At 47.8% G+C, this 57,671-nt stretch carries 52 protein-coding genes and 1 riboswitch (1 of these 53 running past the window's edge); of the genes, 34 read left to right on the top strand and 18 right to left on the bottom strand.

The genetic code is table 11. The annotated features are described in order from the left end of the window. From FVR03_RS08570 to FVR03_RS08555, 4 genes are all read right to left on the bottom strand, one after another. A protein-coding gene (locus FVR03_RS08570; protein ID WP_147921331.1) for a calcineurin-like phosphoesterase C-terminal domain-containing protein crosses the window boundary here: on the bottom strand, window positions 1–1,157 show its 5' portion. Its footprint begins 361 nt before the window's first position; the window shows 1,157 of its 1,518 coding nt (coding positions 1–1,157); it begins with the start codon at window positions 1,155–1,157; its stop codon lies off the left edge, out of view. 147 nt (window positions 1,158–1,304) lie between these two features. Further along, window positions 1,305–2,747 (bottom strand): SusD/RagB family nutrient-binding outer membrane lipoprotein, encoded by a 1,443-nt coding sequence (locus FVR03_RS08565; RefSeq protein WP_147921330.1) that lies wholly within the window; start codon window positions 2,745–2,747, stop codon window positions 1,305–1,307. Window positions 2,748–2,837: 90 nt separating this feature from the next. Next, window positions 2,838–6,038 carry a SusC/RagA family TonB-linked outer membrane protein gene (locus tag FVR03_RS08560; protein ID WP_147921329.1) on the bottom strand — a complete coding sequence of 1,067 codons (3,201 nt, stop codon included), beginning with the start codon at window positions 6,036–6,038 and terminating at the stop codon, window positions 2,838–2,840. A 464-nt stretch (window positions 6,039–6,502) separates the two neighbouring features. Next, the gene (locus tag FVR03_RS08555) at window positions 6,503–7,411 is read right to left on the bottom strand and encodes a YihY/virulence factor BrkB family protein (RefSeq protein WP_147921328.1); all 909 of its coding nucleotides are present in this window, start codon (window positions 7,409–7,411) and stop codon (window positions 6,503–6,505) included. A gap of 347 nt (window positions 7,412–7,758) precedes the next feature. On the opposite strand from FVR03_RS08555, the gene FVR03_RS08550 reads away from it, so the two are divergent. From FVR03_RS08550 to FVR03_RS08540, 3 genes are all read left to right on the top strand, one after another. Then, window positions 7,759–9,276: a PQQ-dependent sugar dehydrogenase gene (locus FVR03_RS08550; RefSeq protein ID WP_147921327.1), complete on the top strand. Its 1,518-nt coding sequence runs from the start codon at window positions 7,759–7,761 to the stop codon at window positions 9,274–9,276. Between the two features lie 253 nt (window positions 9,277–9,529). Continuing rightward, on the top strand, window positions 9,530–11,155 hold the full coding sequence (locus FVR03_RS08545; protein ID WP_147921326.1) for an alpha-amylase family glycosyl hydrolase: 1,626 nt from the start codon (window positions 9,530–9,532) through the stop codon (window positions 11,153–11,155). Between the two features lie 254 nt (window positions 11,156–11,409). After that, on the top strand, window positions 11,410–13,005 hold the full coding sequence (locus tag FVR03_RS08540) for an FAD-dependent monooxygenase (RefSeq protein ID WP_147921325.1): 1,596 nt from the start codon (window positions 11,410–11,412) through the stop codon (window positions 13,003–13,005). Here the strand turns inward: FVR03_RS08540 and FVR03_RS08535 are convergent. Both FVR03_RS08535 and FVR03_RS08530 read right to left on the bottom strand, forming a co-directional pair. Then, window positions 12,975–13,481, bottom strand: a complete 507-nt coding sequence (locus FVR03_RS08535; RefSeq protein ID WP_147921324.1) for a hypothetical protein — start codon at window positions 13,479–13,481, stop codon at window positions 12,975–12,977. The two genes, FVR03_RS08540 and FVR03_RS08535, sit on opposite strands and share 31 nt — an antisense overlap. A 136-nt stretch (window positions 13,482–13,617) precedes the next feature. Then, window positions 13,618–14,139, bottom strand: coding sequence for a GNAT family N-acetyltransferase (locus FVR03_RS08530; RefSeq protein WP_147921339.1), 522 nt, complete (start codon window positions 14,137–14,139; stop codon window positions 13,618–13,620). A 122-nt stretch (window positions 14,140–14,261) separates the two neighbouring features. Between FVR03_RS08530 and FVR03_RS08525 the strand changes: the two genes are divergently transcribed. The 3 genes from FVR03_RS08525 to FVR03_RS08515 all read left to right on the top strand — a co-directional run bounded on the left by FVR03_RS08525 (window position 14,262) and on the right by FVR03_RS08515 (window position 16,219). Further along, window positions 14,262–14,834 carry a GNAT family N-acetyltransferase gene (locus FVR03_RS08525; RefSeq protein WP_255474131.1) on the top strand — a complete coding sequence of 191 codons (573 nt, stop codon included), beginning with the start codon at window positions 14,262–14,264 and terminating at the stop codon, window positions 14,832–14,834. A gap of 84 nt (window positions 14,835–14,918) precedes the next feature. After that, a complete protein-coding gene (locus FVR03_RS08520) occupies window positions 14,919–15,170 on the top strand; it encodes a DUF3820 family protein (protein WP_147921323.1) in 252 nt (83 codons plus the stop codon). 620 nt (window positions 15,171–15,790) lie between these two features. Further along, window positions 15,791–16,219 carry a nuclear transport factor 2 family protein gene (locus tag FVR03_RS08515; protein ID WP_147921322.1) on the top strand — a complete coding sequence of 143 codons (429 nt, stop codon included), beginning with the start codon at window positions 15,791–15,793 and terminating at the stop codon, window positions 16,217–16,219. 15 nt (window positions 16,220–16,234) lie between these two features. Here the strand turns inward: FVR03_RS08515 and FVR03_RS08510 are convergent, their stop codons facing one another. From FVR03_RS08510 to FVR03_RS08495, 4 genes are all read right to left on the bottom strand, one after another. Continuing rightward, entirely contained in the window at window positions 16,235–17,152 is a 918-nt protein-coding gene (locus FVR03_RS08510; RefSeq protein ID WP_147921321.1) for a carbohydrate kinase family protein, read from the bottom strand. A 30-nt stretch (window positions 17,153–17,182) separates the two neighbouring features. Continuing rightward, the gene (locus FVR03_RS08505) at window positions 17,183–18,193 is read right to left on the bottom strand and encodes a LacI family DNA-binding transcriptional regulator (protein WP_147921320.1); all 1,011 of its coding nucleotides are present in this window, start codon (window positions 18,191–18,193) and stop codon (window positions 17,183–17,185) included. A gap of 211 nt (window positions 18,194–18,404) precedes the next feature. After that, the gene (locus FVR03_RS08500) at window positions 18,405–18,866 is read right to left on the bottom strand and encodes a DUF4268 domain-containing protein (protein WP_147921319.1); all 462 of its coding nucleotides are present in this window, start codon (window positions 18,864–18,866) and stop codon (window positions 18,405–18,407) included. Window positions 18,867–19,197: 331 nt separating this feature from the next. Beyond that, a complete protein-coding gene (locus tag FVR03_RS08495) occupies window positions 19,198–20,430 on the bottom strand; it encodes a multidrug effflux MFS transporter (protein ID WP_147921318.1) in 1,233 nt (410 codons plus the stop codon). 411 nt (window positions 20,431–20,841) lie between these two features. Here FVR03_RS08495 and FVR03_RS08490 point away from each other — a divergent pair, with 411 nt between their 5' ends. Next, the gene (locus FVR03_RS08490; RefSeq protein ID WP_147921317.1) at window positions 20,842–21,474 is read left to right on the top strand and encodes a porin family protein; all 633 of its coding nucleotides are present in this window, start codon (window positions 20,842–20,844) and stop codon (window positions 21,472–21,474) included. 165 nt (window positions 21,475–21,639) lie between these two features. Here the strand turns inward: FVR03_RS08490 and FVR03_RS08485 are convergent, their stop codons facing one another. Then, a complete protein-coding gene (locus FVR03_RS08485) occupies window positions 21,640–23,256 on the bottom strand; it encodes an arylsulfatase (RefSeq protein ID WP_255474130.1) in 1,617 nt (538 codons plus the stop codon). Window positions 23,257–23,794: 538 nt separating this feature from the next. Between FVR03_RS08485 and FVR03_RS08480 the strand changes: the two genes are divergently transcribed. The 11 genes from FVR03_RS08480 (at window position 23,795) to FVR03_RS08430 (ending at window position 34,663) form a co-directional block, all read left to right on the top strand. Further along, window positions 23,795–24,340, top strand: coding sequence for a YfiT family bacillithiol transferase (locus tag FVR03_RS08480; protein WP_147921315.1), 546 nt, complete (start codon window positions 23,795–23,797; stop codon window positions 24,338–24,340). Between the two features lie 331 nt (window positions 24,341–24,671). After that, window positions 24,672–25,736: a DUF748 domain-containing protein gene (locus FVR03_RS08475; RefSeq protein ID WP_187270097.1), complete on the top strand. Its 1,065-nt coding sequence runs from the start codon at window positions 24,672–24,674 to the stop codon at window positions 25,734–25,736. 133 nt (window positions 25,737–25,869) lie between these two features. Then, on the top strand, window positions 25,870–26,094 hold the full coding sequence (locus FVR03_RS08470) for a VF530 family protein (RefSeq protein ID WP_147921313.1): 225 nt from the start codon (window positions 25,870–25,872) through the stop codon (window positions 26,092–26,094). 29 nt (window positions 26,095–26,123) lie between these two features. After that, the gene (locus FVR03_RS08465) at window positions 26,124–26,504 is read left to right on the top strand and encodes an SRPBCC domain-containing protein (protein WP_147921312.1); all 381 of its coding nucleotides are present in this window, start codon (window positions 26,124–26,126) and stop codon (window positions 26,502–26,504) included. 289 nt (window positions 26,505–26,793) lie between these two features. Further along, the gene (locus tag FVR03_RS08460) at window positions 26,794–27,459 is read left to right on the top strand and encodes a hypothetical protein (protein WP_187270096.1); all 666 of its coding nucleotides are present in this window, start codon (window positions 26,794–26,796) and stop codon (window positions 27,457–27,459) included. A gap of 186 nt (window positions 27,460–27,645) precedes the next feature. Further along, window positions 27,646–29,163 carry an ATP-binding cassette domain-containing protein gene (locus FVR03_RS08455; RefSeq protein ID WP_147921310.1) on the top strand — a complete coding sequence of 506 codons (1,518 nt, stop codon included), beginning with the start codon at window positions 27,646–27,648 and terminating at the stop codon, window positions 29,161–29,163. A 300-nt stretch (window positions 29,164–29,463) separates the two neighbouring features. Continuing rightward, window positions 29,464–29,561: riboswitch (TPP riboswitch) on the top strand. Window positions 29,562–29,640: 79 nt separating this feature from the next. Beyond that, complete coding sequence (gene thiM, locus FVR03_RS08450) at window positions 29,641–30,450, top strand: hydroxyethylthiazole kinase (RefSeq protein ID WP_147921309.1); 810 nt, start codon at window positions 29,641–29,643, stop codon at window positions 30,448–30,450. Beyond that, the gene (thiE, locus tag FVR03_RS08445; RefSeq protein ID WP_147921308.1) at window positions 30,437–31,087 is read left to right on the top strand and encodes a thiamine phosphate synthase; all 651 of its coding nucleotides are present in this window, start codon (window positions 30,437–30,439) and stop codon (window positions 31,085–31,087) included. Before thiM ends, thiE begins: the two co-directional genes overlap by 14 nt. Beyond that, window positions 31,062–31,907: a bifunctional hydroxymethylpyrimidine kinase/phosphomethylpyrimidine kinase gene (thiD, locus tag FVR03_RS08440; RefSeq protein WP_147921307.1), complete on the top strand. Its 846-nt coding sequence runs from the start codon at window positions 31,062–31,064 to the stop codon at window positions 31,905–31,907. Before thiE ends, thiD begins: the two co-directional genes overlap by 26 nt. Then, complete coding sequence (gene tenA / locus FVR03_RS08435) at window positions 31,894–32,547, top strand: thiaminase II (protein WP_147921306.1); 654 nt, start codon at window positions 31,894–31,896, stop codon at window positions 32,545–32,547. The genes thiD and tenA overlap by 14 nt, the downstream gene beginning before the upstream one ends. A 511-nt stretch (window positions 32,548–33,058) precedes the next feature. Further along, entirely contained in the window at window positions 33,059–34,663 is a 1,605-nt protein-coding gene (locus tag FVR03_RS08430) for a hypothetical protein (RefSeq protein ID WP_147921305.1), read from the top strand. A 273-nt stretch (window positions 34,664–34,936) separates the two neighbouring features. Here FVR03_RS08430 and FVR03_RS08425 read toward each other — a convergent pair whose 3' ends face one another. The 5 genes from FVR03_RS08425 to FVR03_RS08405 all read right to left on the bottom strand — a co-directional run bounded on the left by FVR03_RS08425 (window position 34,937) and on the right by FVR03_RS08405 (window position 40,848). Then, a complete protein-coding gene (locus FVR03_RS08425) occupies window positions 34,937–35,689 on the bottom strand; it encodes an SDR family NAD(P)-dependent oxidoreductase (RefSeq protein ID WP_147921304.1) in 753 nt (250 codons plus the stop codon). 4 nt (window positions 35,690–35,693) lie between these two features. Beyond that, window positions 35,694–36,449 (bottom strand): type IX secretion/gliding motility protein PorT/SprT, encoded by a 756-nt coding sequence (gene porT / locus FVR03_RS08420; RefSeq protein ID WP_147921303.1) that lies wholly within the window; start codon window positions 36,447–36,449, stop codon window positions 35,694–35,696. Then, complete coding sequence (gene ubiE, locus FVR03_RS08415; RefSeq protein WP_147921302.1) at window positions 36,398–37,120, bottom strand: bifunctional demethylmenaquinone methyltransferase/2-methoxy-6-polyprenyl-1,4-benzoquinol methylase UbiE; 723 nt, start codon at window positions 37,118–37,120, stop codon at window positions 36,398–36,400. The genes porT and ubiE overlap by 52 nt, the downstream gene beginning before the upstream one ends. Before the next feature lie 158 nt (window positions 37,121–37,278). Beyond that, window positions 37,279–39,234 (bottom strand): OmpA family protein, encoded by a 1,956-nt coding sequence (locus FVR03_RS08410; RefSeq protein WP_147921301.1) that lies wholly within the window; start codon window positions 39,232–39,234, stop codon window positions 37,279–37,281. A gap of 351 nt (window positions 39,235–39,585) precedes the next feature. Next, window positions 39,586–40,848 (bottom strand): tetratricopeptide repeat protein, encoded by a 1,263-nt coding sequence (locus FVR03_RS08405; RefSeq protein ID WP_147921300.1) that lies wholly within the window; start codon window positions 40,846–40,848, stop codon window positions 39,586–39,588. 284 nt (window positions 40,849–41,132) lie between these two features. Here FVR03_RS08405 and yihA point away from each other — a divergent pair, with 284 nt between their 5' ends. From yihA to FVR03_RS08385, 4 genes are all read left to right on the top strand, one after another. Then, complete coding sequence (gene yihA / locus FVR03_RS08400) at window positions 41,133–41,756, top strand: ribosome biogenesis GTP-binding protein YihA/YsxC (protein ID WP_147921299.1); 624 nt, start codon at window positions 41,133–41,135, stop codon at window positions 41,754–41,756. Between the two features lie 112 nt (window positions 41,757–41,868). Beyond that, on the top strand, window positions 41,869–42,273 hold the full coding sequence (locus tag FVR03_RS08395) for an energy transducer TonB (RefSeq protein ID WP_147921298.1): 405 nt from the start codon (window positions 41,869–41,871) through the stop codon (window positions 42,271–42,273). 19 nt (window positions 42,274–42,292) lie between these two features. After that, window positions 42,293–42,763 carry a DUF5606 family protein gene (locus FVR03_RS08390; protein ID WP_147921297.1) on the top strand — a complete coding sequence of 157 codons (471 nt, stop codon included), beginning with the start codon at window positions 42,293–42,295 and terminating at the stop codon, window positions 42,761–42,763. 158 nt (window positions 42,764–42,921) lie between these two features. Beyond that, complete coding sequence (locus tag FVR03_RS08385) at window positions 42,922–43,233, top strand: hypothetical protein (protein ID WP_147921296.1); 312 nt, start codon at window positions 42,922–42,924, stop codon at window positions 43,231–43,233. An 8-nt stretch (window positions 43,234–43,241) separates the two neighbouring features. On the opposite strand, the gene fbp is transcribed toward FVR03_RS08385, so the two are convergent. Then, window positions 43,242–44,261, bottom strand: coding sequence for a class 1 fructose-bisphosphatase (fbp, locus tag FVR03_RS08380; protein WP_147921295.1), 1,020 nt, complete (start codon window positions 44,259–44,261; stop codon window positions 43,242–43,244). Between the two features lie 1,507 nt (window positions 44,262–45,768). On the opposite strand from fbp, the gene FVR03_RS08375 reads away from it, so the two are divergent. From FVR03_RS08375 to rsgA, 6 genes are all read left to right on the top strand, one after another. Further along, complete coding sequence (locus FVR03_RS08375) at window positions 45,769–45,972, top strand: hypothetical protein (protein ID WP_147921294.1); 204 nt, start codon at window positions 45,769–45,771, stop codon at window positions 45,970–45,972. A gap of 113 nt (window positions 45,973–46,085) precedes the next feature. Next, window positions 46,086–46,859 (top strand): enoyl-CoA hydratase-related protein, encoded by a 774-nt coding sequence (locus FVR03_RS08370; protein ID WP_147921293.1) that lies wholly within the window; start codon window positions 46,086–46,088, stop codon window positions 46,857–46,859. Window positions 46,860–47,422: 563 nt separating this feature from the next. After that, entirely contained in the window at window positions 47,423–47,881 is a 459-nt protein-coding gene (locus tag FVR03_RS08365) for a Fur family transcriptional regulator (RefSeq protein WP_147921292.1), read from the top strand. 32 nt (window positions 47,882–47,913) lie between these two features. Beyond that, window positions 47,914–48,543, top strand: coding sequence for a peroxiredoxin (locus FVR03_RS08360; RefSeq protein WP_147921291.1), 630 nt, complete (start codon window positions 47,914–47,916; stop codon window positions 48,541–48,543). A gap of 99 nt (window positions 48,544–48,642) precedes the next feature. Beyond that, window positions 48,643–49,893: a 3-deoxy-D-manno-octulosonic acid transferase gene (locus tag FVR03_RS08355; protein ID WP_147921290.1), complete on the top strand. Its 1,251-nt coding sequence runs from the start codon at window positions 48,643–48,645 to the stop codon at window positions 49,891–49,893. Next, the gene (gene rsgA / locus FVR03_RS08350) at window positions 49,890–50,813 is read left to right on the top strand and encodes a ribosome small subunit-dependent GTPase A (RefSeq protein WP_147921289.1); all 924 of its coding nucleotides are present in this window, start codon (window positions 49,890–49,892) and stop codon (window positions 50,811–50,813) included. The genes FVR03_RS08355 and rsgA overlap by 4 nt, the downstream gene beginning before the upstream one ends. Before the next feature lie 7 nt (window positions 50,814–50,820). On the opposite strand, the gene FVR03_RS08345 is transcribed toward rsgA, so the two are convergent. Next, window positions 50,821–51,438 (bottom strand): fasciclin domain-containing protein, encoded by a 618-nt coding sequence (locus FVR03_RS08345; protein ID WP_147921288.1) that lies wholly within the window; start codon window positions 51,436–51,438, stop codon window positions 50,821–50,823. Window positions 51,439–51,687: 249 nt separating this feature from the next. Here FVR03_RS08345 and FVR03_RS08340 point away from each other — a divergent pair, with 249 nt between their 5' ends. From FVR03_RS08340 to FVR03_RS08315, 6 genes are all read left to right on the top strand, one after another. Then, the gene (locus FVR03_RS08340) at window positions 51,688–52,146 is read left to right on the top strand and encodes a peptidylprolyl isomerase (RefSeq protein WP_147921287.1); all 459 of its coding nucleotides are present in this window, start codon (window positions 51,688–51,690) and stop codon (window positions 52,144–52,146) included. 276 nt (window positions 52,147–52,422) lie between these two features. Further along, on the top strand, window positions 52,423–53,721 hold the full coding sequence (locus tag FVR03_RS08335) for a dicarboxylate/amino acid:cation symporter (RefSeq protein WP_147921286.1): 1,299 nt from the start codon (window positions 52,423–52,425) through the stop codon (window positions 53,719–53,721). Window positions 53,722–53,824: 103 nt separating this feature from the next. Continuing rightward, window positions 53,825–54,577: a 5-oxoprolinase subunit PxpB gene (gene pxpB, locus FVR03_RS08330; protein ID WP_255474129.1), complete on the top strand. Its 753-nt coding sequence runs from the start codon at window positions 53,825–53,827 to the stop codon at window positions 54,575–54,577. Beyond that, on the top strand, window positions 54,561–55,562 hold the full coding sequence (locus FVR03_RS08325) for a 5-oxoprolinase subunit C family protein (protein WP_147921285.1): 1,002 nt from the start codon (window positions 54,561–54,563) through the stop codon (window positions 55,560–55,562). Before pxpB ends, FVR03_RS08325 begins: the two co-directional genes overlap by 17 nt. Further along, entirely contained in the window at window positions 55,559–56,326 is a 768-nt protein-coding gene (locus FVR03_RS08320; protein WP_147921284.1) for a LamB/YcsF family protein, read from the top strand. Before FVR03_RS08325 ends, FVR03_RS08320 begins: the two co-directional genes overlap by 4 nt. Beyond that, window positions 56,323–57,504, top strand: coding sequence for an NRAMP family divalent metal transporter (locus FVR03_RS08315; RefSeq protein WP_147921283.1), 1,182 nt, complete (start codon window positions 56,323–56,325; stop codon window positions 57,502–57,504). The genes FVR03_RS08320 and FVR03_RS08315 overlap by 4 nt, the downstream gene beginning before the upstream one ends. The last annotated feature ends 167 nt before the right edge of the window (window positions 57,505–57,671 follow it).

Raw genomic sequence — 57,671 nt, 5'->3', positions numbered from 1 at the left:
GATTTGTAGTACCACTTTACCTCGCCACCGGTCACTTCGTACACACCGTAGCCATTAGGAGTGCCATCGTAGCAGATGGGGCCGGTCCACCAGGCGCCGCACACAGTGCCGTGCACGTGCTCCACCAGGTTATCGCCGGTTACAATCTTCTCGTTAAAGTGCGTGTGCCCCGACATAATATGCGCCTTGTAAGGAGACAGCAACCGGTAAAGTTCTTTTCTGTTTGCAACCACTCCTCCCATCGATTCTTCTTTTTCGTTGCTGCGGATGTGCTGCCTGGTGTAAGCCGGAATATGTAGGTTAACCACAACGGTTGTGCCAGGCTTTACAAGCGCCAGGTCCTGCTCCAGCCAGGCCAGTTGCTGCTCTGTAATGTAACCGATGTACTTTTTAGATACTCCTATAAAAAAGACATCGTCGAGTACCACGTAATGCACCTCTCCGCGGTTAAAAGAGTAGTAGGTGGGGCCAAAAAGTTCTTTAAAGGTGCGCGCAGAAAGATCGTCGGTACGGGCATCGAGGTCCATGTCGTGGTTACCGATAACCTGGAAAAACGGGATGCTGGTGGTAGAAACCGCTTCTTTGTAATCGTCGAACAGTTCGAACTTATCCCATACCAGGTCGCCGCAGCCAAAGCCATGGAACAGCGCATCGGGGCCGTAGCTTTTCACCAGTTGTTGCGTATCGGGAGCAGATACCGTTTTTAACTGTTCTGCGTCTGCTTCGGAAATCATCTGCGGATCGGCCCAAACAATAAAGTTGTGTTTGCTATCGTCCTGCTGTAACTTCTCCAGCTCAAAATCGGCTCTAAAGCGTCCGTTGGCAGGCTCTATTTTTTTGTAGAAGCGGGCAATGCCTTTGTCGTTGGTAAAGGCATAGCCCCGCGGCACCGATACGCGTACAAAATCGGCAGTGGCATTGCTGGCCAGTTCGTAATTTCCTTTAGCATCGGTTTGCGTTACGTTTATGCCATCCGACACGGCTACGCCGGCAAGACCTTTGCCCTGCGCCTGCACCCGGCCTTTTATAGAAATGACCGATAAGTCTTTGCCTTTTGCCGGAACAGCAGGTTTAGCCTGCAGCAGGTCGGTGCTGAGCGTGAGGCCGAAGCCAGCCAGGCCAAGTGATTTCAGGAATGTTCTTCTTTTCTGTGACATGTTATGTTTTGTAAAGCACTGCTGCCGGTTCAGGCAGTGTGCCAGTAAAAGTCAATTTTAATAAAAGGCTATGCCCTTGAAGCCAAACTACCCAAAAAGCTTCTGGAGGGTCTTTTCATTAGAATAATTCCGTTCGGCACAAGTCTTCTATCTCTCCCACCACACTTTTGTATTGATGTCGTCGGTGCCCATCGACTCAAGTGCTTTTTTGTAGTTGGCGTTGTTGTTCGTTACCACAGTGGTCGGGTAGCGGAAGCGTACGGGCATCATGCCGTTGTTCAGCAAGTCCTCGCCTTTAGGCAGCACAGGCAGGCCGGTGCGGCGGTACTCGAACCACTGCTGGTAATCGTTGAAGTAAAGGGCATAATATTTCTGCAGCATCAGGCGCTCCAGTGTGTTATCGAAGGCAGTGGCAGGGTTCTCGAAATAAGTGGCAGGCAAGGTCAGGCCCCATTGCTCTACGGCTGCCTTCACGCCGTTTTCGTAATGCGCTTTGGCATCAGCTGTAATAACACCGGCCAGTGCCAGCTCCGCTTTTATAAACTCCACCTCCGCATAGGTCATGATCACTGAAATCATAGGAGCGGTTACGAGTGCAATGTTGACGTTAGAAGGCAAATAATCGAACTGCGAATCGCTGCCGTTGTAGCCACTGGGAATGCCCTTGTAACCGATGGTAGACTGGCCATCGCTGGAACGGGCCTGGGTTGTAAATCGTGGCAGGCGCGGATCGTTAAAGGCTACCAGATTATCTACAAAAAAGGAGGCAGCCGCTCTAAAGGTAGTAAAGTCGATGGCGCGGCCCCAGGGCGAAACATTAGGAGCAATACCTGTAATCTTCAGAATGGCGGCTTGTTCGTTACTTGTAAAAACCGGGTACTCTTCGGGTTTGCTTACCATCTCGGCCAGGTGTGCCATGGCGTTCATTTCGGTTCGTTTAGATACCCGCAGCAGCAGGCGCATACGCAGCGAGTTGCAGAAACGGCGCCAGCTGGCTACGCTGTTGTTAAACAGAATATCGGTTCCATAGATCATGGGGCGTGTAGTGTCGAACAGCCTGTTTGCTGTTTCCAGATCACCGAGAATTTTGGTATAAACCTCCTGCTGCGTGTTAAAAGCCGGTCGAAAAATCTGCTCATCGCCACGCACGGCTTCCTCCATGGGTACATCACCAAAAGAGTCTGTTAGCAGCGAGTAGGTCCAGGCGTTGAGGGTAAGGGCAATGGCCTCGTAGTTCGGGTCGCTGGAAGCCCCTGCTGCGGCTCGCATTTCTTTTATGTTCGAGAGCCAGCGGTAGTAGGTGTTCCAGGTAGAGTTTCCGGCATTTTCGTTTACGTCGTAGCGGTGCACACCACCCGCCACGCTGGGGTAAGGCAGGGCCACCTGCATCAGGTTAAAGGTAAAGTTATCGCTGCGGGAAGTGTTAAAGCTGGCCATTTCGTAAATAATAGGGTTCAGCAGCGTGCCGGGGCTAATCTTGTCGATCCGGTTCGGGTCGGTGTTGATCTCCTCAAAATCGTCGGTGCAGGAAAAGCCGAGGCAGCCCAGTAAGGCCAGAAGTAAAAAGGAGAATTTCTTTATTGTTGTCATGATGTTTCGGTTTATACAGCGCTGGTAGCAGCAAGTCAGGAGCCGCAGCCAGAGCTGGTAATGAGGTAAGAATCTGAATAAAGTCAGGAATTAGAATTTCAGCGTTACGTTCATGCCCATGGTGCGTGGCGTTGGCAACTGGCCCATTTCCACACCTGGCAATATGCTGGAACCGTTCAGTGCAGCCGTTTCCGGGTCGAACATCGGGAAATTGGTGATCATGGCCAGGTCGCGGCCATAGAGGGCAAAGCTTGCCTGCTGCATAAATTTGGTGCGCTGCAGCAAGGCGCGCGGCAGGTTAAACTCTACCCGTACTTCGCGCAGCTTCACAAACGAGGCATCGAAGGAGTTAGACTCCACGTTGGCACGGCGGTAGTAGTCGCCATAAAAATCTGGCAGCAGCACCTGTGTCGTGTTCGGTGAGTAAGTACCGTCGCCCATCTCAACCACACCTTCTCCTACTATAAAACCATCTTCGCGGCCACGCAGCGTATGCTCCAGCTTGCCCTGCTCCGACATTTTGTGGTGCGTCTGCGAGTAAATCATGCCGCCATACTGGCCATCCAGCAAAAAGCTGAAACGGAAATTCTTGTAAGAGAACTCGTTCAGGAAACCACCTTTCCAGTCGGCATAAGCTCTGCCGATGTACTGGATCTCTGTTGGGCGGGCAGGCAAGCCTTTGTCGGTATAAATAATTTGTCCATCTGGAGCGCGCAGAAAACCGAAACCGTAAATATCGCCTGTTGTACCGCCTACACGCGCCTGAATGGTGGCATTACCGCCGTAGCCGATGTCTTGCCTGCCATCCATGCCTTCGGCCAGTTCCAGCACCTTGTTCGCATTTTTAGACCAGGTAACTGTTGTTTTCCACTTAAAGTTGGCATTGTCGATGGGTTTGCCGTTCAGCACCAGTTCCACGCCCTGGTTGCGTACGTTACCGGAGTTAAGCACGGCCCGTGTGTAGCCGGTGGTTGGGTCGAGGGGCACATCCAGAATCTGGTTGCGGGTAAAGCTGCGGTAAAAGGTAAGGTCGAAGCCAACCAACCCGTTAAACATAATGTACTCCAGGCCCGCTTCGTAGCTGGTGGTAATTTCGGGCTTAAAGTTTACGTTATGCAGCGTGGTAGGCACCGAACCGGAACCCGGGAACTCGCTCTGGCCGTAGTACTTGCTGGTTTTGTACGGATCGGTGTCGTTACCCACCTGCGCTGCCGATAATCTTAATTTAGCAAATGAGACAGGCCGTGGCAGTTGCAACAGTTCTGTTAAAATAAAGCTGGAACTGATGGAGGGATAGAAGAACGAGTTGTTCTGCACCGGCAGGGTGCTCGACCAGTCGTTACGACCGGTTACGTCCACAAAAATCTTGTCGTCGAACGACACCGAAGCCAGCGCATACAGGCTGTTTACCTTTTTGTTATTGTTGTTGGTGCTCATCATCGGGTTACTCACGCCATTCGACAGCTTGTAAACTCCCGGAATCACGAGGCTTTCCACAGCGCCATTTACCGCTCTGTACTGGCGGCTCATCAGGTTACCCCCTACCGATGTTCTAAGATCGATCCGGCTGCTGAGTTTATCATGATAAGAAAACAAAGCGTCGGTGTTTATTTCGTAGTTCGATATATTTTGCTGCTTAAAGTAGCCTCTCTGAAAATTGGCGGTACTGTAAGGTCTGCGCTGCTCCCGCTCCTCCTGCGCCATGGCAATACCAGAGCGCACCATCAGGTCGAATTTAGGCGAGAAGGCATATGTGGCAGCCAGGTTACCGACGGTTGAATGGCTGTTAATGGCATTGGTCATTTCATAGGCAATCAGGTAAGGGTTATCGATAAACGAACTGAAGGGGTGTACCTGGTCTATCTGCTCCTGCCCTTGTCTCCAGATGGGCCGGTAAGCATCCAGGCTGATATTGGGGTTCTGGAAAATCATGAAATAGGCGACAGACTGGTTGTTATAGCCCGTGGCAGGCAGGTTATCGCTGGTCTTGTTTGTGTAGTTTACTTTGGATGTCAGCTTTAGTTTATCCGATACTTTGTGGTTCAGGCTCAGGGCAGCCGTAATGCGCTCAAAACCCGTGTTCGGCATAATCCATTCGTTTTTGGAGTGCGTAACAGAAGCCCGGGCAGAACTTGTTTCGTTTCCGCCTTCCAGGGCCACGCTATTTGTTACGGTGTAGCCTGTGCGCCAAAAGCCCTTTATATTGTCTTTATACGGTCTCCAGGGCAACCGCTCCGCCGACTGCCCTTCTGTGGCCGGGTCGTACTGGTAGTATAGCTGGCCATCGAACTTCGGACCAAATGCGCTACTGGTGCCGCCCGTGCTGGCACCATCTTCTGAGGCGCCGTAGGAGTAGTAGAGTTGGCCCTCTTTGTTAAAAGCTTTACCGGTTCCCTGGCCGTATTCGTACTGGTAGTCAGGCCACTTCAGCACATCGTTCATGCTGATGTTTGAATTTATAGTTACGCCAATGCCCTTGCCTTTGCGAGCGCCTGTTTTGGTAGTAATAATGAGGGCACCGTTAGCAGCCCTGCTTCCGTAAAGCGCTGTGGCACTGGCACCTTTCAGTACGGTTACACTCTCAATATCATCGGGGTTGATGTCGGCAATGCCATTACCGAAATCGATGGGCACATCGTTACCGGAACCTGCACCGTAGGCATTGCCTACACCGGAGCTGGTCATGCCGCTGTTCATGGGCACACCATCGAGCACAATCAGCGCGTTGTTGCCATCTGGGTTCATAGAATTATCGCCTCTCAGCGACACCCGCACCGAGTTTACAGGGCCGGAACCCGGAGAAATCAGGTTTAATCCTGCTACTTTACCTGATAAGGCATTTACAAAGTTGTTGGAGCGGGCATCGTTTAACTGCTCGCTGCTAACAGTTTGTGTAGCATAACCGAGCGCCTTTTGCTCACGCTTAATACCGAGCGCCGTCACAACTACTTCGCTCAGCATTTTGTCGTCTTCCTGCAGCTTCAGGCTAATGGTGGTGGCACCTGCAAAAGGAACCTCTGTTGTTTTAAAGCCGATAAAGCTGAAAACAAGCACATCTTGTGTGGTGAGCGGCCTGGCAGCAGATAGCGTATAGGTACCATCTGTGGAAGTAGTGGCACCTGTAGTAGTACCTTTTATCAGTACGGTAACGCCAGGTAACGGAGTGCCTTTAGTGTCTTGAACCACTCCCTGAATGGTTTGGGTTTGTGCAAATGCCTGGCAACAGCAGATCAGCAGAAATAGCAGTGCTGCCAGTTGCTTCTTAAAAAGAGTAGAAGTCTTTAAACGCATAACTTTGGTTGGTTAATTTACCTGCAAAGCTATTGTTGTAACATCAAGCCTGGGTTAAGCCAATTTTAAGTAAAAATGAAGAGTTTAAGATTTTTAGCCTTGGTTATTAGCATTTTGTTAATTTTAACTAAACAGCTACTCTGCAAAATAAACCTTCACCCTTGAGTGAAAATGCTTCAAAAATCTTCTGAAGGGAGTTTTCATCCAAATAATTGCTGGTTGTGGATTGTTAACTGGTTAATTTGAATATTTAAGGATGAGTAGATTAATCGATGGAGAGAAGAAGGAAAATCAGATTTCCTATCAAAAGGCCTGGCACTGCTTGTTTAGCCTCCAGGATCTAACGCCATGATATGCTTCGGAAGGGCAATTTCATATGAATAATTTATTGCTGCTTGTGGAGTACTAATTGCGGCAGGAGGCAACGAACCAAGCACCCTCTCCTGCACCTGCAGCAAATTTACTTAAACACCAGTCTCTACTTCCGTGTGTTCAAATTTTTGCGCAATTTCTGTCGGCTCCACCTCGCGGCCGCGGTTATTGGCGTAAGCCTTGGTTACTTCTGCACCCAGAATTAAAATAACCGACGAATAAAACACCCACAGCAACACCACCACCAACGAGCCTGCCGCAGCATAAATACCAACAATTTTTATGCTTCCTAAAATCAAATTGATCACCTGCTTTCCAATCAGAAACAGAATAGACGTAATCGCGCCTCCTGCCAGTGCATCTTTCCAGGATATTCTGGCATCGGGCAACACCTTGTGCACCGCCGTAAAAAAACCGAATACCACCACCAGGTAAAACGCTGTATTAATTACTCTGACAATCGGTGTAAAATACTGCTCAAAAGTATCTAACAACTGCTCACTAAAGATGGCTATAATCGTGTTCAGCAGAATGCTCAGCACCAGCAACAGGCCCAGTCCGGCTACCATGGCCAAGGTTATGAGGCGGTGCTTCAGAAACCGGATGTACTTTACGTTGGGCTTTACCCGCACCTGCCACACAGCGTTCAGCGCCTTCTGAATAATAAAAAATATGATGGTCGCACTTTTTATAACCACTACAATGGCAACAAAAATACCCCAGAAACCAACCGGAAAGTCCAGCACGTTCTCCAACAGATCGTTTATTTGCCCGCTTGCCTCCGGGTTAATCAGTCCTCCTATTTTGCGTACAATTTCCTGGCGCACTTTCTCTTCTGAGAAAAAAGCCGAGCCGGTGAGGGTCAGGACAATAAGAATGGCGGGTAACGAAAAAATGGTAAAAAAAGCAATGGCAGCACTATAAACAATCGGCTCCCCATGCTGAAAATTCTTTTTGGCATTTTTTAAAATCTGCCAGGTATGCTTTAAAAAGTTTTTCACGTGTTTTTAATTTACGACCTCACCAGCACCACATCAGTCAAACTCGGGCCTGGCCAATATTGTTTAACCTAACGCGCAAATATGGCAGGGGTTAACCAGGCACACTTGCAACCTGCCATTTAACTACCCACTGCAAAGCAGATTTTTACCATATAAATGCCAGGAGCAAGCAAGCCCAGAAGCTTGAACGAGGAAGCTTCCCTCCAGTTTATTCCTCCATTTCTGTTCTCAGATAAGGCGAAGCACATAGGCATTTTCAGTACTTCGAACCCGAAATTGGCAGGCTGGCAGGTAACTTTCTGGCAGAAAAGAAGTTCACAGATACAGAACTTTTGAATTTAGAACACATGCTGCGCTTACTTTTACTTTCCGCTATCTGCATTTTTACGGCTGCTCTACCTGCCTCTAGCCAAACTGTTACAGGACCTTTGGGCGAAGAATTTACCCGAAGAGTTGTTATAAAAAAACTCAGCGACCCCTGGGAAATAACCTACGGACCCGATAATTTTCTGTGGGTGACAGAGGCGAAAGGTTATACTGTTAGTCGCGTTAACCCTGCCTCCGGCGAAAGAACCGTTATACTCGACCTGAACCAGGAGCGGAAGTTCCCGCGCTACGACCAGCAGGACGAAGAGCAGAGCGGCGGCAAGCGCTGGCCACAGGGCGGCCTGATGGGGCTGGCCCTGCACCCGCAGTTGCTCAACGGCAAACCCTATGTGTACCTGGCTTACATCTATACATTTGAAGGCGCAGACAAAACCGGCGATGGCTGCCGCGACAAAGAAGGAGGCTGCTACTACACCGCCCGCCTGGTGCGCTACACTTATAATGCAAAAACCCAGAAACTCACAAAGCCGCTTATACTTTCCGACACCATCCCGGCCAGTAACGACCACAACTCCGGCCGCCTGGCGATAGCACCTGTTGCCGGGAAAGATTACCTGTTTCTGACGGTAGGCGATATGGGCGCAGGCCAGTATGCCAACGGCGGCAGACCTAACCGGGCGCAGAGCAGCAGCAGCTACGAAGGCAAGGTGCTACGCTTTAACCTGGAGCCCATTCAAACCAATGGCCAGAATACCTGGGTACCAACCGACAACCCGTTTGCTGAGGCCGGTCGCCCAAGTGCCATCTGGAGCACCGGCCACCGCAATGCACAAGGACTTGCTTACGCTGAAGTAAATGGCACCGGCTACCTTTACTCCTCCGAGCACGGCCCCTTCTCCGACGATGAAATAAATATTATCCAGAAAGGTAAAAATTACGGACATCCGTTGGTTATTGGCTATAACGATGGCAACTACGACGGGCTTGCTGCAGGCACCACCCCACATGCATTTCTGCCAGGTACCTGGCAAACCACCTACCCCACCATTAGCACCGAAGCTGCCAACGCCAAAGCCATGGGAGCTGCCTACCACGACCCGATCTTCAGCTTTCACCCGCATGCCAATGCCTTTTTGCTCGCAGCGATGAAGCAGATCCGGGCCGACTCCGGCAAGCCCGACTGGCCTTCGGAAGCGCCCAGCAGCCTGGCGGTTTATACTGCGGCCGCTATACCCGGCTGGCAGAATTCGCTGCTCGTGCCCTCGCTCAAAAATGGCAAACTTATTCGCTTACAACTAAACAAACAGGGCAACGGCATTACCGGCGACACCCTGAGCTACTTTCGGGCACCTATTCGCTACCGCGATATTGCTGTTTCGCCAGACGGCACCCGCCTTTATCTCTCCACCGATAGCGTTACCGTAAGCTCCGGCCCTTCAGAAGAAGACCCGCAAGACGAAAACGCCTGCTCCGGCTGCATTATAGAGTTTACCTATAAACCAGCCCGCAACAAGGCGCAGATACCAAAGAACCCTTGAGAGATTATTGGCCCCAAACGCTTTGGAAGGCCAATATCATTCGAATAATTTGGTTGCTGGTTGCTGCTGGTTTGATGGCTGAATGGTTAAATGGCTAAATTGTTAATTGGTTTATTTTCAAATTTTCATATTGAAAGCATTTTGATCATCATGGCAGCTTTACATCCTGTAGCAGCCAAACCAGTTGTTAACCTAAACAGGCAGCTTGCCGTTTGTGCAGGTAATATTTTTAGTTAACCCAAAAACCAGCAACATGCAGGCAAAAGCACCCGGTTCAAAAAAAGCATCAGGCGACCTTTGGTGGCAGAAAGGCATCATTTACGAAGTCTATATTCGTTCCTTTAACGACACGAACGGCGATGGCATCGGCGACCTGAATGGCATAACCGAAAAGCTCGATTACCTGCAGGACCTGGGCATCGACTGCATCTGGGTAACTCCGTTTTACGAATCGCCGATGAAGGACTTTGGGTACGACATTTCTGATTTTAAAAGCGTAGAAAAAATGTTTGGCACCATGCAGGATTTCGACAAGCTGCTGCACGAAACGCACCAGCGCGGCATGAAACTGATCGTGGACCAGGTACCAAACCACACTTCAGACCAGCATGCCTGGTTTAAAGAAGCCCGCTCCTCTCGCGATAATCCGAAACGTGACTGGTATATTTGGGCCGATGCTGACGCTGAGGGCAACCCGCCAAACAACTGGCTCGCCATGTTTGGCGGCAGCGCCTGGGAATGGGACGAAAAAACAGAGCAGTTCTATTACCACGCTTTCCTGAAAGACCAGCCCGACCTGAACTGGCGCAACCCGGAGGTGCACGAGGCCGTGCTGGAAGAAATGCGCTTCTGGCTCGAAAAAGGCGTAGACGGTTTCCGGGTAGATGTGATGTGGCACCTGATAAAAGATGAGCACCTTCGCGATAACCCCGATAATCCCGACTATAAAGAGGAACAACCTACCTACAACCAGCTTCAACCGGTTTACTCTACCGACCAGCCAGAGGTGCACGACATCATCCGGAAAATGCGCAAGCTCACCGATAGTTACCCCGACTGCGTGCTTATCGGAGAAATTTACCTGCCCATACACCAGCTTGTGAGCTACTACGGCCACGATAACAAGGGCGCCCAGTTACCGTTTAATTTCCAGCTGCTTACGCTGCCTTGGGAGCCCAAGAAAATAGCCATTGCCATAGACCAGTACGAAAGTGCCTTGCCTAACTCCGGCTGGCCGAACTGGGTAATGGGCAACCACGACCAGTCCAGGATGGCAACCAAGCTGGGCGAGGCGCAGGCACGGGTGGCGGCCATGCTGCTGCTTACGCTGCGCGGCACCCCCACCCTCTACTACGGTGACGAAATTGGTATGCAGGATGTGAAAATTCCGAAATCTGAAGTGCAGGACCCGCAGGGCCTCCACATGCCCGACAAGAACCTCAGCCGCGACCCGTTTCGGGCACCCATGCCCTGGAACGACAGCCCCAACGCCGGTTTTACAACAGGCAAACCCTGGCTCCGGATGGCCGGCAACACCAGCAAGCTAAACGTGCAAGCCCAGCAAGACAAGCCCGACTCGTTGCTGGCACTGTACAAAAAGCTCATCAAGCTGCGTAGGCAGGAACCAGCGCTGCACAAAGGCCTGTACCGCCCCGTGTACTCCGACGATAAGCTGATCGCCTACCTCCGCGAAGCAGAAGAAAAACGCTTCCTGGTCGTGCTCAACCTCAGCAACAAAGGCCGTCTTTTTGCCCCGGAACGTTTTAAGTTTAAAGGGAAAGTAGTACTGTCGTTGCTACCCGACCACGAGAACGCTACTGTGGAGAATGAGCTAAAACTGAAAGGAGATGACGGATTGATAATAGAAATAAACAGGTAGCCTCAGCCCTCGCTGCTGATCACCCTTGAACAGCAGCAGCAAGTAAAGATACCTCCGAAAGGGCTTTTTTATTTAAATAATTATTGATTGCTAATTGCTGGTTGAAGGTTTAATGGTTGATCTGAAGATGCAGACATATAAATAGCTGGACAAAATTTGACTAAACTATTTTTCAAGTCTAAACAAGGCGCAAATTCTACATACCAACTGATTGTAAATAAAAAGTCCTGTGTCTAGTGTCTTGTGTCTTTTTTATGAAAAACAATGCAAAGCCCATACTGATAGCAGGCGCAGGACCAACCGGCCTTACCTTAGCCAACCTGCTGGCCCGGATGGAAATCCCTTTCCTGCTGATCGACAAAAACCCGCATCCATCCCGCGAGTCCAAAGCGTTTGCGGTGCAGGCCCGCACACTCGAAATTTTCGACCAGCTGGGAATTGCTCAAAAGGCAATAATACAGGGGAAAGCGGAGAACACGCTACATCTGTTGGTGAAAGATAAAGAAGTTTTCAAATTCACACTAAATGAAATTCTTCCCGGTGAAACGGCCTTCCCTTACATTCTGATCATCCCGCAAGACCAAACAGAAAAACTGCTCGAAGAGGCGCTGCAGGCACAGCAGCAACAGGTGCTCTGGGAGCATGAACTGACCCATTTTAAGGAAGATGCAGCAGGTGTTACAGCCACCATGAAAGGACCTGACGGAGAGGAGAAGCAAGTACAGGTGCAGTACCTGGTTGGCTGCGATGGCGCAAGGAGCACGGTGCGGGAGCAGGCGGGCTTCTCGTTCGAGGGGAAAACCTTCTCTCCCACGTTCTACCTGGCCGATTGTGAGCTGGATTGGCAATTTCCACACGGAGACATTTACTTTACTGTTGCTCCCGGAAATCTCTCCATCTTCTTCTCTTTCAAGGAAAAGAACCGGTACCGCCTCTTTAATTTTCTGACCAAAGCGCTGGATGAAAATAAAAAAGAGCTGTCAGCACAAGAGGTTCAGAAAATTCTGGATGCTAACCCTTATATTAAAGCAAAGCTGAAATCCTCTGACTGGACATCGGTTTTCAGGATTCATGCGCGGCACACAGATTCGTTTAGGAAAGGTAGCATCTTCCTGGCCGGAGACGCCGCTCACGTGCACAGTCCTGCCGGCGGGCAAGGCATGAACACGGGCATTAAGGATGCCTATAACCTGGCCTGGAAACTTGCCCTGGTCATAAGAGGGAATGCAGCACCTGCGCTTTTAGAAACGTACCACGAAGAGCGCTATGTAATCGCTAAAAACCTGCACAATACCACCGACCGCTTTTTCCAGCTTATAATAGCGCAGCACACACTGGCAAAACTCTTCCGCTTATACGTGTTCCCGAAACTGGTTAAGACCATTGCCAGCGTTTCGTGGCTCAGAACCAAAGGAGCCAGGCGCATTTCGCAGATTGCCGTAAAATACAGGTTCAGCTCTCTGAGCAAGGAGGGGAAATCAGGCTTTACCGACAAAGCACCCAAACCCGGCGACAGAATTCCGTATGCTGCAGTAAAGATTTTTGGCGAAGAGAAAACCACGCACCAGTTGGTAGGCTGCACGCAGTTCACCCTTTTTATTGCCGTTGCAGACCCGGACAACGAGCAGGCGAAACAACTGTGTCAGTTTGTTCAGGATAAAATTCAGGTGCCGGTTCAGGTCCATTTATTGACCAGGAGCACAGCAGGCAGTTCGTTTTTTGACTTGTACGGCATCCAAGAAAATGCACTTTTCATCATCCGCCCCGACAGCCATATCGGCTTCAGGACTTCGCAGTTAGATGCGCAGGAAGTGGAAAATTATTTTTCGGAAGTGCTGGGAAAGAGATGAAGGGCATTCGGATTGCGAGACCGCTTAGCTGGTTCTTTTGTTGGTTTACCCCACCGCAAGGTCCCATCTTTTGTTTCACCTACCATATTTGTCATTTCTGTAAAGATTGTGTCCTGGTTCATAAATAAGACAATATCACCATTCAGAAACCGGAATTTGCTGGTGTCATTGTCTGAATACGCTAATTCGAAACCCACAAAGATAGTATCCTGTTTTGTTGTCCAGTTTAGTTTCTTGTAGTGGTCCAATTTTAACCCAACAGAATCTACTATAAATTCTGTTTGCAAGGCCGCTACATTATCTGGCCAATGCTGAAACGTTTCTTTATAGCTAATGAGGCTCCCGACAAGCGTCATAAGTTCCGGATTAAAAATTGGCTTGGTCAATCCTGTAAAAATCTTCTCACCTATGGGCTTACAGGCTCCAAGTGAAGCCGCAAAAGCGATAAACAAAAGCACATGGAGCTGTTTTTTCATCCTCATAACTTGCAATAGTTTGTAGAGGCATTCTCAGATTTTTCTACGTATTACATTATCTGTATAGCTCAGAGTTTGTGCGGCAATTCTGGAGGAGGTTCTGGTAAAAAGTTTCTGCCTCGCCAAACATAACAATTTATAGCGCTTTTCTTTCCCACACTTCACGGCTAAGGCGAAAAACAAAGCAGGTGTCTTCCCCAAATTTTCGCTCCTCAACAAACTCAAACCCTAACCTTTTATAGAACCGATGAGCTTTTTCGTTCGTTTTAAGCGGATCTATCAAAACTGCTTCTACTTCAGCATTTTTAAAACAGCTCTCAAGGGCTAATTTCATCATGATAGTACCGTACCCTTGCCCCAGGTCTTCTTTTGCACCAATCCAGATATCGATAGCCCGAAGATTGGCGGGCACTTCTCCCCAGTAATGTGAATCTTCGAGGGCCGGGTCAATTATTTGCATAAAGCCTATAGGTCTTCCGTTCAGCTCAGCAATTAGTTGTTCGCGCCAGGCTGGATTTCGCCCAAGTTCAACATGCCAGTTCCAATCGTCATTCGGGTCTGCCTCTATGTTATGAGGCTGATTGTCCCAATGTTGGAGAAGTTGAATATCTTCCGGAGTAGCTTCTCTTAACTTTATGTTAACCAATGCATTACCCATTTTCATCGCTTTTTGGCATAGTTAACGATCCTGCTCTTTTGGAGCACCTTATGCACGATACAGTCAATTTTCAGACAAATAAATTTACCATTTTAACTTGATATCTGCAGCATTAAAAAAACTTGCCGATTTGTAGCCAAAAAGACTCCTGCTCACCTCTTTATCTGCCCCGCCTGCTGCAGAAGTTCACCACCATGCGTATCTTTGCTAACTTAAAAACAGCGTCGTTACACAACATGAACAGCGAAACCGGCCAGTTAAGCATCTGCAAACCATTCGAGACACTGACTCCGTACGAACTATACGACCTGCTGCGCCTGCGGAGCGAAGTGTTTGTAGTGGAGCAAACCTGCGTTTTTCTGGACCTCGACAACAAAGACCAGTACTGCCACCACCTGCTGCTCTATAAAGAGCAAACGCTAACTGCCACTGCCCGGCTTGTACCTCCAGGTTTGTACTACCCCGAAATGTCGATTGGCCGGATTGTGACCAGCCCAGCGGCAAGAGGCACAGGAGTTGGCAAGCAACTGGTAGCTACTGCTATAACCGAATGTTACCGCCTTTTTGGCTCCGGCCCCATTAAAATTGGCGCGCAGCTATATGCCCAAAAATTTTATGAATCGTTTGGTTTTGTGCAGGCGGGAGAGGTGTACGATGAGGATGGCATCGACCATATTGAAATGATAAAGCCGTAGTACCCTTGGATAAAAAAGACCATAGGACTCATCTGAAGGCCGTTTTCATTAGAATAATTGATCAGCTAAGCTCCACCTATTTCCATGACCACAGAACCAACGCAACCAAACTCAGATATTCTACTAGACCTGGTAAAAGTGAAAATGCCTTTTGGCAAGTATAAAGGCACCACCCTCTGCGACCTGCCCACTTTTTACCTGGAGTGGTTTTACCGCGAAGGCTTCCCGCCAGGCAAGCTTGGCATGCAACTGGCCACCATTTTCGAGATTAAAACCAACGGATTAGAGTACCTGCTCGCCCCTCTCAAGAAACAGTTTAAGACCCGCGGCTGGTAAAACAGCAATGGCACTGCCTTCAGAAAAACGACACACGACTCTTTACAAGTGCCATGCATAGCTACACAAATTCCGATAAGCTGGTTAGTTAACTACAGACTCTTTTCTTAAAACAGCCATTTAACATGCAACCAATTATTCTAATGAAAACAGCCTTCAGAAGATAATTTCTTATAAAAGTGTCAAGGGTGATAATATAGCCCTATGAACTCCGAAATAAGAGGATAGGGCGTGAGTCTGCAAAGGCTAAATAAAGGCAAGTAAAATAACAAGGATATACCCTTGGCAAGATTTGGCCACAAAACCTTCTGGAGGCCAATTTTATTTGAATAATTGCTCCTTTACCCGGCACAACCAAGTTGAATGTAATTAGTGCACTTCCAAGTTAGTTTACGGAATTGCGAACGCTGGAAAATGGCTTCTTATGCTTCCTTCCTTATATTGAATTTCTGATTTTTAATTTGGGGCAGCACTAGCGGTGCTTAATTTTACTGTATATCGTTATGTTTTATGTAAATAATTTAATAGCTTGTTCATGTTAAAAAAGCTACTTACGCCTTGGCATTAACCTAAACCAGGAAAGCAGGGTGTAAAAGTAACGCAACTGAAGTTAGGGAAAAATGAGAAGAATATTTGCTTTACTAATCATCTGCCTACTGTGGCAGGTGGCGGCGCAGGCACAGACAAAAGAAGAAAAAAGAGTGGCTGCTGCGGTAGAGAGCTTCAGAACGGTGCTGGTAAACCCGGATAAAGTCGTGTTGGAGAACCTGCTCTCTGAGGAGCTAAGTTTCGGGCACTCCAGCGGAAAGGTAGAAGGTAAAACCACTGTTATTGATAAACTGGTAAGCGGCAATACCAACTGGGTAACAGTAGAGTTCAAGAACCAGACGGTACAGCTAAACCAAAACACTGCCGTGGTGCGACACACCTATGTAGGGCAGCTGCAAAGCACCGATACCCTCGAAATTATAAACATGCACGTGCTCCTGATCTGGCAAAAGCACCGTGGCAGCTGGCAACTGCTGGCCCGGCAGGCTACAAAAATCTAGTTCACCTAATTGCCATCAGGGCTGCTGCTTTTCTTTTTCCTGTTTAAAGTTTTCGAGAGTCTGCAGCGTATAAGGCGGGCAGGCACCGTGGTGCATGGTAACAAAGGCCGCAAGCGCAGCGGCATAGGCCAGGCAGGTTGCAGGTGGCGCGTGCCGGAGCTTGTGGGCCAGAAAAGCCGCCAGAAAAGAATCGCCACTCCCGATGGTATCTGCCACCTGAATAGGAAATGCCTTCTGAAAATAATGTTCATCCTGAAAGTAGAACGAGGCTCCTTTACTTCCTTTGGTTACCAGCACCTCCTCCAGCGCAAACTTTTCCTGCAGTAGTTTTATACGGTCTGTCTCTGTGGTTAAACCTGGTTTAAACCAATCGGTTATCAGCTCCAGCTCTGCTTCGTTCAGTTTCACCAAATCGGCATAGGTCAAGAGCTGTTTCAGCTTATCGGGAGTATAGTGTGGCTCCCGCAGGTTCACATCAAACACATTATAGCCCGATAGTTGCAGTAGTTGCAGCAGCGTGCTGTAAGAGGCCTCGTTCCTGGACACCAGGCTACCGAAAACAAACGCATCAGCTTGCCGCACCAACGGCTCCTGCGCCTCCTGGTATTGAATAAAGTCCCAGGCAACGGGGTACAGAATATCGTAACTAACTTCGTTGTTTTCGGCTATGCGCACATGCACCTCGCTGGTGGCATGGGTGCTGTCGGTCTGGCAGAAACTGGTAGAGAGCCCCGAACGTTGCAGATGCTCCAGCAGCTGTTCGCCTTGTTCATCTGCACCAATTCTGCTGATTAAGGTGGTGCTGCTCCCAAACTGCTGCAGGTGGTAGGCTACATTCATAGGCGCTCCGCCCGGTGTGGCTTTTGTCGGAGCTACATCCCAGAGCACTTCTCCGTAACACACAACTGCTGGTACTTCAGGTAGGTTCTTCATACAAAAATTTGGGGCTGGTTAGTGGCTGCCTCAGCAGGAGCTTTTTACTACAAGTGTGGCCTCGAGGTTAAGCTGGGTTTGCGTATCGTCTCCGTCTATCAGTTTCAGCAGGGCCTGCACAGCATTACGGCCTATTTCTGCCATTGGCTGACGAATGTGCGTAACAGGGCAATAAAAAAGATCATAGGCATCTGTTTCATCGAACCCGATAATAGCTACATCTTCCGGTACGCGCAGTTTTCGTTCGTTTATAAATTTCAGTCCGTTAATCGCGATTTTGTTCGATGCCAGAAACAGTGCTTCTACCGGCTCCTCCGACAGCAGCAGTTGTTGCAGGTGCTGTTCCATGTCGTCCTTCAGCCTGTCTTCGTTAACTTCTCTGTACCAGCCGGGCTCTGCCGACAGGTTAAAATCTTGCAAGGCCTGGTGGTAAGCCCTGGTTCTTTCTTGTAAATGAAAAAGCCCCGACTCAAAGTTAATCATGCCAATGCGTTTGTAGCCTTTCCGGATCAGGTGCTCTACACCATCGTAAGCAGCCTTAAAGTTGTCGAGGGCCACATAGCTGGCTTGTACCTCCGGAAAATAACGGTCTATGAGCACAAACGGGATGTGGTGCTCCTTCAGGTACTGAATCTGCTCTTCGGCATTTTCGGCCAGGGCGATAATAAAACCGTCTATCTGCCTGTTGAGCAGCACCTTTATCAGGTCCCAGGCTTTTTCAGCGTTCTCGTCGGAGCTGCCGAATACCACGTTGTATTTGTGCTGCTTGGCTTCGTCTTCTATAATGCGGGCAATATTGGCAGAAAAGGGGTTGGCAATATCGGCTACAATCAGGCCCAGTGTATGTGTTTTCCCGCTTTTAAGACTTTTGGCAATTTGGTTTGGCTGGTAGTTCAGCTCTTTGGCAGCCTGCTTAATTTTTTGGGCTATCTCCTCCCCCACACGCTTCTGTTTCTCCTGCCCATTGAGCACATACGATACCAAGGCTGTTGAAACCCCTACTTTTTGTGCAATATCCTTTAAAGATACTTTTCTTTTCATGCCGAAACCGTTAGCTGGTTGTTACAGACTTAAACTAAATTTAAACGTTTAAACATACAAACATTATGTAGTTTCGCAAAACTTCCCGCACCTCATTTTAAAGCAGTTGTTCAAAACCACTTTGCCTTCGCCAGAAACTAACAAGCCAGCCTAAAGCAGCCACTGCTGCACCTGTTAAGGGGGCAAAACGCAGGTGGCGTACCTTTGCGGTTTATTTTAAGGCATCGAAGCTATACTGGGCGGTGTTCCAGAATTCATCGAGGGCAATGATGCGGGGCTTGAAAAAGGAGATGAGCGCAGGCCAATCGTCTTTGTTAAATACATTTACGGCTGGCAACTCTTTGTAAATTCTGCTGATGAGGCGGTGGCTTTCGTTGGTAGTGTGCAGTACCCACTCCCACTCTTCGCCCAGGGTTTCGTGCAGGAAAGGGCGCAGCTCCTCAAACTGTTCATAAAAAAGCTTCTGAATTTCCGGGTCTGGGTGGTGGAGCTCAATGGCAATAGAAGCCGACTTTTTATCGGCCTCCATCTTAAAATAAACGTGCTTTAGCCCTGTTTTATAGTTTGCCCAGTTTGTTCTCAGGCCTTCGGCGGAGGGATGCGGCGCAATATATTGCCCGAACGCCGTCCAGAAAGCCTGCCGCAGCTGCGACGCCTGTTCTCGTGTATACATGCTCTAAAAATACACATAGGCCAGCTGGATTGCAATTATCAGTACCTCTTTATAGAGACTGCTTCTTACCTTATCGGAATCAGAAACTGCATCACCTTGAGAAACACGACACAAGTATCACGATACACGATATTTTATGATTTGTATAAAAGGTTAAACAAATTCCGTTAAGCTGTGTCGCAGTCTTTAACCATTCAAAAATTCAACCAGCAATTATTTAAATAAGAACAGCCTCCAGAAGGCTTCTGCATGATTTTTTGGCAAGGGTTGCCCCTTCTCTCCAGCGCCACAAGTGCAGCAGGAAGAGGTAGGTTAGCCGAACCTGTTACGCCTACAGCAAAACAGAGCTGTCTTCTTCTACCATGCGGCGGCTGGCGCGGTAACGAACAATTCGGGTGCTGGCAAGTAAAATTATAAGACCAACCAGGGCACAACCCAGCATAATGCTTACCATAGGAATGGTGGTGCCGTTGTGCAAAAAGCTTACGATAGCCGAGGCTAAACCACCCATCGCCATCCGGAAACTTCCCATTAGGGCAGCCGCGCTACCCGTGTGTTTGGTAAAAGGAGCCAGCGAGAGAGCTGTGGCATTGGGGTTGGTGAGGCCTTGCCCGGTCAGGAAAATAAAAATCATCATAACGAGTGCATACTTCCCGTACCAGCCATACCAGGTGCCGGCTACCAATAATAAGCCAACGGCTGTTTGGTAATAGAGCGTAACGATAATTATCTGCTGGCTTGTAAACCGTTTCAGCAGCACGTGGTTGAGCTGTGTCGACCCGATCATGGCAAAGGCAATGGTCGCGAAAATCCAGCCGTACTCCTGCTCACTTACTTTGTAAATGTTCATAAACACATCGGCAGAACCTGCTATGTAGGCAAAAGGAGCTGCTGTGGCAATGCCCCCTGCCAGCATGTAAATCAGGAACTGAGGCTGTTTCAGCACCGTCAGGAAATTATTGAGTACAGGTTTGGGCCGCAGCGAAATAGTTGGGTCGGCCAGCTTACCTACCGGTAGCAAAAAGTGAACGCCAGCCATAATAATAGCTGTAATTACAGCCAGGGCAATAAAAACAGAGTGCCAGCCAAAGGCAGCTGTCATGTAGCCACCCACAGTAGGCGCGATCATAGGCGAAACAGCTATAACCAGTGTCAGGAGCGAAAAAGCCTGCGCTGTTTTGTTAACCGGAAAAATATCGCGCACCAGTGCCTGAGCCGCCACCATACCGGCACACCCGCCAACGGCCTGCAAAAAGCGCATACTGATCAGCGAATCTACTGAGGTAGTAAGGGCGCAACCTAACGAAGCGATGATGTAGATGGTGAGGCCGGCATACAAAGGCATTTTGCGACCAAAGCGGTCGAGCAATGGCCCGTAGAGCAGCTGCCCTGCCGAAATACCGATCAGGTAACTTGTAAGCGAGAACTGCACCCGCGAAATGGTAGTATTTAAATCTTCTGCAATAGCCGGAAAACCAGGCAGGTACATATCAATGGCAAAGGGACTGATAGTGGATAAAGCACCAAGTATTAATATAACTATAAAATATTGTCTGCGTGTCATATATAAAGTGAAAAAACATTCAAAGTTACAACATTAATTTTTCTTCTGAAATTAATGTCTTCAAAAGAGAGGTTATACCTCTGGCAGCCGCAGTTGTTGCCCCGGCTATTGTTATATTTAGTGATTGCCGGCAGGAAGTAAGGTAACAAAGGTACAGCAGCAGCAGGATCTATGGAGAAGTTTTTATACAGGATGCACCCAGTATGTTGTAGCTGCTGTTATTAAACGCTGCTAGCTATTTCATACTTTAACCTTGCGCCTCCCCGGAAAACAAGACCCAAGACTAATCTTATTTTCCAATCCGCAGAAAATGTATTCTGAAATAGAATTCAGGGATTTTTCATCGTATTCCACAAAAGGTAAATTTGCTATATTAAATAGAATTATTTAGACTACGGTAAAATCTCCTCTATGAAAACGAAAAAGTGTCTGCTTCTGCTGGGAGCAATGTTATCCTGTCATCTGGGTTTTGGGCAGTTTGTAAAAGAAATTAGAGCAGGGCTGAGTTACGCTACGGTGCAGTTTCAGGATGCCGCGCTGCAGGATGCAACCTCAGAAAGACCTGGTTATTTTGCAGGCTTGGTAGCACAGCAGGAACTGAACAAGAAATGGTTTCTACGGCAGGAGCTTGTGTATGCCGTAAAAGGCCACAAGCAATATTACTCTTCTTCCAGTCCGGCCCTTGTTAGTTACCACTACCTTACCCTGCCACTCCTGGTAGGATACAAGGTAGCAGATAAACTGAGCTTTAATCTTGGGCCTGAGCTGGCGCTGGTTGGCCCCGTTATGTACAGAAGCGGTCAACATAGCAGCAACCTGCATCAACTAGAAAATTTAAATGTTTTTGATGTAAGTGCGATGGCAGGCCTGAGTTACCAGTTTCTTCCGCGGGCTGCAGTCGATATGCGCTATAGCCACGGTTTCAGGAATTCTAGAAATGTCCAGTTCTACAACAGCTCTGGCTTGCACGAGCAGACAAAACAGGACGGAAAGCACCGGGTACTGCAAGTGGGTCTGAACTACTCGATCAGGAAGGACGGATAATTGATCTCAGGTGTACAATTCTTGCTGCTGAAGCACTCTTTTTAAGGGTCAATCAGGCTTTGAGTTAGCTGTACTAAAGTATTTCAGGCGGCAGCAGAAACGGCTATGTCTATATACTTAACCGTTTCTGCTGCCGCTGAGTGCTTGGTAATGCTTTTCGGGCAATCAGGGCTTCTGCTTTTTCTGCTTGTCCATTTCCAGCAATTGTACAAAAGGCACTACGTTGGCATGCTTGGCCCAGGCATCGTATAGCTGCGAGAGCTCTTTTACCTTTTCAGGGTGTTGGCTGCTCAGGTCGTGGAGTTCGGAGCGGTCGTTGGTGAGGTTGTAAAGTGCCCAGGTGTTCTCCGGAAACACCGATACAATTTTCCAGTCGCCTTGCCGCACGGCCCGGTTACCTTCGTGCTCAAAAAATATCTCTTTATGGCCTGCCCATTTCTGGCCCTTCAGCAGCGGCACCAGGCTAGTGCCTTCCATGGGTTTAATGCGGTTGCCTCTATAGGTACCGGGGTAGTTAGCGCCTGCCAGGTCGAGGCTGGTAGTCATAAGGTCGATGACGTGCGCTGGCTGGTGGTTTACTTTACCGGCTTTTACTACACCAGGGTAGTAGGCGATAAACGGAGTGGAAATGCCGCCTTCATGCTCCCAGCGCTTAAACTTCCGGAAGGGTGTGTTGCTCAGGTTAGCGCCTTCAAACTCGTAGGCTGTAAAGGAGGTAGGGTCGCTGGCGAGTTTTTTGTTTGCTTCCCGAATCTCTTGCGTAAAGCCTGGTTCATTAATGTTCTCATAGCTGCCTCCGTTATCAGACAGAAACATGATGATGGTATTCTTATCGGCTCCCATCTCCTTCAGCTTCGCCCGCAGCTTGCCTATGTTCTGATCCATGCGGTCTACCATGGCGGCATACACAGCCATTTTATCGTCCCATCTCAGTTTCTCTTCTTCTGTTAAAGATTCCCAGGCGGGCACTTCCTCATCGCGTGGCGAAAGCTGCTCTTTTTTGCTGATTACCCCCAGCGCCTGCATGCGTTTAAAGCGTTCTGTCCGCAGCTTATCCCAGCCTTTCAGGTACTTGCCTTTGTAACGGGCAATGTCTTCGGGCAGAGCGTGCAAGGGCCAGTGCGGTGCGGTGTAAGCCAGGTACAGAAAAAAAGGCTTGTCTTTGGCTCTGTTCTCTTCTATAAACTGGATGGCATAATCTGTGTAGGCATCGGTGGCATAAAAACCTTTGCCAGGTGTATACTCCTTGTTATCGAGGGCATAGGTCAGCTTCTGGTTGGGGCGGTAAGGCCGGTTCTCAAAATAGCTGTTGGCGCCATCGAGGAGGCCAAAGTAGCGGTCGAAGCCTCGCTTTACCGGCCATTGCTCCGGACGCGCATTCAGGTGCCACTTGCCGGTCATGAAGGTGCTGTAGCCATTCTCCTGCAGCACTTCGGCAATGGTTACGCATTCTTCGCTCAGCATGCCCCTGTACGAAGGGTGCTCCCGCTCGTTTACCATATGCCCCACCCCTGCCTGCTGCGGATATACTCCTGTGAGCAACGAGGCCCTGGTGGGGCAGCAGCGGGAGGTGTTGTAAAAATTAGTCATTTTGAGGCCGCCCTTTGCCATGGCATCGAGGTTCGGCGTATTTATTTCAGATCCGAAACTGCCCAGGTCAGAAAACCCCATGTCATCGGCCAGAATGATGATGATATTCGGTTTTTGGCTCATCGGTGTCTGGCTTAGCAGTAGCCCGGTTACCAAAATCAGCGACAGGTTAAACAGGCGTTTCCGTAACATAGAGATTAGTTTTGTTTCAGGTAACAATATAAACTGCTGCTTGTACATCCTCATCCTGCACTATCCTGTTTTCTGGTTTTAGGCGAACCAATACTAGTTGGTGCCCTCACAGACCCTTGAACTGAAAACAGCTTTTTTGCTTCGGAAGGGCATTTTCATTAGAATAATTCTGCTTAAGTAAAGCTGCTATAACAAATCAGCAACTCCTATCTACAAAACCGGTAAAAAATGCTTCTGAACGAGTCATTGCAGTACATTTTTCAACATTTCTAATTTTTAATTTGGCGAAGCTCCTAACTTTCACTTAAGCACTCATTCAGAATTCTAATTAAATAACCATTTAGCAACCAGCAATTATTCTAATGAAAATGCTCTTCCGAAGGTCTTTTGCGTGTTTTAATGCCAAGGGTTGAAAATTCCTGTTCTCTCATTCAAAATTTCCTAAAGAAGTCTCCTGCAAAGCACCGGTATTGGTATAATCTGCAAATTATTTTTAGTTTAGTGCGTCAGTAGTACCTAAATCACCTTTCCTCCCCCTATGACTGAAGCACAACTGGAGCAACTGAAATATCCTGTAGGAAAATGGCAAAAACCCGAACCCATTACACCGGAACACCTGAAGCAATACATGGCAACCATTGCCCTCTTCCCCGATAAACTGCGAAAGCAAGTAGCGCTCCTCACAGCTGAACAGCTCGACACGCCTTACCGGCCTGGCGGCTGGACACTCCGACAGGTCGTGCACCATTGTGCCGATAGCCACCTGAATAGTTTTATGCGCTTTAAACTGGCCCTTACCGAAGAAAAACCCACTATTAAGCCCTACTACGAAGAGCGCTGGGCCGAACTCCCCGATGCCAAAGCAATGGCTGTAGAGCCATCGTTGCTCCTCCTCGACGGGCTGCATGCTCGCTGGACACGCCTGCTTACCTCGCTTAAGCCCGATCAGTTTGCCTCCACTTTTACTCACCCGCAACAACAACGCGACATGCGCCTAGACGAGACACTGAGCCTGTATGCCTGGCATTGCCGCCACCACCTGGCACACATTACAACTTTGAAAGCACGGCAAGGCTGGGCTTAATTATATTACTGATGTTCGGTGGCTTGTGCTATTGGAGTATGTTTTAGCTTAGCTGCAACTTCAACACTTTCCATCCAAGCCTTGGCCCGTAGGCAATTCTGCTAATGAAAATGGCCTTCCGAAGGTTTTTAGGCGAAAAAGAGTCAAGGGTCAACCAAGGTTTCTTCAGAAAAGGTAAGGGTTGCTCTTCCTAAACAAAGCTAGTGCATACCTTTTGCGGCACATGCTCCTTTACCAAACGCTGCGCCTGTTTTCCGTATACATTCCAGAACTTTGGCAAACAGCTACTGTAGCCTGTTTGCTGAAAGTGAGTTTACGAGGAAAACAATATATGAGAAGGCGATATAAAAGAACCTATGCCACACTTGCAGCCGTGGTGGTACTGCTACTGCTGTTCCGGCTGGCGCTCCCTGGCATCGTGAAACGGTATGTAAACAAAACCCTGAACGACTTGCCCGGCTACACCGGCTATGTAGAAGACATAGACCTGCACCTGTACCGTGGTGCTTACACCATAGATGGCCTGCACCTGGTTGAGGAAAACGGCAACCCTAAATACCCTTTTCTGTACATCAGGAAAACGGACCTGTCGGTGCAGTGGCGCTCGTTACTGAAAGGAAAGGTAGTAAGCGAAATACAAATGCTGCAGCCGGAAGTGAATATTGTAGAAGCCAAAACCGATACCGCCAACGAACCCACCCGTCAGCACTGGACCGAAGTGGTAAAAGACCTGATGCCGATTACCATTAACAGGCTTGAGGCAAGCCAGGGCCGCATTGCCTACCTCGATTTTGGAGCCAGCCCCGACATAAACCTCTACATGGAGCAACTGCAGCTGGTAGCCCTGAACCTGGCCAATGTAGAAGAAGAAAGCGAAAAACTACCTTCCGACGTTACCTTTTCCGGCCGCTCTATTGGAGGAGGCCAGCTAAAAGGCAGCATGAAAACCAATGCCCTGAAAGAGATCCCCGATTTTGACCTGAAGGTGGAGCTAACCAAAGTAGACCTGACAGCGGTAAATAGTTTTATTGAAGCCTACGCTAAATTCGATGTAGAGCGAGGCACCCTCGACATGTACAGCGAACTAACCCTGACCGACGGGCAATTAGATGGCTACATGAAACCCTTCTTCGAAAACGTAAAAGTGCTTAACTGGAAAAAAGACAAAAAAGAAGGCGGCTTTTTCAGAGCTGCCTGGGAAGCCATAGCAGGCCTCTTTGCCGAAGCCGTAGAAAACCAGCCCCGCGACCAGGTAGCCACTAAAGTCCCGATAAAAGGCGATATAAGTAAAATGGATGCGGATGTGTCGGCCACCATTTTTAATGTGCTGCGGCATGCCTTTATAAGCGCGTTTAACAAAGGTCTGGAAAGCTCTCAGCCCACAGAAGAACCTTAACATATTAAAACTCTTGGCTCCCGTTGGTGCACACTGCTGAAATTAGCGGCGTTTTTTGTTACTTTGCTCCAAGGGCAAACGCAGCCGTTACGCACAGCTCTGCCGAACAGCTATAAATAACCAAACGCTACTGATGGAAGAACAGAAAAACAACCCGTTGCATGGCATAACGCTGGAGCAAATGCTGGTGCAGCTGGTAGATTATTTTGGATGGGATGAACTTGGTTACAAAATTAACATCAACAGCTTTAACAACAACCCATCTATTAAATCGAGCCTTACCTTTTTAAGAAAAACACCCTGGGCACGCGAAAAAGTAGAAAGGCTCTACGTTAAAACATTTACAAAGAAAAACTAACCTCCCAGCTTCTTTTTTCAGAACACGCCATGAAAGACTTTAAGAAATATTACATTATACCAGCCTCCCCGGAAGAAGTATATGCCGCCCTTACCAACCCCATCACCATACAACTCTGGACAGGTGACAAAGTGGAAATGTCGACAGAGCCGGGCTCTGAGTTTTCGTTGTTTGATGGCGATATTGTGGGCAAAAACCTGGAGTTTGAAGAAAACAAAAAAGTAGTGCAGGAATGGTATTTTGGAGACCAGGAAGAGCAGTCTGTTGTCACCATTAAGCTGCACCCACACAAATCCGGCACCTCCGCCGAACTCCGGCACACCAACATCCCGGACGAAGCATTTGAAGACATTACCGAAGGCTGGAACCACAGTTTCTTTGCCTCCCTGATAGAGTTTTACGAAGATTAGGCTGAGCGTGCTGCAGAACAAAAAACTTTTGCTCTGCAGCACGGAAGCGTAGCTTTAGAAAAGGAAGGTACAGAAAAATATTTCTTAACGCTTAAACATGCTAACATGAGCTGTGGCTTTACAAAATCATCTAAATGTCCTTATTTTTCAGGTGACAATTCAAAGCTTTTTGTAATTTAGAGGGATGAAACCTTCCATTTTATTTCTCTTTCTATTTCTGATAGCTGCCACAGCTCCGTTGTTTGCTCAATCAGATGCGAATCTTGCGGCAGATTCTACGAAAAATTCTGTGTTTGGCAGCTACCTGATATTGCCGCTTGAGTTTCCTGTTGTTAGTGCTTCGGCTATGAACCAGGAACTGGGCAAGTTTGGGTTCCCTGGCCTTAAAGCGCCAACAGCAGCTATCAGATATGGCCTGCAGCTCTACACCAACAGAATTATTACCACTTTCTCGTTTAACAAAACGGCCCGAAAAAAAGATAACGACCTGCTGCGGCACGAGGTAGAGTACCGTGCCACCTCCATTAACGTTGGCTACGACCTGCTGCGCCATTACCAGTTTTCGCTCTACCCTTACGTAGGTTTTAAAGGCACCGGGCTAAACTACCTGTACCAGGAAAAGCCGCAGGAAATCTGGACATTTGAGGACTACCTGAAATCTACCACCGACACAAAAGAATTTACAACTTCTGTTGCCAACCTAGACCTGGGGCTGGGCTGGTCGTTCCAGACCTTTTACCTGCTGAACCTGAAGGCCGGCTACCTGGTGCCGCTCGAAAAACAAAACTGGAAAATAAATAACAACCAGGATCTGCTGCGCCAGTCGCCACTTGTTACCAACAGGTTCTACTTTGTGCTCTCCATCGGGTTGGGCAACATTAACCAGGAAAAGCAGAAAAAAGTTAGAAGCGTTATGCAGGAACCGAAAAACGAACCGCTGCTACAAGAAATTTAAGCCCCTGCACAGATGTCTTAGAACATCGCAGAAGACTCTTTACGAGCGAGCTTCCTTGCCCTAACTCATAATTAAGCCAAGCACCAGGTAGGGCTGAGACTGTTATAGGTGTGGTGCCAGGAAGAGTGCCATTTCGTTTTAAACCCGTAACTTTAAGTTCTCAACACTTAAAAGTCTTTTGTTAAAATGCCTGCTACCACACCTGCTCCAGTTCTTTTGCTCCAGAACATTACCGTAAAACACCTGAACCACACGCTGTTCCGTAACCTGAGTTTCAGGATAAATAAAGGGGAGCAATGGGCGCTGGTAGGCGAGAGCGGCTCTGGCAAAACCAGCCTGCTGCAAACCATAGCCGGCAAATACAATGTGGTAAGCGGAACGGTGCAGCATGTGTACTACGAAGAATACCTGCAGCAATACCCACAGCATGGCAAGGTGTTTACGCATCATAACCTGGTGGCAGAGGTTGCCCAGAAACATAACTTCCGAAACCTGTCGTCTAACATAACGGAGTTTTACTACCAGCAACGCTACCACGCCGCCGACTCGGAAGATGCCCCCACTGTAGCCAACTACCTGGCAGGTATTGAGGCTCCGGCAGAGGCAGAGAGCTGTTGGACGGTCGAAACCGTTATCAGCACCTTTCAGCTGGAGCAGCTACTCGACAAACAACTGATAAAACTATCGAATGGCGAAACCAAACGGCTTTTGCTGGCTGCTGCCCTCCTGCGCCACCCCCGCCTGCTCCTCCTCGACAACCCTTTAACCGGCCTCGATGTGCAAACGCGGGCAGAGTTTAACCAGTTAATCAGGCAAATAGCTGACTCGGGTATTTCTGTTATAATGGCAACTGCACCTACAGAAGTTCCGGAGGCTTTAACGCATGTAGCCATTCTGGATAAAGGCACTCTGGTGGAGCAGCTACCCATTGCCGAATATGACCCCGCACGAGTTAACATGGCACCCGCTTTTGCTCCTGATCTGGCAGCACTACAGTCGCTTCTGTCGCATACTGCGCCTCAGGTTTTCGAAACCATTGTGAAGATGGAACAGGTGCACATACAATATGCGCAGAAGCTGGTGCTAGACAACATAAACTGGCATATACGGCAGGGAGAGCGATGGGCGCTGCTGGGCCACAACGGGGCAGGCAAAACAACGTTACTCAGCCTGATAAACGGCGATAACCCACAATCGTATGCCCAGAAACTGACTCTGTTCGACCGCAAACGAGGAAGCGGCGAAACCATCTGGGACATCCGGAAAAAAATTGGCTTTGTATCGCCGGAGATGTACCAGTACTTCCCGAACGAGAACACCTGCCTGGAGGTAGTGGAGTCGGGTTTTTACGATACCTTAGGTCTTTTCAGGAAAAGTGAGGAGCACCATGCGGCCATTGCTTTGCGCTGGATGCAGCTCCTGGAAATAGAACAGGAGGCGCACCTGCCGCTTAGAGCAGTATCGGCTAGTACACAACGCCTGTGCCTGCTTGCCCGCGCCCTCATCAAAAACCCGCCCCTGCTCATCCTCGATGAACCTTGCCAGGGCCTCGACAAGCACCAGCAGGAGCAGTTCAAAAAATTACTAGATGCTATTTGCCAGCAAAGCAACACCACCCTGATTTACGTGACGCATTACCAGCAGGAAATTCCGGAAAGCGTAAACAAGGTGCTGCAGCTACAGAATGGTGTGGTAGTAAGCTAATATCCTTGGCTACCCCTTGACTAGAACGTAGATAAAATGCTTCGGAAGGGCGTTTTCATTGGAATAATTGCTGGTTGTTGATTGCTGAATTGTTAAATGGTTGAATGGTTAAATAGTATTTATTTAGAATTCTTAATGAGTGCTTCTTTTAACTTTTAACTAATTAAAGGGGAGTCTAGTATCTAACATCTAGCGTCTAAAATCTGAGTATTATTTCTTTTTAGAACGAGCAGCTACTCCTTCCGCTAGTTCCGACTACTGAAAAAGACTGGAATCTACCAGCTAAATTGCTTATAATTGTATTGGCTTTGGGGGTGTTCCTTTTTTACGGAACTGAGAAAATACCCTTTGAACCTGCTCCGGGTAATGCTGGCGAAGGGAAAAGCAGAGATTGGCAGTAGCCTGCCGTTTCCTCTTCTCATTTCTTGCTTCTCCCGGAGCCTCTTAGCCATTTGTTATACTTAACCACCTCTCGCTATGAAGGATATACTCTGGCAAACCATACAGGCAGTAAAAGCTACTTCGCCACTGGTCCACAACATTACCAATTATGTGGTTATGAACAACACGGCCAACGCCTTGCTGGCAGCAGGTGCCTCGCCGGTTATGGCGCATGCCCACTCCGAAATAGAAGCCATGACTGGTATTGCCAGTGCCTTGGTCATTAACATAGGTACGCTTGACGAGTACTGGGTCGAAAGCATGCGGCGGGCGGTGCTAGAAGCCGAGAAACTGCAAAAGCCGTGGGTGCTGGACCCTGTAGGCGCAGGTGCCACTCCTTACCGCGACCGTGTGCTGGAAGAACTTCTGAAACATAAGCCAACGGTTGTCAGGGGTAATGCCTCCGAAATACTGGCACTGGCCAGCAAAGGCACCGGCACCAAAGGAGTAGACAGCATTAATGAGAGTACAGAGGCACTGGATGCCGCTATTGTACTAAGCAAAAACACAGGAGCCGTAATCTGCGTTTCGGGTGCCGAAGACCTGCTGGTGCAACAGGCACAAGGCCTTTCGATTACCAACGGGCACCCGCTTATGGCTAAAATTACCGGCATGGGCTGCACCGCCACAGCTTTAATAGGTGCCTGCTGCGCGGTACTGCCAGCGCAACCTCTGCTCGCTACGGCAGCCGCAATGGCCTTAATGGGTATAGCAGGCGAAATGGCAGCCGAAAAATCGGCGGGACCAGGCTCACTGCAACTGCACTTCCTCGACATGCTGCACACACTTTCAGAAAACGACTTTATGCAGCGGCTAAAACTGAAGCAACTCGATGCGGCCTTTTAGCTACAAACTTTACCTGGTAACCGATGAGGCAGCCTGTTTAGGTAGAGACCTGGTAAGCGTGGTAGAAGCAGCCGTCAAAGGCGGTGTAGACATGGTGCAGCTTCGCGAAAAAGACCTGCCGGATGCTGCTTTCCTAGCCAAAGCACTGCGCCTGAAAGAGATGCTCGACCGCTACCAGGTACCGCTTATTATTAACGATAACCTGAAAGTGGCAGTGCAGTGCGGTGCCATGGGAATTCATGTGGGCAACAACGATATGACACCCGAAAGCATACTGAAGCACTGGACAACCTGCGGCACACTGGGCTACTCCCTCGAGTACGAAGAGCATCTCCAAAGCACCAGTGCTCAGTTAGCCGATTACCTTGCCCTGAGCCCTGTATTCGAGACCCCAACCAAAACCGATACCGTTACGGCCTGGGGCCTGGAGGGCATTAGCAGGATAAGGGAGCAAACCGCTAAACCTTTGGTGGCCATAGGGCAGGTAAGCGCCGCAAACGCAGGAGCCATTCTGCAGGCAGGAGCCGATTGTCTGGCAGTGGTATCTGCCATTTGCTCAGCTCCAGATCCTTCCTATGCTGCCGAAATTCTCCGAAACGAAATTGAAAAACATGCCAGACCAGATAGAAAGATATAAATACCCGGCAGTACTAACCATTGCCGGCTCCGACAGTGGGGGCGGTGCCGGCATTCAAGCCGACCTGAAAACATTTTCGGCACTTGGCTGCTTTGGCACCTCTGCCATTACGGCCATAACTGTGCAAAATACCCTTGGGGTTACCGGCATTCATGGCGTACCTCCGGCTATTGTGCAGCAGCAGGTACAAGTAGTGCTGGACGACATAAAACCAACCGCCGTAAAAATTGGCATGGTGCACAGCGTAGAGCTGGTACAGGCCATTGTAGCCGCACTGCAACCATACCCCGACTTGCCTGTTGTGCTGGACCCCGTAATGGTTGCCACCAGCGGCGACAAGCTAATTCACGATCAGACGATAGAGGTACTGAAGCAAAAACTGTTTCCGATGGCTGAGGTCGTAACACCTAACATAGACGAAGCAGCTATTCTGGCACAAATGCCAATTTCCTCCCTCGATGACATGAAAATAGCTGCACGGAAAATTCTGCAAACAGGCTGCCAGTCCGTGTTACTGAAAGGCGGCCATTTGGAAGGTCCAAGATTATACGACGTATTTGTACAGCAAGACGGTCAGGAGCATATTTTTGAATCTGATAATATAGTTACCCGCAATACACATGGCACTGGCTGCACCCTGTCGTCGGCTATTGCGGCTTACCGGGCGCAAGGCCAGCCCCTGCTACAAGCCATACGAGAGGCGAAGCTGTATGTGCACCAGGCCATACTTCAGGGAAAAGATGTAAAAACCGGTGCCGGCCATGGTCCGCTAAACCATTTTTTTGAACCTTTAAAACTACAGAAACATGAGTTGGAGTAACACCGCCTGGCAAGCTGGCAACAACACTTACCAGCAAATAACTAAAATGCCTTTTATTCAGGAATTGGTTGCCGGCACACTTCCGCAAAACAAATTTGCTTTTTACCTGGGCCAGGATTCGCTCTACCTGACACAGTTCGGCAAAGCTTTATCGCTGATTGCGGGCAGGTCGCTCCATGCCGAACAGGTGCTTGCTTTTGCACAGTTTGCTGAAGGTGCCATTGTGGTAGAGAGAGCCTTGCATGCCAGTTACTTCCGGAAATATAATCTATCTGATACGCCTGCCATATCGCCAGTTTGCCAGCATTACACCAACTACCTGCTCAGCCAGGCGGCCTTAGCACAGGTAGAGGTAGCCATGGCCGCTGTCTTGCCCTGCTTCTGGATCTATAAAGCTGTGGGAGATTATATTTACCAGCAACCTCAGGTAGCGAACAACCCTTACCAAGAGTGGATAAACACCTATGCCGGCGAGGAGTTTGGAGCTATTGTGCAACGCGCCATCATGCTCTGCGACGAGGTAGCCGCCACCTGCACCCCAAACCAGCAACAAGCCATGACCACCGCTTTTGTTACAGCCACTAAACTTGAATGGATGTTCTGGGACAGCGCCTACCGACTAGAAGCCTGGCCGGTTTAACCTCCTAACCCGGAATCTCCTTTTTTAATTAGTTAAACTATTATTTGGTTGCTCCTTGATTTTAAGAATGCCTTCGCGTCTTCCGCTCGTGCTAGCCGTTCTGTTTATTTTGGCGATTCTGAAGCTCTTTTGCAGGCAGAAAAAACCGGAAGAAGCTTGAATTCAAAAAGATCTGTCTCAAAAGAATCCAAAACATCAGGTACACCCTTGACAACTTTCTAGAAAAAATGCTTCTGAAGGCTGTTTTCATTTAAATAATTCGGGTAGGAAAATACAACATGACTTCTAGAATATATTGGTAGCTACTCCTTTTGCTACCGAAAATAACCGGCTGTTGAACACAAGTTGTATTCTGCTGTTTAACCACTAACTGCTGGTCTTGTAGCCTGCTTCTGCCTTTGGGTTTACTTCCTGAAATTTCTTCTCTAACAACACCTGCTCTTGGTGCTAGCTTGTAAACATTATAGCTTTTTTACGTTAGATACTTCAACTATTCTGACTAAAAAACTATATGAGCTATACCGTAAGGCAGCTTTGCCTCTTTTTTCTTCTTTCGGCTTCAGGTTTTGGATGCGCGAAGAAGAACTTTTTTTCTAAGACTCCTATTCTGGGCGACTCGCAGTACCAAAAGGTACAGGCAGCAGCACCAGGCACCATAGATAGCGTAACCGTACAGGCCGGAAGCCACTACAAGCGCGGTGGCTTCCATACATTTTTCTGGGGAAAGCATTACCGCGACATCTGGGTGGCACCGGTGCAGGTACAGGTTTTTAACATGAACGAAACCAAGGGCGGACTGGAAATTGAAAAACTGGGAGGTGGCATGCAAACCACCAGCCTTACCCTCACCGATAAAGAAGGTTTTTCTTACGCCCTTCGCTCCCTCGACAAAGACCCAATAGGTGTGCTTCCGAAGTTCTGGCAGAAAACCTTTGTGGCTGATGTTATCCGCAACCAAACCTCTGCTATAAACCCCTATGGAGCTCTTATTATTCCGGGCATGGCAAAGGCTGCTGGCATACCGCATGCAAACCCTGAGCTTATATACGTGCTGCCAACTGATACCAGCTTTGGCGAATTTAACGACCAGTTTCAGGATCGTTTCTTCATGATTGAGGAAAAATACACCGACGATAATTCTATTACCGACGATATTGCAGATGCCGAAGATATTGTTTCTTCTAAAAAGATGCTCAAGAAGCGCTTTAACAAAGACTCTCACTTTATAGATCAGCGTGCGTTCGCAAAAGCCCGCCTCTTCGATTTAGTTATAAACGATTGGGACCGGCACGAAGGTCAGTGGAACTGGGCTGAATACGACGAAGATGGCGAAACAATATACCGTCCTATTCCGAAAGACCGCGACAATGCTTTTTACCAGTTCGACGATGGCGTGATAACCTGGCTGTTTAGCCGGAAATGGGCAATCAGAAAGTTTGAGTCTTTTTCTGAAGATTACAAAGATGTGTATGCGCTGGCCATGAACTCGTCTTTTATAGACCAGAGAGCCTTGCCGGAACTAACAGCCAAAGACTTTGCAGAGCTAGCCACCGAATTGCAGGCATCTCTCTCCGACCAGGTAATAGAGCAGGCAGTTCGCCAGTTTCCTGATTCGGTTTATAAACTAGTTGGCGAAAGCTACATCCGGAAACTGAAGAACAGGCGCGACAAACTACCTGAGGCAGCCCAGGAATTTTACAAAATTCTGGCTAAAGAAGCCTTGGTGGTAGGTACCGACGAAGAAGACATTTTTGAGGTAAAGCGCCTCAACGATGATGAAACGGCTGTAACCGTATGGCGGGCATCTGACAAAAAACAAGTGTACCACCGGGTATTTAACCGTGCAGAAACCGACCTGATAACCTTGTATGGTCTGGCAGAAGACGATGAATTTAAAGTGAGCGGCGAGGTAAACAAGGGCATTAAAGTTAAAATAGTTGGTGGCCGTGGCGAAGATGAAATGAAAGACACCTCACAAGTGAAAGGCTTGCGCCGTAAAACCATTGTTTATGACACCAAAAGAGGCACTGAGTTAGAGGCAGGCCCTGAAACAAAAGACAAAAGAACCAGCGATGTAAGAGTGCACGCTTTTGACCGCGAAGGTTTCTCGAGATAGTACTTCAGGTATACTTGCTTACCTTGGCGGAATGAGGATAAACGTTTGTATTCCGCCACAAAGCAACCTTGAGAACCAGGAATAACTGAGCAGACCACTGTGGTACCCTTGGATTATTCTGACCCAAAAAGCTTCTGAAGGCTGTTTTTATTTAAATAATTTGGCAGTAGGATTAACTGAGCAACGGGTACTTATCTCCCATAAATCAAAAAGTCAGAAGTACCGGTTGTAGGTATTTCTGACTTTTTTGATTTATGCACTTTTCAAAGCGACTTACTTTCTGCTGGCAATGGTGGCGGAGGCTTGTGCACCAGCCAGCACCATTACTTCTGCCAGATTAACGTGCGCAGGCCGCGACACAACAAAAGCAATTACGTCGGCAATGTCTTCGGCACGAAGAGGCTCTATGCCTTTGTACACACCTGCTGCACGCTCTTTGTCGCCTTTGAACCTCACCTCTGAAAACTCAGTCTGCACCAGTCCCGGGTTTACTTCCGATACTTTTATTCCTTCGTGTATTAAGTCGAGGCGCATGGCTTTGGAGAGTGCGTCTACTGCAAATTTTGAGGCGCAGTATACATTGCCGTTCGGGTAAACCTCTTTGCCGGCAATAGAACCTATGTTTACGATGTGGCCTTTTTTGTGTGCCAACATAAGAGGCAGCACCTCATGGGTTACATAAAGCAGGCCTTTCACGTTGATGTCGAGCATCGCCTCCCAGTCCTCCAGCGAACCTTCCTGAATGGGCGATAAACCATGAGCATTACCGGCGTTGTTTACCAGTACTTCAATCTGTTTCCAGGCTTCCGGCAACGAGGCTATTGCCTGCTGCACGGCTTCTTTATCGCGAACATCAAATGTAAGCGTTAGCACGGGCACCACCTCCTGTAGTTCCTGTTTCAGTTCCTCCAGGCGCTCGGTTCTGCGGCCCGTGGCAATGATGTGGTACCCCTGTTTGGCTAACGCCAAAGCTGTTGCGCGTCCTATACCCGAGGTTGCACCTGTTACAAGAGCTATTCTGGTCATGAGTTTATTCGAAAAACAGGATCAGCGAAATGTTATGGTTTGTAAGGCGCTGTATGCTGCGGCTATACATGTTATTGTCGCGCACATGCTGGTTTAGCAACCCATGGGAGAAACGCAGCTCAGGGGCGAATTTGAAGAACGGGTAAAAAATATCGAGCCCTACGCCATACTCCAGGGCAAGGTCAAACTTCTCTGTGCGCAATCCATCGCCGTTGTTGCTGTCTTTTTCGCTGTTCAGGTCGATGCCCGGTTTTACGCCACCTACAAAATACATGCGGTAGTTGGTTCTGCGCTTCGACTTGTACTTAAGCAAGAATGGCAGTTCTACCATGGTAGAACTGATGGTTACGTTGGTAGTGCCACGGCTGCCATCGTCTTGGGCGGCGTTTCCAAACTCAATGGTACGACCATAAAACCCAACTCCCGGCACAAACCTGAAGTCGAGGTACTCGGCCAGGCCCACGTTTAGTACCAGGCCCGTGTAAAAGCCGGGCGATGTGCGGGCGTTCACGGTCATAGCAGATCCGGAATTAAGTTGATCTACATATTCCTGCGAATGCTCCAGGTTGTATTTGGTAAGTGGCACAGCCAGGTAAAACCCATAATGCACCTTTTTCTCATCGTAATTCGGCTTGTTCTCCTGCGATATTTTTTTCTGGGCCGAAGCCAGACTGCTGCTAAGGAACAGAACTGAAAAAACTGCAAATACTATTTTTTTCCTGTGTAGATGGAGCTTATTCCAAATGTAAGTGAATGCCATTTTGTTGATTTAAATCCAACCTGCTGATAAATATTTATAAATTCCTGTCCGTCTGGGAAAGCCTGCACCGACTCCGGCAGATACGTGTAAGCGGCCCGGTCCTTAGAAACGAACTTACCTACTACCGGTAGTATATTTTTAAAATAAAATTGGTAGAGCTGTTTCATCGGGAATGCCTTCGGCTTCGAGAACTCCAGCACCACGGCAGTTCCGCCAGGCTTCAGCACCCTGTACATTTCAGAAAGGCCTTTAGGCAGGTTCTCGAAATTACGCACCCCGAAAGCAACCGTAATGGCATCGAATGTATTGTCTTCGAAGGGCAGGTCTTCGGAGTCGCCGTAAAGCAACTCTATTTTCTTATCGAGGCCACGGCGCTTCAGCTTTTCTCTGCCCACAGCCATCATACCTTCCGAAATATCGACTCCGATTATGTTGTCCGGGTTCAGACTTAAAGCTTCTATTGCAAAGTCGCCGGTACCTGTGGCAATGTCGAGCATTATTTTGGGGTTGGAAGGCGCCAGCAACTTTACCGCTTTCTTTCGCCAGATAATATCGATACCAGCACTTAGGAAATGATTCAGAAAATCGTATTTGCCGGCAATGTTGTTGAACATCTGGGCCACCTGCGATTTTTTGTTTTCGTTCTGGTCTTTGTAAGGGACTACAGCCATTTAACTAGTTTAAAATAAAACTCAGGCAAAAATACTGTTCCTTTACCTATAATTCATGCATTATTTATTAAAATATAAAAAAAACAGGCCGGGCAATTGCCCGGCCTGTTCTGTAAAAGGCTGTGCTAAGAGTAGCACAATAAGTTAATAAGCTATTCTTACATGTCAGGGTTTGTGTTTTCCTGCTGTCTTGGTATTACTCTGAATTCTGTTCTCCTGTTCAGTTGCATGTTCTCAGCAGATGTGTTAGGCACTGCAGGACGACGCTCTCCGTAACTTACAGTTACCATGCGGCGAGCCGAAATTCCTTTCTCAACCAGGTAATCGTATGCAGCTTTTGCACGGTTGTCGCCTAAGGTCATGTTGTAAGAATCGCTGGCGCGAGAGTCGGTGTGGCCATCAATGCTCAGGTTCATGCCTGGGTTCGCTTTCATCACTTCTGCAATGTTGTCGAGCTCACGAATCGATTCAGAACGCAGGTTATACTTGTCTGTGTCGTAATAGATGTTTTTCATGGCGAAACGGCCAGGATCTACATCAACAGAGATAGGTACGTAGAAGTTTTTAACAAGCGCAGTCGTGTCATTTAATACAACAGGCATTTCAAATGTTTCAGTAGAAATTGATTTGCCATCTTTCAACACCTCGATCTGATACGTACGGCCAGATAGCACCGACACCTGGTAGTTACCTGAATCGGGCTTGGTGATGTCGCGGTAGCTGATAGCACGTCTGTCGGCTTGTGTACTGTTAAACACCAACTCTACTCCCGGAATGGCAGTTGTGCTGTCTGAAGCAGCAAACACCTGACCTTGCACACGCAGGTTTCTGATGTAGTTGATGGTGTAGATATCTTTTTCACCAACACCACCAATACGGTAAGACGAAAGGAAGGCATAACTGCCATCCGGGCTCAGGCGGTAATAAGTGTCATCATCTGGGGTATTAACAGGTGCTCCCAGGTTCACAGGCTTGCTCCATCTTCTGGCTACCGAATCGTATTTAGAAGAGAAGATATCGTAACCGCCCATGGTGTTGTGGCCTCTTGAGCTGAAGTACAATGTACCATCGCTCGCCAGATAAGGGCTGTCGTCGTCGAATTTCGAGTTAATGGTGTTACCGATACTTCTTGGCTTGCCCCACTGGCCATTACGCTGGCGTTGCGCTACATAAATATCAAGGTCGCCTTCTTGAGAATAGTTGCTGGTAGAAAAATACAGCGTATTGCCATCTGGCGTAATGTAGGCGTCAGACTCAAAACCACGGGTGTTAATGGTAGCACCAATGCTTTGTGGGGTTCCCCAACGCCCATCGGCGCTACGCTCCGACACCATAATATCGCCGTTGTTTTGCTGGCGGTAAAGCAGCATCTTAGTGTCGTTATCGTAAAGTTGAATAGAAGCATCGTGTCCGGAGCTGCTTAGTGCACCAGCCAGCGATTGTGGCTGGCTCCACTCGCCCTCCTCGTTTCTTCTTGATTCGAAAATATCTTCGTAGTACTCACCGTCTGCCGCTGATTTACCACCTGATGCAGCTGCACTACGCGATGTAAAGAGCAGGTAGTTATCATCAGAAGAAATTACAGGGCTGTGCTCCGAATAAGAAGTATTCACAACAGAACCCAGGTTACGCACAAACACATCTTTCTGGTTAGCTACCTCATGTTTGGCGTTTTTGCTGTGCTGAATAAGTCTGGCAACTTCCTGGCGACGCACCTGGTCACGCTTCTGGATTCTTGGAATGTAGTTCTGGTAATGCTGAATGGCTTCGTCGAAGCGGTAGTTGATGTGGTTAACACGTCCGAGCCAGTATTCCATTTCCCGATCGAGGTTAGGGCGCAACGTTTGTGCTCTGTAAATATAATCCACAGCCTTTTCCTTGTCGAAGGTCATGTAACTGATGCCGGCAAAATACAGGGCGCGGGCGTTATCAGGATCTTTGGCTAGTACCTGCTCATAAAAAGGAGCGGCGGCTCTGTAATTCTCTTTATCAAAGAACTTGTTGCCATTCCGTATAAGCTTTCGGTTGCTTTGGGCATCGGCTGTATTGCCCAGGAGGCAAATCAACGCGAGGAGCAACGAAAACCTGGAGAATGTTTTGGCTGACTTATTCATGCTGTAAAAGGTTTGTTATAGTTCGGTAGTTTAAAGTACTTAAAAAAGAAAGTTGGTGCTTTTTATTAAACAGGATTCTATACGATAAGTAAAAACTTATGTATATGAATATGCAGATAAGTGTTGAAAAAAACAGGATGTTATTCTATTAAAAACTTCACAAATAAAGTAAGAAGTCATTTGTCTACAATATATAGGTAAAGATATATAGATATTACCAGAAAAAAAATGTTATAGCCAATCGCTTACCGCTTTTCAGGTGCCTTACGACCTGCCTATTTACTCAAAAAACACTGAATACCAATATATTGAAAGTAATATTTACGCAAAAACTATATATATTCTAGAAAATTATTTGAAAGTTATAAAATAGACATCTTTTCTGCCGTGCCCACCCGGCCTGTCGGACGAGAAGATGGCCTTGTCGCGATTATGTGTCAGCGAGAAATAAATATCGTCGAAAGGTGAGTTAACAGGCATACCCAGGTTCTGCGCCTGGCTCCAGACAGAGTCTTTTATACTGGATTTAAAAACATCGTATCCTCCTATGGCATTGTGCCCTCTTGAGCTGAAATACAGTGTATTTGTCTTCACATCCACAAAAGGTGCGTCTTCGTCGTAAGCTGAGTTAATAGCCGGGCCAAGATTTAAAGCATCGCTCCATGTGCCATTTTCCTGCTTGTAGCATATGTAAAGGTCCAGACCGCCAAAACCACCAGGTCTGTCGCTAGAGAAAAAAGCGAATTTACCATCATCGGTTACATGCATCGAGGTTTCAACGGTACCTTCGTTAAATGGGCTACCTAATCGCACAGGATCACTCCAGCCCTGCCCTGCCTTTTCAGACATAAAAAGCCCTCTGTTTTTACCGCCAAAATAGGTGTAGAGTTCCTGGCCGTTAGGAGCCACCGATACAGCTGAGTGGTCGGGCAACTTAGCTGCATCCTGAAGAAAAAGCTCGGCCTGCTGCCATGCTCCGTTTCGTAACTTAGATACATGCATGTACTCTACCACACCGGTGCGTCCGCGAGCCTCACTTACTGGCCTGCGGGTGGTATATAGTAAAAGCGTATCGCCGGGGAGCATTACCGGTACATAATCGGAGTAGGGCGAGTTAATGGCTGGCCCCAGATTAGTGATCTGTGCCAGTACCGGGTTGGCTGATAGTGCCAAGCCAGATTCGCACTCCCGAAGCCGCTTCAGCAAAAACTCCTTGTTCCAGGACTCAGCACGTGACAGGCTGGCGAGCTCAGTACGAAAGTAGCCCATCGCCTCTTCAAAGTTGTAGAGTTGCTGCTGCGCCTCACCCAACAACATTAAAATTTCATCGGTTACCTTCGGATCTTTCTTGTAGGCGAACTCCAGGTGTTCAAAGGCTTTGGCAGGTTGTAGTAAATCGAGGTAGCAGATCCCTGCTCTTAAGTTTGCCTGCAGGTGGTCGGGATTCTTCTGCAGTACTTTTCTATACAGCTCCAGCGCCAGCTCATACTCCTGGGATGCGTATGCTTTTGCTGCCTTCTTTAAATCGTTGCCAGCCTCGGGGTATGCGGGTGCAAACGCCATTGTTACCTGCAACACCGCAAGCAATGTTACCAGCAGATACTTCTTCTTCATAAAACTAAAACCAGATGCACAAAAGTGTGCGTACTCTTTAAATAAAATCCGAACCCGAAGGCTACTGCCAGTGTTAAAAAAATATATGGTAACTTTGTGGCTTAACCTAAATTTAAACCATGCCTTTATACCACACCTGCACGAGCCGCTACTAAAAGGTTCCCTTTCGCGTGAAAGTTTAAGCAGGCAAAATTATATAAACTTGGTGTAAGTTTTTGATTTTTGCAAATAAAAGCTTCTGATAAATGTACTAGATCAGGTGTTTCGAACTAAATAATTAAGTTATGGTGATTAAGGAAGCAAAATTCCTGATGAGTAATACGCGGGTGGACCTTTGCCCTGCCCCTACTAAGCCGGAATATGCCTTTATCGGGCGCTCCAATGTCGGGAAATCGTCGCTGATAAACATGCTTACAAACCAGAGCAAACTGGCTAAAACATCTGCCTCGCCCGGCAAAACACAGCTTATTAATCATTTTCTGATTAACGATGATTGGTACCTGGTCGATTTACCGGGGTATGGCTATGCCAAAGTAAGTAAAACCTCCAGAGAGAGCTGGAGAAAAATGATTAACTTCTATTTTCAGGAGCGCGAGAACCTTACCTGTGTATTTTTGCTTATAGATTCGAGGCATGAGCCACTGCAACCCGATCTTGATTTTGTAAATCAACTTGGCACGATTGGTGTACCGTTTGTTCTGGTTTTCACGAAAACAGATAAGCAGTCGAACACGAAAACAGACAGTAACATTGCAGCCTTTGTGAGAAAGCTAAAAGAGACCTGGGATGAGCTACCACGAATTTTCAGAACTTCAGCTACAAAAAAGGCAGGCCGCGACGAAATTTTAGAATTTATTCAGGAAGTAAACCTGCAGTTAAAGGAAAATAAAGTAAAGGAAAACCAATAACACCCTGTGCCCCGTAAGACGCAAGTTTACCATGTAGCATTGTGCTGCAATAGCAAAGGATCTATAAGCTTTTTATCATTCAACCTAAACACAGCCATTAATTATTTAACACATGAATCGTAAAATTTCCTTTTTAGTTTGCTTATTTGCCTTTGTGGCAATCAGTGCTTCTGCCCAGACCTCTACGCCGAAGGCAGCTGCCACCCCGGAAGCCAAAGTGTGGATGCCCGAGAAAACACCTCCGGTTGCAGAGCATTACGAGGGTGGAAATGAGGCGATGTACCAGTTTATTTACCAGGAGCTGAAGTACCCGCCCCTGGCGAAACGAAACCGTGTGCAGGGCGACTGCATTATTGGCTTTACTTTAAATGAAGACGGATCTATTTCAGGACTGAAAATTATTAAAGAGATTGGAGCAGGTACAGGCGAAGAAGCATTACGTGTAGCGCGGCAGTTAAAGTTTAATGCCCCTGGCTACAGCATGCTCGCCAGTATTCCGATCAAGTTCAAGTTATAAACAAAGCTTACATCTTATTATGCCGATTGATTTAAAACAAATTGCTGCCGTTTCTGGCATGAACGGGCTTTACCGTGTCGTAAAGCCAACACGAACCGGTGTTATTATTGAGAGCCTGGCCGACAAGCCAAACAGGTTGGTTGCACAAGCGCGCCACCGTATGTCGTTGCTGGAGGAAATCTCTATTTACACCACCGATGAGGAAACAACTGTTCCATTGGCCGAGGTATTTGATCGTATTCATCAGAAATTCGGTGATGAACTGCCTTTAAGCAGCAAGCCATCTGATGAGGAGTACAAAGCTTTTATGGAAGATGTGTTGCCCGAATACGACCAGGACCGTGTGTATATTTCTGACATGAAAAAACTGGCTACCTGGTATGCCATTGTAAACAAACACCTGCAGTTTACAAAAGCCGCCTCAGAAACAGAAGCTGCTCCGGAAGAGAAAGAGGAAAAAGCCTCTGAAAAAGAGACGAAGCAAGCCTAAGCAAAAAACCATGTTTACTTTTTAACTTTGCTGAGTACCGGTGCAGAAGCTGCTACCAGGCAAAATCAAGAAGTAAACATGGTCTTTTAGTAGCCCCTCTATTACCTTTGAAGGCCCTTATAAAGCCTGAAAATCTGAATTAATTAATTGCGAAACAGATGGATTACTCGCGCGCGATACTGTCTGGCACCAGGAGCCTGTTGAACCAGCACTTTGGCACAACCGATTTTAAGGCCAGCACCCTCGATGGCTTGCACCTGCAAACCGCTGTCGCTGTATGTCACCTGCTGCGCAACAACCTGAGCAAATTGCTGCAGATCCTTTACCGGATAGATGTAGATGAGCAGAAGGTAAAAAAAGTAATGACTTGCCAGACCACTGCGGAAGTAGCAGAGAACATGGCCCACCTAATAATAAAGCGGGAACTGCAAAAAGTGCAGACCCGCTTTATGTATAACCGTCAGAATTAAGTTTGCTATTAAATAGATCCTGTGTGTAAGGCCTCCTCTTTCACGAGCATCTCCTCTACCTTATTTACCATTTCTACAGAGCCAATAATAAGCGGGCACCGCTGGTGCAGCTCAGATGGCACAATTTCCATAATACGTTTGGTGCCATCGGTAGCTCTGCCTCCTGCCTGTTCAATTATAAAAGCCAGAGCGTTGCACTCATACATCAGGCGCAGCTTGCCACTAGGCGTTTTGGCTGTTTGCGGATACAGGTAAATACCACCTTTCAGTAAGTTCCTGTGAAAATCGGCAACAAGCGACCCGATGTACCTGGCTGAGTACCCCTCGTTTTTGCAATACTCCAAATAATTCTTTATGCCATCCGGGAAACTGTTGAGGCCCCCTTCGTTGCAGGAGTAAAAAGCCCCCGTTTTAGGCGTAATAATGTTCGGGTTCGAAAGGAAAAACTCACCCAGGGTGCTGTCGTAGGTAAAGCCGTTTACACCGTGGCCGGTTGTGTACACCAGCATGGTAGAAGAACCATACACAATATAGCCTGCTGCTACCTGGCACGTACCTTTCTGCAGGCAATCGGCTGGGGTGCTACCCAGGTCGGCATCGCTTATTCTTCTGTAAATAGAAAAAATAGTGCCGATAGATACGTTTACATCGATGTTAGAAGAACCATCCAGCGGATCGATGGCCACAATGTATTTGCCCTTGTTGTTCCCGGTCAGAATAATGTCATCTTCTTCTTCAGAGAGTATGGCACAAACTTCGCCTCCGTTGCGCAATGCCCGGATAAAACGGATATTGGCAATCACATCCAGTTTCTGCTGCTCTTCTCCCTGCACGTTCTGATTTCCGAATGCACCTGTAACGCCGATTAAGCCCGCCCGGTTAATCTCACGGTTCACAATCTTGGCGGCCAACGCGATGTCGCGAAGCAACTGAGAAAGCTCTCCACTGGCATACGGAAATTCCTCTTGTTTCCTCATTATAAACCTGTCGAGCGTGGTGCCTACAGGCAGAGCAAGTTTGTCATTCATAAATTGTAAAATTTTTAACTATAGTTTATTTTATTTTTAATACTTCTACTAGCAAGAAAATTTGTGAATGACAGCGAACTAACGTTTCTCCAAACAATTATTCACCCTTTTCCACAGCAGTTATTGGAGCGGCTCCGTCTGCCTTACCTGTTTACCTTCATCCGGATCGGGCAAGCCAACCTGCAAACGTTTGCATACACTTTGAAAAAAATATTCTTTAGGGCCTCATTTTCTTTAAAACTAAATTAAATAGGGCGTTGCAGACTACTAATGTATAAAAAACATACCGGAAAGATAAATGAAATTATAATAGAATATAAATTAATCTTAATAATTTTATCAACTGAGGTATCGTCAGGCGGCAATTAGCTTTTGTAAGAGCCTGGCTACAGGTTGCAGCACTATAATCGCCCTTAACGTAAGATTTTGCTTAAACGTTCAGCTCTGAACGGATAATTTAGGACAAACATAAGACAGGAAACAAAACGTAGCCTGCCAAACCTACACAAAATCCCTTTTGTAGCAAATGAGGGTACAAGACAAATAAATTAAGCAACATCCTGTGTTACAACATTTAGTTGTGTTTTTTATCTTAGCAATTCAAGTTCCTCCTTTAAAAGCTCTTACACACCCAAATCTTTAAAAAACTGTTTTAAGCACCCCTACTATTCACTTCCTAGTTTTTGAAAATAACAAAGCAGCCGGTTGGAGCCAAGTAGTTTAGTCTGTATTGGCGCCAATTTAACTTATCGTAAAGCTAGATTTAAATCTTCTTAATTTGCTACAGTAGCATACCAAAGATCTTGCGACATGTGTCTAACTAAAAGTTTCCTGCTTGGCGTAGTGGTACAGAGGTCGATTTTGAAAAGGTCTGACGCTGTTTACAATCGCAGGATGGGCTGGTGCGAACTATTCAATTATTTGAATGAAAACAGCCTTCCAAAGGAATTTCAGGTAAATCGCTCCAAGGGTCTGCTCCGGTTTCCAACTTGTCAATTAACGTTAAAGCAATCCTAAACCTGGTACTCATATAACTTATTTGCTAGACAACGTTGCTATATAGGTTTATGCCGACAAGATAGCAAAGCAAAAAAAAGAAACACAATTTTAAAATTTCATTTTTAATTGATTTTCAAAACGTTACAAAAACAAAATTAACTAACAAATCTACTAGTTTTATAGTAGCCCAAAAACTCCAGGCCAGGTCATGCGTAAGGTTGGTTGAAGATTGGCTCTAGACTCTGGCTTTGGCGTTAAAGTTTAAGCCGCTATAACCAGACAATGAAGCACTTAAGAAACAATAAACGTTAAGGCATTGAGCTGAAGCAGGACCCCGGTAGTTTGAAAGTTAATCAGCACTTTCAGATTTGAACACAGTTTGTCTTATATTTCGATTTCGATAAAGCTTAACATAAAATTATTGTAGTATGATAAGGTTTGACTAAAATCATTGAAAGATTTTATGTACCTTTGGCACACGATCCAACTACTCTAATTACATTTACCTATGCAAACTCCAGATAAATTAACACGTCCGTTTATCTTTAAACTTTTGGTCCTGTTTGCACTGCTTCTTTCCGGTGCCATGCTCAAGGTTCCTAAAACAGACAAATCGTCAGGCTCCAATACTTCCCGTAAGATATCCGATGCTGACGCGATGCCAGAAGATAACCAGACATCGGCTCAAATTACCTTCGGCTTGTTAAACTAAACCACTCGCTATTCCAGAAATCTACACCTATTCCTTGTCTTGCAACTTTTCCTGCGGTTGTTTCAGTGCCAGTAAAAGTGTAACTTAACACACCTTTAGCTGCCATACCGACCATGGACTCAATTCTTGTAAGACCTCATTTTCACCCGCACATAGCCTTAATTCAGCTAAACCGGCCAAAAGAGCTGAATGCCCTTAATTTACAACTCATGGCACAACTGCGCGATGCCCTTCGGCAATTAGACGCAGACGATGCAGTCCGGGCTATAGTGATAGCCGGAAATGAACGTGCCTTTGCAGCCGGTGCAGACATTAAAGAAATGGCCAACAAATCGGCTATCGACATGTTTTTGATTGATCAGTTTTCTACCTGGGACCAGATTCGCAAAACCAAAAAGCCTATTATTGCAGCTGTTTCCGGTTTTGCCCTGGGTGGTGGTTGCGAATTGGCCATGACCTGCGATATGATTATTGCTTCTGAAACCGCTGTATTCGGGCAACCTGAAATAAAGCTCGGTATTATGCCCGGTGCAGGAGGAACCCAACGCCTGACACGTGCCATCGGTAAAGTCAAAGCCATGGAAATGGTACTGACCGGCAAATACCTGACGGCCCGGGAAGCCGAGCAGAGCGGATTGGTAAACAAAGTGGTACCTGTTGAGCTTTACCTCGACGAAGCCATACAACTGGCCTCCGATATTGCGGCTATGTCGCCGGTGGCGGTGCGGTTAGCGAAAGAGTCAGTGAATCTGGCTTACGACAGCCTGTTAAACGAAGGTCTCCACTTCGAGCGTAAAAACTTCTACCTCTGTTTCGCTTCACAAGACCAGCTGGAAGGCATGGCAGCTTTCATAGAAAAGCGTCAGCCCCAATTTAAAGGCAAATAACCCTTGACCTCAAAAAGCCATTTTCTCCTCTGAAGGGCGTTTTCATTAGAATAATTGCTGGTTGTTGATTGTTGCTGATTGTTGGTTGCTGATTGTTAAATGGTCTAATTGTTATATTGTTGAAAGGCTTTTGTAAAGGTTTGTATATACTGATTGAAGACTAACCTTCAGTGATGTATTCCGGCAGGCAACCACAGAGCGAACACCTCTGCCAGGTGTACCAAATGAGCCGGCACTATTGGGGAAAGGCACCCTCAAAAAAGAGCGTCCAGCGAGTGGAGTTATGTATAGGCCCTTAATTTGGCGGGTCTTGATTTTGTTTGTTCTTTTTGTACCAGGACAAAAAGAACAAAGACACCAGCAATAAAATAATACCCTGCAGCTGTCATGACGTTAGTAGCAGCTATGCTAATTTTAGATTAAAACGCCAGTAGCCATTGCTAATGGATCTTGCCCAAAAGATCTTTCCAAGATGACAGAATGAGTTAGTCTTGCACTGTCCCACTCTTTCCGCTATCTTTGCAGCAATTCTTCTTACATAAGAAAAATTCTTATCTGGAAACATGCAGCAACTAAACCGCCAGGAACTACGACAAAAGCTTGTGTCGTGTAGCCTGAAAGCCACCCACCAACGCATTGTCGTGTATGAGGCACTGCTTGGGCTGCATGGCCACCACCCGGCCGCAGAAGAAGTTTACCGGCTTCTGAAGCCTGCCAACCCCAGCATCTCGCTCGGCACTGTGTACAAAATTCTCGATGTGTTTGCAGAAAACGGGCTCGTGCGGCGGGTATTCTCGGAGCAGGGCTGCAAACGCTACGATGCCAACACCATGGCCCACAGCCACATCTACTGCAGCAACACCCGCGAAATCATCGATTTTGAAGACCCTGAGCTGGAAGAGCTGCTGCAGGGGTTCTTCCAGCGCCGAAATATGCAGAACTTCGAGATGCACAGTTTCGCCATTCAGCTAACAGGCAACAAAAAAGAACCCGATCAACAAGTAAGCATCACTAAACTATAAATTTAATTTTCACTTAAAATTAATTAACTAAAATGGCAGTATTAGTAGGCAAGAAAGCCCCTTCGTTTAAAGCAACGGCTGTAGCCGATGGCGAGTTTGTGGAAGATTTCTCTTTAGACCAATACCTGGGCAAAAAACACGTGATTTTCTATTTCTACCCGATGGACTTCACATTTGTATGCCCAACTGAAATTATTGCATTTCAGGACAGAATGGAAGAATTTGAGCGTAAAAATGTAGCTGTAGTAGGCTGCTCTACCGACACGCATTTCTCTCACTTTGCCTGGCTGAACACACCACGTGACCAAGGTGGTATTGCTGACGTTACGTACCCACTTGTAGCCGATGCCGCTAAAACAATTGCACAAAATTACGATGTACTGGCAGGACACTACGAGTATAACGAAGAAGGCGAAGTAACTTTCGTGGGCGAGCCGGTTGCTTACCGTGGCCTGTTCCTGATCGACAAAGAAGGAATTGTACGCCACCAGGTAGTAAACGACCTGCCGCTTGGCCGTAGCATAGACGAAGCACTGCGCATGGTCGACGCGCTGCAGTACTTCGAAGTAAAAGGAGAAGTTTGCCCTGCTAACTGGGAAGAAGGCAAAGAAGCTATGTTAGCTACAAAAGAAGGCGTATCTAACTACCTGGCAAAACACTAATCTTTAGATTTGTAGCCGAATAAACAGAAAAGCCTCTGCTGGTGCAGAGGCTTTTCTTATTTTTGCAGGCGCAACATGTATAAACATACCCCATAACAGGTGAAGCTACTCTACGACATCGGCCTGCAGACTTATAAAACAGCTCTTGCCCTGGCGGCTCCTTTCCACCAGAAGGCGCGCCAGATGCGGTTAGGGCGTGCGCAGCAGGCAGAGCAGTTAGAGAGAGCGCTCCAGCAAAACTCAATGCCGCTTGCCTGGTTTCATTGTGCCTCGTTGGGCGAGTTCGAGCAAGGCCGCCCACTTATAGAAGCCTTTAAAGCTGATTTTCCGGCTTATAAGATTCTGCTTACCTTCTTCTCCCCTTCCGGCTACGAAGTAAGGAAAAACTATGCCGCAGCCGATTACGTGTTTTACCTGCCCCTCGACAGTCAATCGGCTGCAAACAGGTTTGTGGAGCTGGCAAAGCCGAAGCTGGCAGTGTTTGTAAAATATGAGTTCTGGCATTATTACATGCAGGCACTGCAGCATCACCATATTCCTGCTATCTCTGTTTCGGCCATTTTCAGGCCCGGCCAGCTTTTTTTCAGGCCGTATGGCGGTTTTTACAGAAACATTCTGAAAGGCTTTACCCATATCTTTACCCAGAACCAGGCATCGGCAAAACTACTGCAGCAACAGCAAATACAGCAGGTAAGCGTAGCCGGCGATACCCGCTTCGACAGGGTGTTGCAAACTGCGGCAGCTGTAAAACCTATACCGGTAGTAGCAGCCTTTGTGCAGGAGCAACCGGTGTTTATGATCGGCAGCAGCTGGCCCGCTGACATAGATGTGCTGCTCCCGCTCATTCAAAAATACAGCACAAGCCTGAAGTTCATTATCGCCCCTCACGAAGTAACCCCGAAAAGTACAGCCACCCTTTCGGCTAGCCTGGGTGCAGGTGCCATCCGGTTTTCGGAGGCAGAGGCAGGAACGGTGGCACAACACCATGTACTGGTAATAGACAATGTGGGCATGTTGTCATCACTTTACAGCTATGGTACCTATGCTTACATAGGAGGAGCTTTTGGAGCAGGCCTGCACAATACCCTCGAGGCTGCTGTTTTCGGTTTACCACTTTTCTTTGGTCCCCGCTACGATAAGTTTCAGGAGGCGAAAGACCTGGTGGACCTTGGCTGTGCCTTTCCGGTTAAAACATCTGCAGAGTTGCTTGCGGCTTTCGAGCAGGTTCATCTTCAGCCGGAGAAACGCCAAAAGATATCCGAAACGGAAAAACAATACGTACACAAGCAAGCTGGCGCCACCGCTAAAATTATGACAGCTATAAAGCAATTGCTACCCCCCACCGCATGATAGGAATCGTTATAAAATCTACAGGATCGTGGTACCTGGTGCGTGCAGAGAACAACACGCTCTACCGGGCACGGCTGCGCGGCAAGTTCAAGCTCAAAGGCATGAAGGTCAGTAACCCCTTGGCTGTTGGCGACCGTGTGGAGTTCGATATAGAAAAAGTAGATGAAGAGACGGCTGTTATTCATAAAATAGAACCGCGTGAAAACTATATTATCCGGCAGTCTACCCATAAATCTGGCTACTCGCATATTATTGCTGCGAACTTAGATCATGCGCTGCTTATTGCCACTCTGGTTTCGCCACGCACTTCGTTTGGGTTTATTGACCGGTTCCTGGTAACAGCCGAGGCATACGACATTCCGGTAACTATTGTGTACAACAAAGCCGACATGTACGATGAGGAGATGCAAGATTACCAGCGCCAGATCAGTTTTCTATACAGCCAGGCCGGCTACCAGAGTTTATCTGTTTCCGCTTCGTTAAACCAGGGCCTCGACGAAATCGAAAAGTTGATAAAGGGCAAAACAACCTTGTTCTCTGGTCATTCCGGTGTTGGCAAGTCATCGCTTATCAACCGGCTAATTCCCGACCTTGCCATCAAAACTTCCGAGATATCTGCTTTTTCAGATAAAGGTGTGCATACAACTACCTTTGCCGAAATGTTTGAGGTAGAAGAAGGCACTTACATTATAGACACGCCAGGCATAAAAGAGTTAGGCGTTATTGATATTCCAAAAAATGAGTTGAGTCATTTTTTTCCGGAAATGAAAGAACTCCTGAACAAGTGCCGCTTCAATAACTGCACTCATTTTAACGAACCGGGCTGCGCCGTAGTAGATGCCGTAAGACATAACCAGATAGCCCTTTCACGCTACCAAAGCTACCTCAGCATTATGCACGGCGACGATAACAGGAAATAAGAGTATATCAGGATGCTGGCTGCAGCACCTTGCTAAGCACATGTACTACCCCATTGCTGCTGCCTTCATCGGTGGCCTCGAGCACAGCATCGTTTATAAATACCTTGCCATTGCGTTTGGTAACGTTTAATTGCTGGCCGCCTGTAGTTTTAAGCGTAGTGCCGTCCTGTAGCTCGTTGATGCTCAGTTTGCCGGTAACCATATGGTTACTTAATAGTTGCTTAAGCTGCTGCCTGTTTTCGGGGGCCAACAGTTGCGCCAGCGAAGTATCAGCTTTCAGGTTCTTGAATGCGGCATCGTTAGGGGCGAAAACAGTATAGGGTCCTGTACCGAGTAAACTCTGGGTCAGGTCTGTTTTTTTAAGAGCGGCAGAAAATAACTGCAGGTTGTTTTCCCGGTCTATATGCTGTAATATGTCTGGCTGACCAGTTCTTCCGGCTACCTGCTTTTCGGCTTCAGCAGGAGGTGGCAGCTCAGGCTGTAAACCCGGACTTGCATAGCTGGCCATACGGCTCTGAATAACTTCAGTTCCTTCCTCTTGTGTAGAACGCGAATCGGAGCATCCAACCAATATGGCACCACCAACTAGTAATATCCCTATCCCCTTTGCAAAATCAATTTTCATAGCCTTGTTTGGTTAAACCTGCACATAACACTTTTCTGTAGTGCCACCTCTTTGTATTAAATATAAGTTGTATGAGTTGAGCCTCATAACTTATACCTAAAGCACTCTCTTAAATATTTACGATATAATTTTTTGAAGGGCTGTGTATTTCTGATACAAAATCAAACCCTTCGGGAATAAAAGCAGCGCTAAACTATATTTTACGTACTTTTGTATTCCTATACTAATTTTAGAAACAAATAGAAAAACATGAAAACTGCTGAAATTCATACCGCAAAAGGAGTAATGAAAGTGGAGTTCTATGAAAAGGACGCTCCAAAAACCGTGCAGAATTTTATTGACCTCGCAAATAAAGGATTTTACGACGGCCTTACGTTTCACCGGGTTATTCCTGATTTTGTAATTCAGGGTGGCTGCCCCAACTCACGCGAAGGAGCCAAAGGCATAGCTGGCACCGGTGGCCCGGGCTATAAAATAGATTGCGAACTTTCTGGCGATAACCAGTTTCATGACCGTGGTGTGCTGTCTATGGCCCATGCCGGACGCAACACAGGCGGCTCGCAATTTTTTATTGTGCACAGCCGCAAAAACACAGCGCACCTCGACCGTAACCATACCTGCTTTGGCAAAGTGGTAGATGGCCTGGAGGTAATAGACCAGATAAGAGCTAACGACAGAATAGAGAAAATTGTAGTTAACGAGGAATAAGCCACTCTTTACCTTAAACAGCAAACGCCGCTCCGGGAGCGGCGTTTGCTGTTTAAGAGCTACGTTCCAACAATTTTGCTGCCATTGGGACTGCTGCACCCTGTTTTTTCATAAAAATACCAGTCGGCTTAAGATTTATGATTAGCTTTATAGTAGCTAACCGTATCGTTTCGATGCAAAACAGCTTTACATGAACAGGTCATACATGCCTCTTCTGTAGCAGCATTAACACAAACACTGGTTTATACCGGTCGGAAAGAACTATTACCCTACTTTATGAAAAGATTAGCTTTGCACTGGCAGATCCTTATCGGCATGACCTTAGGTGTACTCTGGGGCATTATGGCCAGCTCTACAGGACTGACAGGCGTTACCACAGACTGGATAAAACCTTTCGGCACCATTTTTATAAACCTGCTCCAGTTAATAGCCGTGCCGCTGGTACTGGTATCGCTCATAACGGGTGTTGCCGGTTTAAGCGACATCAGCAAGCTCTCCCGTATAGGTACTAAAACCATTGGTATTTACCTGGGCACCACCGTTATTGCTGTGGTGCTGGGGTTAATATTGGTAAACATAGCAGCCCCGGGCAAAGCCTTTTCTCAGGAGAAACGCGAGGAATTTAAAGAGCAGTTCGCGGCCACCACCTCTTCTAAATCGGCTGATGCCGCACAACTCCGGAGTGCTACCCCACTGCAGCCTCTGGTTGATATTGTACCCAGCAATATTTTTGGTGCCATAACCGACAACGGCAAAATGCTGCAGGTTATCTTTTTTGCCCTCATCTTCGGTGTTGCCCTCATCCTGATTCCTCCTGACAAAGCCGCCCCTGTATTTGCTTTTTTCGATGGCGTAAACCTGGTCGTACTTAAAATAGTTGATATTATTATGCTGGCAGCACCTTACGGCGTTTTTGCGCTGCTGGCAGGCCTGGTTGTTGAGTTTGCCGGCGACGATCCTGCTGCCGCGCTGGAGCTGCTGCTGGTGTTAGGCTACTACTGCATTGTTGTACTCGTTGGTTTAGGAATCCTGCTCTTCGGCGTGTATCCCTTTCTGGCAACCACCTTTGGCAAAATAAAATACAAGACCTTTATGAAAGGAATGTTCCCGGCGCAGATGCTGGCTTTTTCGACCTCCTCCAGTGCCGCTACACTGCCTGTTACTATGGAGTGCTGCGAACGAAACCTGGGGCTTTCGAAAGAAGTAAGCAGCTTTGTGCTACCGCTTGGTGCTACCATTAACATGGACGGCACCAGCCTTTACCAGGCTGTGGCAGCCGTGTTTATTGCCCAGGCTTTTGGCATGGACCTTAGTCTCTCTACCCAGCTTGGCATTGTGCTAACAGCTACACTGGCCTCTATTGGTTCTGCTGCTGTGCCTGGTGCAGGTGTGGTTATGTTGGTTATCGTGCTGCAGCAGGCCAACATCCCGATAGAAGGAATTGCCCTGATTCTGGCACCAGACCGCCTGCTAGACATGTGCCGCACCGTTGTTAACATTACCGGCGATGCCACCGTAACATCGGTAATAGCACGCACAGAAGGAGAAATACCACACCCAGACCCAATTTACTAATGCTGATTGTTAATTGTTGATTGTTTAATGGCTACATTGTTAACTTGTTGAGAGTATTCGGAATGAATGAAAGCAGCAATATCTTTTAACTAACGCCTGCGCAATGGGAGAAAAAAAATCGGAGCTGGCTATTCCGGCCTCTTACCAGTTATTTCCGCTGGGCGATGCTGCTATTGTCGTAAAGTTTGGCGACAACATCGGTTACGATGTGCATACCAAAGTCAGAGCCTTCGCTGCTTCACTAGAGGCGCATCCGTTTCCTGGCTTTGTGGAGTTGGTGCCTGCTTTTACAACAGTTACTGTATATTATAATCCTTGGGTGGTGAGCCATAAAGGCCATTTCGACCCGTACCAGTCGGTTATAGATTTGCTACTGCCAGTGCTTACCCTAACACATAACCAGGAGGAACTGCCTTCACGGCTTATAGAGATTCCGGTGTGCTATGGCGGTAAACTGGGGCCAGACCTGGAGTTCGTGGCGGAGCATAACCAACTCTCACCTGAAGAAGTAGTTAAGCTTCATACAGCAGCGGAGTACCTTGTATTTATGATTGGTTTTGCACCAGGTTTCCCCTATATGGGCGGCATGGACAAGCGCATTTCTGCCCCACGAAAAGCCACACCCCGGCCTGCTGTTCCGCAGGGTTCTGTTGGCATTGCCGGCACCCAAACCGGAGTTTACCCCCTCCAAACTCCGGGAGGCTGGCAACTTATAGGTCGTTCTCCGTTGCTGCTCTTTCGCCCTTTTCAGGAGTTGCCAAGCCTGCTGAGAGCCGGCGACAAAGTTCGATTTGTCTCTATATCCGAAGAAGAATATTTATATACAACGAAGCTGGCACATGAGTCTTCATATTGAGAAATCGGGTTTGCAGGCTACCATACAGGATTTGGGTAGGTTTGGGCATCAGAAAGAAGGAATTATAGTTAGTGGCCCCATGGACCGGGTGGCGCTCCGGATGGCAAACCTGCTGGTAGGCAACCCGGAACACGCTGCCGTAATAGAGACTGTTGCACCAGGGCCTGCAATCCGTTTTCAGAAAGACACACTGATCGCTTTAACCGGAGCAGACCTTTCGCCTGCCATAGCTGGTGTGCCTGTTAAAATGAACCGGCCGGTGCTCGTGCGGCAACATGCCCTGCTGGAGTTCGGAGCACCGCGTGCAGGTGTTTACACTTACCTGGCAGTGGCCGGAAGCTTTGATCTGCCACAGGTGCTTGGCAGCCTTGCCACCTACCTTAGGGCCGGAATCGGGGGTTTTGGCGGACGGGCGCTGCAGACCGGCGATGTGCTGCCCCTGGGCCAGGCACCTGCTGGTTTTACCTCTCTCCTGCGCACAGTGCCCGAAACAGCTGCTTTTACGCCTGCCACCTGGACTCCCGACCACAGCCTGTTTCCGGTGCACCAGGAGCAACCAAAACTACGGGCCGTAAGAGGCCCTGAATACGACCTGCTGACCAGCAACAGCAAAGGTTACCTTTGGTCAGAGAAATACCAGATAACCCGCCAGGCCGACCGTATGGGCTACCACCTCTACGGCACTCCTTTGGCCATGGCCGCACCTGCAGAACTTATATCGAGTGCAGTAACATTTGGCACCATACAGGTTCCGAGCGAGGGCAACCCCATTGTGCTCATGGCCGACCACCAGACAACTGGCGGCTACCCGCGCATTGCACAGGTTATTACCGCAGATCTTACCCATTTAGCACAGACCGGACCTGGCAAGCTTATAACGTTTGAAGAAGTTACCCTGCAGGAAGCCCAGCAACATTACCTGCAACAGGAGCTGAACCTCGAAATAATGAAAAAAGGAATTGAGCTAAAACGATTGTTTACATGAACAGGCTTTCAGTTGATCTGAACTGCGACCTTGGCGAGAGCTTTGGCAGTTACAGCATTGGCAACGATGCCGCTATTCTGCCTTTTGTGAGTTCGGTTAACATTGCCTGCGGCTTTCATGCCGGAGACCCTGCTGTTATGCGAAAAACGGTGCAGCTGGCACTCGAGCAGCAGGTAGCAATAGGAGCGCACCCAGGCCTGCCCGATCTGGTGGGTTTTGGCCGCAGAAACATGGCCATTTCGGCGACTGAAGCTTTTGAGATGGTGGTATACCAGGTAGGAGCCCTGGCGGCCTTCGCAAAAGCCGCTGGTGCAACGCTGCACCACGTAAAACCGCATGGGTCCTTGTACAATATGGCAGCCACCAGCAGCAGTCTGTCTGAGGCAATAGCCGAAGCTGTTTACAAGGTACAACCGGAGGCGCTACTATATGGGCTGGCCGGAAGCCAACTTATAAAAGCTGGAAATAAACTCGGGCTGCGCACAGTGAACGAGGTTTTTGCTGACCGAACCTACCAGCAAGATGGCACCCTTACCCCAAGAACCTCGCCCTATGCACTGCTGAAAGAGGAGAGCCTGGCTACGCACCAAGTTCTCCGGATGGTGAAAGCAGGCAAAGTGATGTCGCAGCAGGGCCTGGAGATTGCCATTATCGCTGATACCGTTTGCCTGCACGGCGATAACCCACACGCACCGGCCTTTGCTAAAAGCATTCGCCAGGCGCTGCAGCAGCAGGGTATTCTGATACAGGCACCACACACATGAGCAAAAGCAACCGGAGCGCTTTATTGGGAGCAGCTTTTCTGATGGCTACCTCTGCCGTAGGTCCGGGCTTTCTGACGCAGACAACGGTTTTTACACAAGCGCTTGGCGCCAGTTTCGGGTTTGTGATTCTGTGCTCTATCGTGCTTGATATTGGCGTACAGTTAAATGTTTGGCGTATTATTGCCGTGTCGGAAAAGCGTGCACAGGATATTGCGAACCTGGTACTGCCGGGTTTGGGTGTTTTCATTTCTTTTCTGATCGTGCTGGGAGGGCTGGCCTTTAACATTGGTAACGTGGGTGGTGCAGGTCTTGGCTTTAACGTGCTGTTTGGTTTCTCTCCTGAAAGCGGTGCCCTGCTGGCGGCACTTATTGCCATTGCTGTATTTCTGGTAAAAGAAGCCGGCAAAGTTATGGATCGGTTTGCACAGGTACTGGGGCTGCTTCTGTTACTCCTCATCGTGTATGTTGCCGTTACCTCCTCCCCACCTGTAAAAGAAGCAGTAACTAAAACTTTTTTTCCTGACCGGATAGATGTTATTGCCATTATTACACTTGTTGGAGGCACCGTGGGTGGTTATATTACTTTTGCCGGTGGGCACCGGTTGCTAGATGCTGGTATAAAAGGAAAGGCTGCGTTACCACAAGTTACTCAAAGCGCTATGTCGGGCATTACAATAGCTTCTGTTATTCGGGTATTTCTGTTTCTGGCGGCGCTGGGTGTCGTGAGTAAAGGTCTTGTTTTGGAGCAGAGCAACCCTCCAGCATCGGTTTTTCAGCTGGCTGCAGGCACGGTGGGTTACAAACTATTTGGCGTTGTGATGGTTTCTGCTGCGGTTACATCTGTTATCGGTTCGGCTTATACTTCTGTCTCGTTTCTGAAATCGTTTCATAAAAGCATCGCTACGCACGAGAATTGGGTTATCATCGGGTTTATTGCTATTTCGACCAGCATTTTTGTTTTTATTGGCAAGCCGGTACACCTGCTTATTCTGGCCGGAGCGCTCAATGGCCTTATTCTGCCCCTAACACTCGGTACCATGCTGGTCGCTGCCTATCGCAAAAGTATTGTTGGCCAGTACCAACACCCGCTCTGGCTGGCCATTTTCGGAGGGCTGGTGATGCTGATCATGGCCTGGCTTAGCGGCTACACCTTGCTCACCTTAAGTTTTGGCGAATAATTTTACGTAAGCTTCAATTTGAAATGTATCATACCCTCCTCCCCTAAACCTCAACTCAAGTACTCTTATTTATATCTCTCCCGACAAATTATTTGAATGCATAACATATTATGGGGTATCTATATAGCAATTATTTGTTTTGCAGGGTTTTGGCACGGCATCAGAGC

Origin of the sequence: Pontibacter qinzhouensis (assembly GCF_008017455.1) — a bacterium.
Classification (GTDB): Bacteria; Bacteroidota; Bacteroidia; order Cytophagales; family Hymenobacteraceae; genus Pontibacter; species Pontibacter qinzhouensis.
Note: the sequence above shows the minus strand (reverse complement) of the source record. Positions and strands in the feature narration are given on the sequence as shown.

Bases quoted from the DNA above. Each gene is read 5' to 3' on its own strand.
- FVR03_RS08340 (WP_147921287.1), top strand. From the start codon at position 51,688: ATGAAAACTGCTGAAATTCATACCGCAAAAGGAGTAATGAAAGTGGAG.
- ubiE (WP_147921302.1), bottom strand. From the start codon at position 37,120: ATGGCTGTAGTCCCTTACAAAGACCAGAACGAAAACAAAAAATCGCAG.
- FVR03_RS08390 (WP_147921297.1), top strand. From the start codon at position 42,293: ATGCCGATTGATTTAAAACAAATTGCTGCCGTTTCTGGCATGAACGGG.
- FVR03_RS08485 (WP_255474130.1), bottom strand. From the start codon at position 23,256: ATGTTACGGAAACGCCTGTTTAACCTGTCGCTGATTTTGGTAACCGGG.
- FVR03_RS08365 (WP_147921292.1), top strand. From the start codon at position 47,423: ATGCAGCAACTAAACCGCCAGGAACTACGACAAAAGCTTGTGTCGTGT.
- porT (WP_147921303.1), bottom strand. From the start codon at position 36,449: ATGGCATTCACTTACATTTGGAATAAGCTCCATCTACACAGGAAAAAA.
- FVR03_RS08325 (WP_147921285.1), top strand. From the start codon at position 54,561: ATGAGTCTTCATATTGAGAAATCGGGTTTGCAGGCTACCATACAGGAT.
- FVR03_RS08425 (WP_147921304.1), bottom strand. From the start codon at position 35,689: ATGACCAGAATAGCTCTTGTAACAGGTGCAACCTCGGGTATAGGACGC.
- FVR03_RS08475 (WP_187270097.1), top strand. From the start codon at position 24,672: ATGAGAAGGCGATATAAAAGAACCTATGCCACACTTGCAGCCGTGGTG.
- tenA (WP_147921306.1), top strand. From the start codon at position 31,894: ATGAGTTGGAGTAACACCGCCTGGCAAGCTGGCAACAACACTTACCAG.
- FVR03_RS08545 (WP_147921326.1), top strand. From the start codon at position 9,530: ATGCAGGCAAAAGCACCCGGTTCAAAAAAAGCATCAGGCGACCTTTGG.
- thiE (WP_147921308.1), top strand. From the start codon at position 30,437: ATGCGGCCTTTTAGCTACAAACTTTACCTGGTAACCGATGAGGCAGCC.
- fbp (WP_147921295.1), bottom strand. From the start codon at position 44,261: ATGAATGACAAACTTGCTCTGCCTGTAGGCACCACGCTCGACAGGTTT.
- pxpB (WP_255474129.1), top strand. From the start codon at position 53,825: ATGGGAGAAAAAAAATCGGAGCTGGCTATTCCGGCCTCTTACCAGTTA.
- FVR03_RS08500 (WP_147921319.1), bottom strand. From the start codon at position 18,866: ATGTATACACGAGAACAGGCGTCGCAGCTGCGGCAGGCTTTCTGGACG.
- FVR03_RS08320 (WP_147921284.1), top strand. From the start codon at position 55,559: ATGAACAGGCTTTCAGTTGATCTGAACTGCGACCTTGGCGAGAGCTTT.
- thiM (WP_147921309.1), top strand. From the start codon at position 29,641: ATGAAGGATATACTCTGGCAAACCATACAGGCAGTAAAAGCTACTTCG.
- FVR03_RS08510 (WP_147921321.1), bottom strand. From the start codon at position 17,152: ATGAAGAACCTACCTGAAGTACCAGCAGTTGTGTGTTACGGAGAAGTG.
- FVR03_RS08560 (WP_147921329.1), bottom strand. From the start codon at position 6,038: ATGCGTTTAAAGACTTCTACTCTTTTTAAGAAGCAACTGGCAGCACTG.
- FVR03_RS08495 (WP_147921318.1), bottom strand. From the start codon at position 20,430: ATGACACGCAGACAATATTTTATAGTTATATTAATACTTGGTGCTTTA.
- FVR03_RS08465 (WP_147921312.1), top strand. From the start codon at position 26,124: ATGAAAGACTTTAAGAAATATTACATTATACCAGCCTCCCCGGAAGAA.
- rsgA (WP_147921289.1), top strand. From the start codon at position 49,890: ATGATAGGAATCGTTATAAAATCTACAGGATCGTGGTACCTGGTGCGT.
- FVR03_RS08370 (WP_147921293.1), top strand. From the start codon at position 46,086: ATGGACTCAATTCTTGTAAGACCTCATTTTCACCCGCACATAGCCTTA.
- FVR03_RS08480 (WP_147921315.1), top strand. From the start codon at position 23,795: ATGACTGAAGCACAACTGGAGCAACTGAAATATCCTGTAGGAAAATGG.
- FVR03_RS08410 (WP_147921301.1), bottom strand. From the start codon at position 39,234: ATGAATAAGTCAGCCAAAACATTCTCCAGGTTTTCGTTGCTCCTCGCG.
- FVR03_RS08550 (WP_147921327.1), top strand. From the start codon at position 7,759: ATGCTGCGCTTACTTTTACTTTCCGCTATCTGCATTTTTACGGCTGCT.
- FVR03_RS08360 (WP_147921291.1), top strand. From the start codon at position 47,914: ATGGCAGTATTAGTAGGCAAGAAAGCCCCTTCGTTTAAAGCAACGGCT.
- FVR03_RS08375 (WP_147921294.1), top strand. From the start codon at position 45,769: ATGCAAACTCCAGATAAATTAACACGTCCGTTTATCTTTAAACTTTTG.
- FVR03_RS08335 (WP_147921286.1), top strand. From the start codon at position 52,423: ATGAAAAGATTAGCTTTGCACTGGCAGATCCTTATCGGCATGACCTTA.
- FVR03_RS08385 (WP_147921296.1), top strand. From the start codon at position 42,922: ATGGATTACTCGCGCGCGATACTGTCTGGCACCAGGAGCCTGTTGAAC.
- FVR03_RS08565 (WP_147921330.1), bottom strand. From the start codon at position 2,747: ATGACAACAATAAAGAAATTCTCCTTTTTACTTCTGGCCTTACTGGGC.
- yihA (WP_147921299.1), top strand. From the start codon at position 41,133: ATGGTGATTAAGGAAGCAAAATTCCTGATGAGTAATACGCGGGTGGAC.
- FVR03_RS08535 (WP_147921324.1), bottom strand. From the start codon at position 13,481: ATGAAAAAACAGCTCCATGTGCTTTTGTTTATCGCTTTTGCGGCTTCA.
- FVR03_RS08315 (WP_147921283.1), top strand. From the start codon at position 56,323: ATGAGCAAAAGCAACCGGAGCGCTTTATTGGGAGCAGCTTTTCTGATG.
- FVR03_RS08405 (WP_147921300.1), bottom strand. From the start codon at position 40,848: ATGAAGAAGAAGTATCTGCTGGTAACATTGCTTGCGGTGTTGCAGGTA.
- FVR03_RS08530 (WP_147921339.1), bottom strand. From the start codon at position 14,139: ATGGGTAATGCATTGGTTAACATAAAGTTAAGAGAAGCTACTCCGGAA.
- FVR03_RS08540 (WP_147921325.1), top strand. From the start codon at position 11,410: ATGAAAAACAATGCAAAGCCCATACTGATAGCAGGCGCAGGACCAACC.
- thiD (WP_147921307.1), top strand. From the start codon at position 31,062: ATGCCAGACCAGATAGAAAGATATAAATACCCGGCAGTACTAACCATT.
- FVR03_RS08470 (WP_147921313.1), top strand. From the start codon at position 25,870: ATGGAAGAACAGAAAAACAACCCGTTGCATGGCATAACGCTGGAGCAA.
- FVR03_RS08520 (WP_147921323.1), top strand. From the start codon at position 14,919: ATGACCACAGAACCAACGCAACCAAACTCAGATATTCTACTAGACCTG.
- FVR03_RS08345 (WP_147921288.1), bottom strand. From the start codon at position 51,438: ATGAAAATTGATTTTGCAAAGGGGATAGGGATATTACTAGTTGGTGGT.
- FVR03_RS08515 (WP_147921322.1), top strand. From the start codon at position 15,791: ATGAGAAGAATATTTGCTTTACTAATCATCTGCCTACTGTGGCAGGTG.
- FVR03_RS08490 (WP_147921317.1), top strand. From the start codon at position 20,842: ATGAAAACGAAAAAGTGTCTGCTTCTGCTGGGAGCAATGTTATCCTGT.
- FVR03_RS08430 (WP_147921305.1), top strand. From the start codon at position 33,059: ATGAGCTATACCGTAAGGCAGCTTTGCCTCTTTTTTCTTCTTTCGGCT.
- FVR03_RS08455 (WP_147921310.1), top strand. From the start codon at position 27,646: ATGCCTGCTACCACACCTGCTCCAGTTCTTTTGCTCCAGAACATTACC.
- FVR03_RS08505 (WP_147921320.1), bottom strand. From the start codon at position 18,193: ATGAAAAGAAAAGTATCTTTAAAGGATATTGCACAAAAAGTAGGGGTT.
- FVR03_RS08395 (WP_147921298.1), top strand. From the start codon at position 41,869: ATGAATCGTAAAATTTCCTTTTTAGTTTGCTTATTTGCCTTTGTGGCA.